The sequence below is a fragment of the Roseovarius mucosus DSM 17069 genome (assembly GCF_000768555.3).
Taxonomy (GTDB): Bacteria; Pseudomonadota; Alphaproteobacteria; order Rhodobacterales; family Rhodobacteraceae; genus Roseovarius; species Roseovarius mucosus.
Genome location: NZ_KN293979.1, coordinates 334,153 through 388,983, shown reverse-complemented (window position 1 = coordinate 388,983; position 54,831 = coordinate 334,153). Strand labels below are relative to the sequence as shown.

Here is a 54,831-nt window from a genome sequence, read left to right as displayed (position 1 = left end):
ATGTGGTGGTGATCACCGATACTGATCCTGACGCCCGCTCTGATCTGCGCAAAACGCTGCGGCCGCGCGGGTTTGGCCTCGTGCTGATTGGCAAGGACGGGGTGATATACCTGCGCAAGCCCGCGCCCTGGCACGTGCGCGAGATCATCCGCACCATCGACAAGCTGCCGATGCGCCAACAGGAATTGCGCGAGCGCCCCGGCGATAGCTGATCCTCGCGCGCCATCACCCGGCCCCCATCGCCACGATCAAAAGCCCGGCGGCGGGGTCCATCAGCACAAGCGCGCCTGTCTCCGCCTCCCATGCCAGCACTGCGCCCGGCTGTCCCAGCATGTGATGAAACGCACTCTCGCTCAAAGGGCCCATGCAGGCGCGCGCCTCAAGGCCTGCGCGTCGCATAGCCATCCCGATAGGCCGGTCGAAGTTGGCCATTGCCACCATGGCCCCATCAGGGGCCAGCCCCTGAGCGATCCAAGCCGCCTGACCACGCGCGGCGAGGGTGCGCGCCATCTCTGACGCTGACCCGACCACGGGCATCGCCGCCTTGATCCGCCCATCCGTTACACGATAGAGGCCCACGGCACATTGCATCGTCGCCGCAAATTCCACTGTTTCGCCCAACGCAAACCACGCCGCCAGCCGCCCGCGCTGCGCTGCCTCCGCATCCCGCGCACAAGCGGCAACGAGAGCGATAGCAGCGAGGCACGAAAGCAATCGCAGGTCATGGCGCAGGGTCAGATTCATCCCCTCACTCGAACTCCATGATCACGTCGTCCACGGCCAAGCTGTCGCCGGCTCCGGCGTTGACCTTCGCTACCACGCCTTTGCGCTCGGCGCGCAGGATGTTTTCCATCTTCATCGCCTCCACCGTGCAGAGCGCCTGGCCCTCCTGCACCTCGTCGCCCGGCGCGACATTGACCTTCACGATCAAGCCCGGCATCGGGCAGAGCAGCAGCTTGGATGTATCAGGCGGCAGTTTCTCGGGCATTAACGCGGCCAGTTCCGCCTGACGGGGCGTGCGCACATGCACCTTGAGGTCGGCCCCGCGTGTGCGAATGCGGAACCCACCGCTGATCTTGCCTACCTTGAGCACCAGAGGCTCACCATTAACGTCAAGCCGTGCTAGTTGATCGCCAGGTGTCCAATCGCTGGCAACGCGCAGCGTGTCCCCATCCTCGAAGCGCACAGTAGCGCCTTCACGGTCGGCAGCCACCACCACGGCAAAGCTCTTGCCCTGCACCGACACGATCCAGTCCTCACCGACGTGGCGCTCGTGATTGTCCATCCGCCCCGACACCCGTGTGCGCCGAATCTCGGCCACCCGGTGCATCGCCGCCGTGCTTGCCGCAATCGCGCGCAGCGCCTCTTCGGGCAGGGTGACGCCCGTAAACCCTTCGGGATACTCCTCGGCGATGAAGGCGGTGGTGATGTTGCCGCTGACGAAACGGGGATGATCCATCACAGCACTCAGGAACGGCAGATTGTGCCCGATACCCTCGACCTCGAAACTGTCGAGCGCCACCCGCATACCTTCGATCGCCTCGGCGCGGGTATGCCCCCAGGTGCAAAGCTTGGCGATCATCGGATCGTAATACATGCTGATCTCGCCGCCCTCAAAGACGCCGGTATCATTGCGCACCACGGCCCCCTCGATCGCCAGCTCCTCGGGTGGGCGATAACGGGTCAGACGGCCAATCGAGGGCAGGAACCCGCGATAGGGATCCTCGGCATAAAGGCGGCTCTCCATCGCCCAACCAGTCAGCTTCACATCCGCCTGGGAGAGGCTCAGCGCCTCGCCATTCGCCACACGGATCATCTGCTCCACAAGGTCCACGCCGGTGATCAATTCCGTCACCGGATGCTCAACCTGCAGGCGCGTGTTCATTTCCAGAAAATAGAAATTCCGCTCTCCATCGACGATGAATTCCACGGTGCCTGCACTGGCATAGCCCACCGCCTGAGCAAGCGCCACGGCCTGCTCGCCCATCGCCTTGCGCGTCGCCTCGTCCAAAAACGGGCTCGGGGCCTCCTCGATCACCTTTTGATTGCGGCGCTGAATGCTGCATTCCCGCTCGCCCAGATAGATGCCGTTGCCATGGGTATCACAGAGCACCTGAATTTCGATATGGCGTGGTTGCGTGACGAATTTCTCGATGAAAATCCGGTCGTCTCCGAAACTGCTTGCGGCCTCGTTCTTGGAGGATTGAAAGCCCTCGCGCGCCTCCTCGTCATTCCACGCGATCCTCATTCCCTTGCCGCCACCGCCCGCAGAAGCCTTGATCATCACCGGATAGCCGATCTGGTTCGAAATCGTCACCGCCTCTTCGGCATCGGCAATCAGGCCCATATAGCCGGGAACGGTGCTGACCCCGGCCTCTTGCGCGATCTTCTTCGAGGTGATCTTGTCACCCATCGCCTCGATGGCACCCACCGGTGGGCCAACAAAGGCCACGCCTGCAGCCTCAAGTGCCTGAGCGAACTTGGGATTCTCGCTCAGGAACCCATAGCCCGGATGCACAGCCTCGGCACCGGTTGCCTTGATTGCGGCCATCACCTTGTCGATGACGATATAGCTCTCGGACGCGGCGGCTGGTCCGATATGCACCGCCTCGTCCGCCATGCGCACATGCAGCGCGTTGCGATCCGCATCGGAATAGATCGCCACTGTTGCAATCCCCATCTTGCGCGCAGTCTTGATCACGCGACAGGCAATTTCACCGCGATTGGCAATCAATATCTTCTTGAACATCTTCCGTCCCTTCCTCTCTTATCGGCGCGGCCCTCAGGCGGCGCGCCGGTTTTCTTCTGGCACAACAAGAAAGCCACCGGCGCGAAGTGCACCGGTGGCTTGAATGATAGGGTCTTGGCCGACAGGCAGAGGGTCGAATGACCGACCTTGACTCAGGTTGTCAGCAGCGGCTCGGATAGGCTTGGCAATAGACCACGTTTCCCGCAGCCCCGACTGCTGCGCCGGTGACGACGCTGCCGCCAACCACTGCTGTCGTAAGCGCACCGGCACCGCCACCGATGAGCGCCTGCTCCGGAACGGTGTCACCGCAGGCGACCAGAGCGCCAAGCGCCAAAACACCAAGGGCCGGAGCAAGGCCACGCGGTAGCTGAAGTGTTCGAAGTCTTTGCATGTGGAACGTCCTCTTGTCAGATCGCATGAGAATTCCATGCCATAGAACGTCACTTGGCGGTCCGCGTCAAAGCGATTGCATCGCCTCCTCACATCATCGGCGAACCCCCGCGCATGCGCACCCAGACGCGCAAACATCGAATTCTCAACGAAAAAAGAGGGCGATCCATGCACGCCCGCACAGGATCGCCCCCAGGGGGAAGGGCGGCGGGATCGACGCAATGTCAAAACCTCTGGGGAAAGGACTCCCGCCACTTCGATCACCTTGCCTGCAACCGCGCCACGCACCAAGCGTAGTTTCAGCCAGATACCCGCATGAGCAGAGCCTTGCCTATTTTCATTCCCCATAGGCAGAACGTCGCGCATCCGACGCTGCGCCCCCCGAACTCTGAGATGATGCGGGCGCGCAGGGCTCACAAGAATACCTCCGGAAATGACTCGCGCGCGACCTCGAGGTCCAAGACCAAAAGCGCCTCATAACTTGTGGCATCAAAAGGGGTATCGACCGCTTTGACTTCGCGGCCCAAAAGCCAGCTGAGCCGCCCGGCATCGAGATTGCCACGCTCAAACGGCTCTTCGCCGAAACACTCCCAGATCGCGCGCACAAAGGCGGCGTCTGCCCGTTTGTCAGCGGGCTTACGGTCGCGGTAACGCTCGCGCGCAATCAAGGGAGTGGCCCCCTTCGGATTCGCGCGTCTGATGGTGAACTGAAAGTCAGATCCCGGCAATCGCCCGGGAAAACCGCGATGTTTCAACATGTTGCGCCCTCCGAAATATAAGGGCACTGCGCGGTTATTAATCTTGTGGACGGGACGGCCCCGAGGGTCCGTCCCGCGCCTAGCCCAATGGGCTTACTTGTACTTGCCGGTCTGAACGGGCTCGGTCGTGATCGGCTCGACCACAACGAACTCTTCTTCTGCAGGCTGTGCGCATGCTGCGACGACGGCGATGAAACCGATTGCGAGAATGCTCTTGACGCTTTTCGACATGTATATCTCCTGTCTCTCGTAACTTCATGAAGAGACGCGCAAGGACACCATGTCCCTGCCCGTCTCAAGGGCGAGGTAAAGGTCGCTTGGGTGCAACCTTGACGCAGCTTATCGGAATTTTCAGGATTTGAACATCTGTCATCACCAATCCCGTGCGTCTGTGTCCCCAAAGCCTCAGTGCTTCCAAGGCGTTGATTTCGCGGCGCAAGATTTTGCGTTCTCATTAAAACATCTCCCAGATACAGGCGCCTTCCTGCGGCCTGTAGGCCTCAAAGACCTGAATGACATCAGGGTCGAAAACCCCGAATTCTGACGGTCGGTCCGCCAGCGAAATAACAACCTGAGCGGGCATCGGCCCAGTGCTTGCCAATCGCGGCAGGGCGTAGCTCTCGCACAGCCAGACCAGATCAGCCAGCACCGTTTCGAGCTGCGCATCCGTATCACCGACCCCGGCGAATCCTTCGGCCACAAACCTAAAACGATAGGTAAGCCCCAAGCCCGGCCGGTCCGTCAGCACCTCCTGCACTCGCGCGGTCAAGCCCGAGGGCAGCGGCAGCGCCTCCTCCTGCGCTGCCGCCCCTTGGGCGAGCGCCAGCCCGACGCTCAGCGCCACAGCCTGCCCCGCCCGTCCCATCAAAACCGCCCCATCCACCGCGCGCGTTTCGCCTCGTCCTCCAGCACCTGAGCAATGAGTGCCTCATACCCGATCCGATCAAATCGGCCCATTACCGCCCCTCCGGCCCGAACATGCATCGACCGTTCGTCTCGACGCACCTGCACTGCCGGTGCGAAACCTCGCAGCGATTGCAGAGCCCGCCACAGGTCTTGGCGCACCAGATGCGCCAAGCGCCGCCGCCCCGTCGTTCCCGACAGCACCGTCTCCACCGCCAGATCGAAGCGCACCGGCATCCGCCGCGCAACTGTGAGTGCGCCGCCCCCCTTCTCTTCGATCACATGCCAGTGGCTACGACCCATGCTGCTCCTCCGTGCTTCATCTGGCCACAAATACCTCGGGGGTCTGGGGGCAGAGCCCCCAGTCCTCACCACTCAGAGCGGAATGTTATCGTGCTTTTTCCATGGGTTGCTGAGCTTCTTGTTGCGCAAAGACGCAAACGCCCGGCTGACGCGCATCCGCGTGCTGCGCGGCTGAATCACCTCGTCGATAAAACCACGCTCGGCGGCCACGAAAGGATTGGCAAAGCGGCCTTCGTAATCCTTGGTATGCGCCGCGATCTTTTCGGGTGATCCCAAGTCGGCGCGGTGGATGATTTCGGTGGCACCCTTTGCCCCCATCACTGCAATTTCCGCCGTGGGCCAGGCATAGTTGAAATCGCCCCGCAGATGTTTGGAGGCCATCACATCATAGGCCCCGCCATAGGCTTTGCGGGTGATGACCGTCACCTTCGGCACCGTGGCTTCGCCATAGGCAAAGAGAAGTTTCGCGCCATGCTTGATCACGCCGCCATATTCCTGACCCGTGCCCGGCAGGAAGCCCGGAACATCGACAAAGGTCAGGATCGGAATCTCGAAGGCATCGCAGAACCGTACGAACCGCGCCGCCTTGCGGCTGCTGTCGATGTCGAGGCACCCCGCCAATACCATCGGTTGATTGGCCACCACCCCCACAGTCTGCCCTTCAAGACGAATGAAGCCGGTGATGATGTTCTTGGCGAATTCCGCCTGAATCTCGTAGAAATCCGCCTCGTCCGCGACCTTGAGGATCAGTTCCTTCATGTCATAGGGGGTGTTGGCATTGTCGGGGATCAGCGTATCGAGGCTCTGCTCCACCCGCCCCGGCTCGTCAAAGAAGGGACGCACGGGGGGCTTCTCGCGGTTGTTGAGCGGCAGGAAATCCACCAGACGCCGCACTTCGGCCAAGGCCTCTACATCATTTTCGAACGCCCCGTCAGCCACGCTCGACTTGCGGGTATGCGTCGATGCGCCGCCCAATTCCTCGGCGGTGACCACCTCGTTGGTCACGGTCTTGACCACATCGGGACCGGTCACGAACATGTAGGAGCTGTCACGCACCATGAAAATGAAATCGGTCATGGCCGGGCTATACACAGCGCCGCCTGCGCAGGGACCCATGATCAGGCTGATTTGGGGAACCACGCCGCTGGCCATGATGTTGCGTTGAAAAACCTCAGCATAGCCTGCAAGGCTGGCGACACCCTCCTGAATCCGCGCTCCACCCGAATCGTTGATGCCGATGACTGGTGCGCCGTTCTGCATCGCCATGTCCATGATCTTGCAGATCTTCTCGGCATGTGTTTCCGACAGGGACCCACCGAAAACGGTGAAATCCTGGGAAAAGACATAGACCATACGACCGTTGATCGTGCCCCAGCCGGTGATCACACCATCGCCGTAGGGGCGCTCTTTCTCCATCCCGAAATCGGTGCAGCGGTGCGCCTTGAACATGTCGAACTCTTCAAAGCTGCCCTCGTCGAGCAGCAATTCGACCCGCTCGCGCGCCGTCAGTTTACCTTTGGCATGCTGCGCATCGATACGGCGTTGCCCCCCGCCCAGGCGGGCTTCGGCGCGGCGGTTCTCCAATTCCTGAAGGATGTCTTTCATAGCACTCCCCTTGCGATGTTGCGCGCAGCATAGAGTTTGAAAGGAATGGCTCAAAGCAGAATTGGGCAAATTTGCAAATCATCGCAAATAATATTTTGAAAATCTGTAAAATTGCGAATTTATGCGCTGCCTAATGGACTTCCTCGCGGGCCGCTCCTAGCCATGCCCCATGAACCGCGCTCAGACACCCAAGTATCTCGACCGCACCACCCCGCCGCACCTCTCGACGCTGATCCTGCTGGCGGGGCTGTCGGCACTCGCCATGAACATCTTTCTCCCCAGCCTGCCGGGGATGACCGCACATTTCAACACCGAATACCGGCTGATCCAATTGTCGGTCGCCCTCTATCTTGGGGTCAATGCCGCGCTGCAACTGCTGATGGGACCAATCTCGGATCGGTGGGGGCGGCGGCCGGTCATTCTCTGGGGGCTCGGCCTCTTTCTTGTGGCCACCTTGGGCTGCATCTTTGCCCCCAATGTCACGGTTTTTCTGACTTTTCGCATGGTTCAGGCAAGCGTGGTAGTCGCCATGGTCCTGTCGCGCGCCATCGTGCGGGACATGGTGCCCCAAGACCGCGCGGCCTCGATGATCGGCTATGTAACCATGGGCATGGCCGTTGTGCCGATGATAGGCCCGGCCTTTGGCGGGCAATTGGATGAGGCCTTTGGCTGGCAGGCAAATTTCTGGGCGCTCTTCGTGCTTGGGGCCGCGCTCTTTGTGGTCTGCTGGCGTGACCTAGGCGAGACCGCGCCGCTCTCAGGGCGAACCCTGATGCAGCAGTTCCGGGATTATCCTGCTCTTCTGACGTCGCGACGTTTCTGGGGCTATGCACTGGCGGCGGGGCTGAGCTCGGGGGCGTTCTTTGCCTATCTGGGCGGCGCACCCTTTGTTGGGGATCGCGTATTCGGCCTGCCCCCGTCCACTCTGGGGCTGTTGTTCGGCGCCCCGGCGATCGGGTATTTTCTGGGCAATTTTGCCTCGGGGCGGTTTTCCATGAGGATTGGCGTCAACCGCATGGTGCTGTGGGGCACGCTGTTCAACGCAGGCGGCATCGCGCTCAATCTCATGCTGTTTCTTGTGGGCTTGGGTACGCCGTTGACGTTCTTTGGGCTGATGACATTCATGGGCCTAGGCAACGGCATGGTGATCCCCAACGCCACTGCCGGGGCCCTCTCGATCCGCCCAGACCTCGCAGGCACGGCAAGCGGGCTGTCGGGCGCGCTGATGATCGGCATCGGCGCGGCTCTCTCGGCGCTTGCGGGCACGCTGCTGACCCCCGGCAGTGGGACCTATGCCCTGCTTGGGCTGATGCTCTCGACGGCGCTTGCCGCGATCGCGACGATCCTCGCGGTGATCCGCCGGGAACGCAGACTGGGGCTGTCGACATAGCCGGTCACTGCGGATCACGAGTTCTTTATCCCCTCTGGCCTGACCCCGGCCTTGCCCCCAAGTCTATGTGACCGACAGGAGAGGAGACCAAGATGACTCGCCGCAAATCCCTATATCGCCCCGCGCCTGCGCGCAGAAATCGCGAATTCATGCCCTACCAGTTCAACGATTGGGCGGCGATTTGACGGACGCACGCGACCCGAGCGCAACAGTTCGTCCATAATGCGGGGGATAAGCGCGTTTTGAATTTTCACCCCGCCAAGACCCCTCCTATAACAGGAGCGGTATTCTCAGGAGGTTCCCAATGATCCATCGCCGCACATTCATGGCCACTGGTCTCGCTGCCTTGGGCACTGCATCCCTTGCCAATGCATTTGAACTTGACCCAAGGTTCATGCCGCAAGAGGTGGCGTTCGATCCCGTCTATCAACCCGGCCAGCTGATCGTGCTGCCGCGCGCGCATTTTCTCTACTTCGTAACAGAACCCGGTCGAGCCCGCCGTTACGGCGTGGGCGTGGGCAAGGCCGGGCTGGAGTTCACCGGCACCGCCACCATCAGCGTCAAGAAGAAATGGCCGACATGGCGCCCGACGAACGAAATGATCGAACGCGATCCTGCTGCCTACGGGCGTTTCAAGGGCAATGACTATGTGCAGCCCGGCGGTGCGGGCAATCCGCTCGGGTCTCGCGCGCTTTACCTTTTCCAGAACGGACGCGACACCTACTATCGGATTCACGGCACGACACAGCCCTCGTCCATCGGGCGGTCTGTCTCGAACGGCTGTATCAGGATGATCAACGAGCATGTGCAGGACCTATATGATCGGGTCCCCATCGGAACGGTTGTCACAGTTCTGTAATCTTGATTTTCGCACGGTGAATCGGCATATTTTATCGTGCGACGTTACCACTATCGACCATCTGTCCTTTTCGGCTCAGTCACTCGATCTTGTATGACTTTGCCGGGTTGCCGCACTTCCGCGGGCAACAAATACAGAAGGAATCAGTAAGATGGCGACTGGCACCGTGAAATGGTTCAATGCCACCAAAGGCTATGGCTTCATCGCGCCCGATGGCGGCGGAAAGGATGTATTCGTACACATCAGCGCGGTTGAGCGCGCAGGCCTGACCGGCCTTGCCGACAACCAAAAGGTCAAGTTCGACATTGAGGCGGGCCGCGACGGGCGCGAGTCTGCGTCCAATATAGTTCTCGCCTGAGCACCGCCTGAGGCCGACAGGGGGTAAAAATCCCCCTGCACATCCTCATCGCGCCCGCGCAGGGCGCGATATTCATGTTTATGGGTTTTGCGCCCCCCTCGTGTTTCCCCTTGAAACCACATGCCCAAACCATGACATAGAGCGTGCATCAGGAGGCGAACCATGGCGCTCCCCGTCCGGGAACAGATGAAATATTGGGGCGCGGCCACGGCCGTGTTTTTTGTGGTGTTATGGTTCCTCGGGGACGTGATCCTGCCGTTTGTTCTGGGCGGAGCCATTGCCTATTTCCTTGATCCGGTAGCAGACCGTCTAGAGAGGCTGGGCCTAAGTCGCGCCGCCTCGGTCGTGGTTATCACACTGATTGCCATTCTGGCCTTTGTCGTGATTGTCCTGTTGATCGTGCCAACGCTCGTCAGTCAGACCGTGGCGCTCTTCAACGTGGCACCTGAACTGGCGCGCGATCTACACGGATTTCTCAGCACTCATTTCCCGACACTCTTCGATCCTGACTCGGCGCTGAACAAGACGCTGCTGTCCTTGGGCGAAACCATTCGTGAACGTGGCGGCCAATTGCTCGAAACGATCCTCAGCTCTGCCGCCTCCATGGTCAACATATTGATTTTGATTGTAATTGTCCCCGTTGTGGCAGTTTATCTGCTGTATGATTGGGATCACATGGTTGCCGAGATCGACAATCTTTTGCCGCGCGACCATGCGCCTGTGATCCGCAGGCTGGCAGGCCAGATCGACAATACGCTGGCCAGTTTCATCCGAGGCATGGGCACCGTCTGTCTGATCTTGGGCACCTATTACGCGGTCGCGCTCATGCTTGTGGGGTTGCAATTCGGCCTCGTGGTGGGCGCGATTGCGGGCCTGATCACGTTCATCCCCTATGTCGGATCCATTGTCGGCGGCGTGCTGGCGGTGGGCCTCGCGTTGTTCCAGTTCTGGGGGGATTGGGTCAGCGTCGGCATGGTGGCGGCCGTCTTCGTCTCGGGTCAGGTGATCGAAGGCAATTTTCTGACACCCAAGCTGGTGGGATCCTCGGTGGGACTGCATCCGGTCTGGCTGATCTTCGCACTCTCGGCCTTTGGCGCACTCTTTGGCTTTGTCGGGATGCTTGTAGCCGTACCAGTGGCCGCGTCGCTCGGAGTGATCGCCCGCTTTGCGTTGGAGCAGTACCGCGACAGCCGCCTCTACCGCGGGCTGGAAAGCATTGACCGCGAATGACACCGCGCCAACTCAGTTTTGACCTGCCGGTGCGTACGGCACTGGGGCGCGAGGATTTCTTTGTCTCGCCCTCAAATGCCGAAGCTGTGGCAATGATAGAGGGCTGGCAAGGCTGGCCCGGCCGCAAGCTGATACTTGCGGGTCCTCCTGGGGCGGGCAAGACCCATCTGGCGCATGTCTGGGCCGCCCTCTCGGGCGCCCGGATAATCTCAGCCAAGGACCTGTCCCATGTCGATATTCCAACGCTTGCGACAGGCGCGATTGCAGTTGAGGATGCCGATCAGTTGGCAGGGGATGGCCCTGCCGAAGAAGCGCTCTTTCACCTGCACAATCTCGTATTGGCTGAGGGCCACACACTCTTGCTGACGGCTGAGCGCCCACCGAACCTCTGGTCACTCGGCCTGCCCGATCTGCAAAGCCGCATGCAGGGCACGATGCTCGCGCAACTGCGCGCGCCGGATGACGCCCTCTTGGCCGCCGTGCTGACCAAGCTCTTCGCCGACCGCCAGATTGCTCCCAGCCCGGACACGATTCCCTATCTCGCACGGCGGATGGATCGCTCCTTTGATACGGCACGAGAGGTGGTCGCGATGCTTGATGCCACAGCGCTTGAGGAAGGCCGTGCAATCACCCGAGCGCTCGCCGCGCAAGTGCTGGACAAATTGGCGCATTAACGCCACGCTGCGTCACCGTTCCGTTACATCTCAAAGCCATAAGCTTCTCATGACCCAAGCAGATTTTCTTAAACACCCCGCGCCCGAAGCCGTCGAAATGACTGATCTGGATCTGACCGGTCCGGGGCGTTTCTTTAATCGTGAACTCAGCTGGCTGGGGTTCAACTGGCGAGTGCTGGAGGAAGCACAGAACAGCCGCGTTCCACTGTTGGAGCGGCTGAGATTTTTGTCGATTTCAGCCACCAATCTTGATGAATTTTACAACGTGCGCGTGGCAGGTCTGCGGGAATTGGCGCAAGCGGGCAATACGACCCCTGCGGCGGATGGCTTGTCCCCGGCAGAGCAGCTTGTGCTGATCAACGAGAATGCCCGCAAACTGTTGGCCTCTCAGCAAGAGACCTACGACACACTTCGCCGCGAGCTAGAGGCCGAGAGGATTTCGATCCTCGATCACGGCTCTATAGAGGAGGGAGACCGGGATTATCTGGCGGATGTCTTTCTCAACAAGACCTTTCCGGTGCTCTCGCCTTTGGCGATTGACCCTGCGCATCCATTCCCGTTCATCCCCAACCTCGGTTACAGTCTTGCGCTTCAACTGGAGCGAAAGGCCGACAAGAGACCGCTTCAGGCGCTTTTACCGATTCCGCAACAAATCGCGCGGTTCATCCCGCTGCCTGCATCCGAGGGCACTTATCGGTTCCTGCCTCTGGAAGAGTTGCTCTTACTACATTTGCACAGTCTCTTTCCAGGCTACAGGTATAAGAGCCATTGTGCCTTTCGCGTGCTGCGCGACAGTGATCTAGAGGTCGAGGAAGAGGCCGAAGACCTCGTGCGCGAATTCGAGGTGGCGTTGAAGCGCCGCCGCCGTGGGGAAGTGGTGCGGATGAAGATTTCGGCCAACGCGCCCGAGGATCTGCGCCGTGTCATCATGCAGGAATTGCACGTCATCCCCGAAGAGGTCGTCGAGGTCGAAGGCATGATCGGTCTGGCCGACCTCAAGGAGTTGGTGCTCGAATCGCGCCCAGATCTTCTATGGCCTCCCTTTACTCCGCGTGTGCCGGAGCGGGTACAGGACCATGGCGGAGATATGTTTGCGGCGATCAGGCAAAAAGATATGCTGCTTCACCACCCCTACGAGACCTTCGACATGGTGGTACGCTTTCTGACACAGGCCGCGCATGATCCCGATGTGGTGGCGATCAAGCAAACTCTCTACCGCACTTCGCGCAACTCGCCCATCGTAGAGGCCCTCTGCGAGGCAGCGGAGGATGGCAAATCTGTCACCGCGCTCGTGGAACTTAAGGCGCGGTTCGACGAGGCGGCCAATATCCGACAATCTCGGCGGCTGGAACGGGCCGGGGCACATGTGGTCTATGGATTCATCGACCTCAAGACCCATGCCAAGATTTCCACCGTGGTGCGCCGCGAAGGCGAAAATTTGGTGACTTATACCCATTATGGCACCGGTAATTATCACCCGATCACTGCACGCATCTATACGGATCTCAGCTTTTTCACCTGCGATACCAAGCTCGGACGAGACGCGACAAAGGTGTTCAATTACCTCTCCGGCTATGCCGAGCCCGAAGGTCTGGAGAATCTTGCCATTTCGCCCAAGTCGCTCAAACCCCGCCTGCTCGAACTGATCGAGCGTGAGGCCGAGCATGCGCGCGCCGGCAAGCCGGCGGCAATCTGGGCCAAGATGAATTCGCTGATCGAGCCCAACATCATCGACGCGCTCTATGCAGCGTCCGAAGCAGGGGTCAAGATCGACCTCGTCGTGCGCGGCATTTGTGGATTGAGGCCTGGCATCAAGGGATTGTCGAGCAATATCCGCGTGAAATCCATCATTGGCCGGTTCTTGGAACATTCTCGCATCGTGTGTTTCGGCAATGGCGCAGGGCTGCCCTCGAAAAAGGCGCGCGTGTTCATCTCGTCCGCCGACTGGATGGGGCGTAACCTTAACCGCCGGGTCGAAACTCTGATCGAGATCGAGAACCCGACCGTCAAGGCGCAGATCGTCAGTCAGGTCATGGCCGCCAATATGGCGGACGTTGCCCAAAGCTGGGTGATGGCCCCCGATGGCAGTTTTAGCCGCCCGCCCGCGATCGAAGGCATGTTCGCTTTTAACTGCCATCGCTTCTTCATGGAAAACCCCTCGCTTTCGGGTCGTGGCTCAGCTGGGGCGTCGGATGTGCCCAAGCTTACGCACACGGACGATTGACCCACGCGCGCCTCTGTCGCATAGAGGAGGCGCGAAAGACTGGGACGGACATGGACGGCACCAACGATCCAAGAGAACCCGACGGCGGCCCATTTGGCCGCCCCCTGTTCGATAGCCCCTCCGCGCGAGCGCTGAGTCGCGTGGGCGTGGTTGATGTGGGCTCAAACTCTGTGCGGCTTGTGGTGTTCGACGGAGCAGCCCGCAGCCCGGCCTATTTTTACAACGAAAAGATCATGTGCGGCCTTGGTGCCGGCATGTCTGAAAGTGGACGTCTCAATCCTGCGGGGCGCAAACGCGCTCTGGAGGCGCTCAAGCGGTTCAAGATGCTAGCCGAGGGGATGGACACAGGCCCATTGGTCATTGTCGCCACCGCCGCCGTGCGAGAGGCCAGCGATGGCGCGGACTTTTGTGCCGATGTCGAGCGGGAAACCGGTCTGAAGCTCTGGGTGATCGACGGGCGCGAAGAGGCGCGGCTGTCGGCACAAGGCGTGCTCTTGGGGTGGCCCGGTTCTTACGGCCTTGTCTGCGACATCGGCGGTTCGTCCATGGAACTGGCCGAAATCAACGGCGGCACGGTGGGAGCAAGGGTTTCATCCCAGCTTGGCCCGCTCAAACTGCGCGACTTCAAAGGCGACAAGAAAGAGCGGCGCGCCTATATCCGCCAGGTCCTGAACGAGATGCGCGCCGAACTGGGCGAGCAGAACAACCGCCTCTTTCTGGTGGGTGGCTCGTGGCGGGCGATTGCCCGGATTGACATGGTGCGGCGCAAATACCCGCTGCATGTGCTGCACGAATATCGTATGACCCCTGCTGATGTGCGCGCGACCATCAAGTATATCGAGAAGCTAGACGTCGAAACGCTGCGCGCGCAATCTGGCGTCTCTATGGCACGGATCGAGCTTGTGCCACAGGCAATCGAGGTCCTGGGCGAGCTGATCAAGACCTTCAAGCCGCGCGACATCGCCGTATCGAGCTATGGCATTCGCGAGGGCTTGCTCTATGAGCAGATGCCCCAGATGCTGCGTGACCGTGATCCCCTGATCGAGGCCTGCCGCTTTGCCGAACAAAAGGATGCACGCCTACCCGGTTTTGGCAAGGTGATCTATCATTTCATCCTGCCACTGTTCAAATCCGCCAAGCCAGAGCGACGCCGCCTGATCCGTGCGGCCTGTCTTTTGCATGATGTAAGCTGGCGCGCCCACCCTGATTACCGGGCGGAGGTCTGTTTTGATAACGCCACCCGCGCCAATCTGGGCGGGCTCAAACATTCAGAGCGGGTTTATTTGGGTCTTGCCCTGTTGCACCGATACTCGAACAAGCGTGACGGCAGCCGCTTTGCCGATCTGGACGGGTTGCTGAGCGAAAAGGACCGCCATGAGGCCGAAGTTCTGGGCAAGGCCATGCGCTTTGCCGCGATGCTTTGGCTCAAACGAAATGCGCATTTGGGGGAATTGCGATGGTTCCCGCAAAAGAAGGTGCTGGAATTACGCCTATCGTCAGAAGCGGCACCGCTTTTTGGCGAAGTGGCGCAGGCGCGTTTTGCCTCGCTCGCCACAACACTCTCGGCGCGGATCGTGATCAAGACACCAAGTTAGCGACGCCTTGACGCTCAAAGCTCGATTTCGCCGTCTGGCGTAGGGCTTTCCTGCATTTCTTGTGGGGTCTTGCGACGCAATAGGATATCACCATTCGGCAAAACCTCTGGCGCGTGAAAGGCGCTGAGATCGCCGATTTCGCCCATCAGGTCGCGCAGCGCCGGGCCCATTTCCTCGACGAACTGGCGCAGTGCGGGCTCCATCTCTTGGGCGCGATCGCGAAGCCCTTCAAGCGCCGGGCCCATCTCGCGCTGTATCCCCTCAAAAAAGAGGCGCGCCCCCTCTTCCATGAGGGATCGGCCCTGCTCTTCTTCCGTCACGTCCTGCGCGGCAAGGGGGGCCGCGGCAAGCGCGGACATCAGACAAACGGTTCTGATCAGGTGTATTGGTGTCATGAGTTTCATATAATCGCTTCGAGGTACGATTTTAAGATCACAATTCAATATCGAGACTGACCGGGAAATGGTCTGAAGCAACGAGCAGCGCCTCACGCAACTCTTTGTTGTCCCAGCAGACCGGATCGTCGAACGGATGCCAGATGCGCCAGGCTGGACGGCGCGCCATGAGGTCCGGCGAGATCAGGATATAATCGAGCAGTGCCTGCATATATCGCCGCTGGTCCCGTAGATAGAACCGCGCCGAAGTATGAACCGCCCCAAACCGCCGTAACAGCGCCCCGCGCGCATGCGGATCATACAGGGCCGCGGCGGTGTCCTGCCCTTCACCCATGATAATTTCGACCGAGGAGCGCCCGAAAAGATGCTCATATTCATCAAGCCCCGGACCATCGTTAAGGTCCCCCAGCACAATCAGCGAGTCATCAGCTGCAAGATGTGCTTCGATCCTTTGACGCAGCCAGACCGCCTGCGCCAATTGCTTGCGTCGATTGGTGATACCGATGCGGATCGCCTCGTCGCGCCCTACAGCGCCATGGGGGGCCTTGGATTTCAGATGCGCCCCGATCAAGCGCAGCCTTTGGCCGGCGGTCGTGGTCAATTCCACCTCAAGAGGTGGTTTGGAAAACGTGACACGATCCGCGCGGTCATCAATGTCAAGGTCGATCCGAAAGACCCCATCAAAGCGCGGCGGCGTGTCCCCGCTCCCGGTTGTCGCCCCTTGCGGATCATGCCGCCCGCTCAGAACATCCGGATCATAGAGCAGCGCGAGTTCCTGTTGCGTCTCATTGGCAAAGCCGATCAGCGCCCGTCGCGCCCGAAGCTGCATGAGTTTTGCAAAATTTTCCAATGCCTTGACCGTACTGCGGCGGCCATTGTCATCGGGTGCCTCGACCACCAGCACCGCATCTGCATCCAGTGCCGTGAACACGATCCCGAGCGCTGCCAGCTGGTCTGCGCGAGTCACGTTGTAGCGCGCGGACCATGCGCCATCTTCATGGGGTTGCCCCTGATCGTCAAAGAGCGCGTTGAACCATTCGACGTTATAGGTGGCGATCCGCATGGGCGCGGGCCTCGCTGATCTCTTCCCAAGCGCGGTTGATGTCCACCAGCCGTCGCTCTGCCAGACGGATCGCCTCTGGCGGCACCCCGCGGGCCTGCATACGGTCCGGATGGCTCTCGCGGACCAGGTCGCGCCAGGCCTTGCGCACCTCGTCCATCGGCATATCCGGTGTCACACCCAGAACAGACCAAGGATCGGGGGTTGCATCCGGTACGAACCGCGTCCGCAGAGTTCGAAAAGTGGACGCAGGCAGCGCAAAAATCTCGGCCACACGGGCGAGAAATTCATCCTCTTTCGCGTGATAGACCCCGTCCGCCATGGCAATGTGAAAGAGCCCCTCCATCAGGTCACAGAGCGTTCCGGGCTGACCCTCGAACATGCGGGCGATGCGGCGGGCGTAATCTTCGAAACCGGCCACATCCTGCCGCGCAAGGTTGAACACCCGGGCGGCGTTTCCCTCATCCGCCTCGGCAATCTGGAAAACCTCGCGAAAGGCTGTGACCTCGTCGCGTGTGACCTGCCCATCGGCCTTGGCCATCTTGGCCGAGAGCGCGATCACTGCGATCGTAAAGGCCACGCTACGTTCGGGCGGGGTGCGCAGGCGGTCGAAAACAGCGCTCAGGCCCTCGCCATTGGCAAGGGCTGACAAGGCTTCTGAGATGCGGACCCAAATCGACATGGGCGTTACCCTAGACCCATTCCCGGTCCCTGTCAGTGCAAACCGTCACAGGATTTTCTGCAAAAGCACCAAATCCATCCAGCGCTCGAATTTTCGCCCTACCTCGGGCATGCGTGCCACTTCGGCAAATCCTATGGCACGGTGAAAGGCGATGGCGCCCAGGTTTTCGCCGCTGACGCCAGCGACCAGCACATGCATATCCGCCGCGCGCGCCACCTCCTCCAGTCGCGTCATCAGCGCCCGCCCGATGCCTTGACCGTGCGCCTCGGAGGCCAGAATGACCGTGTGCTCAGCGGTGTGTGCATAGCCCGGCCCCGACCGGAACGCGCCGTAGCTGGCAAATCCCAGCACCTTGCCCGCCTTCTCTGCCACCTGAAACGCCGCACCACGCGCGGCCATGTCCGCTGCCAGGGCCTCGGGCGTCTTTTCCACCGTGGTAAAGGTGACGGAAGTGTCGCGAATGAGCGGGTTCCAGAAGGCAAGGATCTGGGGAATATCGCGCGGGTCTGCCTGTCTAAGGATCATTCGATCACCCTGAGGCCATGAGGCGTTTCAAATTCGGCACGCAGACCCGTTGGACCGGTCTCGAAGACCACGCGTGCATCCTGCAACTCCGGTCCGAACATGGCCTTCAGGGCGGCGGCCTCTGGATGCGAGACCACCAGCCGCGATAACCGCGCGCCGGAGGGTGCAAGTCGCGCCGCCGGATGCGCCGCACCCTGCCACTCGATCAGTGCCGGAAAGAGATTGTCCATCGGGAGCACGCCGGACCCCGGAACCGCCATCCGCCACCGTAAATCGCCACGTGCCAAGTCCACCGCCTGCCCCGCACCCGGATGCCGCAAGAGGGCCCCATCCAGATCATCGACCGCGCAAATCCAGTTGTGCAGGCGAGGGTCACCAGAGAACCGATCCAAATCGAACCAGCGCGGATACGCGGGGGCCGGAGCGTCCGGGTCAATCGCGATCACCTCGAGATAGAGGCCATCTTCCAGTCCGAGGAGGAGGTTATGCGTGCCGAAATGCGCATGTTGGCCACCGGGCTGCAAGCGCAGTCCAAGCGCCGCCTCGACACGCGCCCGCCCAGCCTCGAGGCTCTCTGCCGCGACCGCCAGATGGTCGAGCCGCATCATACCTCTACCCCAAGCAGCGCCCGAACCTGCGCCATGAAATCCTCGCCGCGCTTTTCAAAGTTGTCGTATTGGTCGAAACTTGCCGCCGCCGGGGCCAACAACACCACATCCCCCGGCTCTGCATCGCGCATCGCACGGGCCACCGCCTCTGACATCGTGGTGCACACCTCAGTATCCACATCCCCCAACCCGATGGCAAACTGCGCCGCTTCGCGTCCGATCACATAGGCCCGGCGCACATGCCCAAGGCCGGGGGCCAGCCCGGCCAATCCACCGTCCTTTTCCAGCCCGCCGCAGATCCAGCGGATTTTGTCGAATGCCAACAGCGCCTTGAGCGCGCTGTCGACATTGGTGGCCTTGCTGTCATTCACAAAGATGACGCCATCCTTTTCCGCCACGCGCTGACTGCGGTGCGGCAGACCGGCATAGCTGTGAAATCCCGCCTCGATGACGCGCGGGGCCAAACCGAGAGTGCGGCAAGCGGCATAGGCGGCGCAGGCATTCTGATGATTGTGCGATCCCGGAAGCCCCTTGACACCGCGTAGGTCGATGGACCCCACCTGACGTCCATGGCGATATTCGCTGAGGAACCCCTTGCGCGCAAAGACCGACCAGCCAAAGCCGGTCAGCTTGCGATCCACCGAAATGCGGATCACCCTGTCGTCATTGGGCCCCTCGGCCATCTGCCCCGCCAGATAGAGCCCCTCGGCCTCGTCCACGCCGATCACGGCCCGGTCCGGCCCGCCTTCTGCGAACAGCCTGCGCTTGGCGGCAAAATACCCCCCCAGGCCGGCGTGACGATCAAGATGGTCGGGCGAAAGGTTGGTAAAGACCGCCACATCGGGAGTCAGTGCGCGCGCCAGATCGGTCTGATAGCTGCTCAGTTCCAGAACAACGACGCCACCATCCTCGGGCGGGTCGATGTCGAGCACGCCGCGACCGATATTGCCCGCAAGCTGCGCCGCGCGCCCCGCCTCGCGCAAGACATGGTGAATAAGGGCGGAGGTGGTCGATTTGCCGTTGCTGCCAGTCACGGCAATCACCTTGGGGGTCACGTCGAACTCATCCCAATCGTCTGTTGCGAGTGAGCGAAAAAAGAGCCCGATGTCATTATCCACTGGAACGCCTGCGTCCAGAGCTGCGGCGATCACGCGGTTGGGAACGGGATAAAGATGCGGGATGCCGGGGCTGACAATGAGAGTGGCGACCCCGTCAAAGGCGCCTGCGCGCGTCAGATCAACGGTCGCAAATCCCTCGGCTTCGGCCGCAGCGCGCGCCGTTTCGCTATCGTCCCAGGCCAATACCTCGGCCCCGCCCGCGCGCAGGGCCCGCGCCGCCGAAAGGCCTGAGCGGCCCAGCCCCAACACAGCGACCTTGGCGCCCGCATATCCTCTGACCGGAATCATTCTTCTCCCCCCGGGGCTGTTGCGCCCCTTCTCGCCCATGCCCGCGTATTTGCGCCGGGACCGGGGCAAGATGCAAGCGTCGGCCCGCAGGCAAGCAAGCCCGCTCAAGCGTCGAGTTCGGCATCCCAGTAGAGATAATCGAGCCAGCTTTCGTGCAGATGGTTCGGGGGGAATTTGCGCCCTTGATTGCGCAATTGCTCTGCGCCCGGCATACGTGGCGGTTTGCGCAGGCTCAGGCCCGATTGGCGCAGGCTTTTGGAGCCCTTGCGCAGGTTGCACGGGCTACAGGCCGCCACAACATTCTCCCAGCTTGTGACCCCACCCGACGCGCGCGGCACCACATGGTCAAAGGTCAGATCGCCCTTGGAGCCGCAATACTGACACATGAATTCGTCGCGCAGAAATAAATTAAAGCGCGTGAAGGCCACGCGCTTTTGGAGTTTTACGTAATCTTTCAACACAATGACCGAAGGTATGCGGATCACCGTGCTCGGGCTTCGGACCCAGTGATCGTACTCAGCGACGATATCCACCCGATCTGACCAAGCCGCCTTGACCGCCTCTTGCCACGTCCAAAGCGACAGCGGGTAATAGGAGAGCGGGCGATAATCCGCGTTCAGCACAAGTGCCGGAAAATGCCTCAAAGAGGCAGGCTCTCTTACGAATTCGGTCCTGAAATCGCCGTCCATCTGACTGACTGTCCTCTCACCCCGGTCGTCAGGGGCGCAGGTGCCAGAGCGGGCACCTGACCCCGTCCTGAGTCCACTATATATCGTCATTGTACTCTGACAAGTGCGATATGTAGCGCTCGATGACGGGATGTCTAATAGGCCAAAGTAACTGTCCCATGACAGATTGTTCAGGCGGCCACTTCTGTCGCCTCGCTGGCCTGCCGCTGCCAGAGCGCGGCGTAGCGCCCCTGCCGCGCAAGTAGATCGGAATGGGTGCCCTCCTCCACTACAACACCTTGATCCAAAACCACAATTCGATCTGCATTGGCGACAGTGGATAAACGATGTGCAATCATGATCACGGTGCGCCCTTCGGCCGCACGCGCGAGAGCGCCTTGAATTTCCCGTTCGGTCTGGGTGTCGAGCGCACTCGTCGCCTCGTCCAACAGCAGGATTGGTGGATTTTTGAGCAGAGTGCGTGCGATTCCCACGCGTTGCTTTTCGCCCCCCGAGAGCTTTAGCCCCCGCTCTCCCACCTGCGTCGCGTAACCCTCTGGCAAACTTGCGATGAAGTCGTGAATCTGAGCTGCGCGCGCGGCCTCTTCGATCTCGGACTGTGTGGCCCCGGCGCGCCCATATCCGATGTTATAGCCGATGGTGTCGTTGAAAAGAACGGTATCCTGCGGCACCACGCCGATAGCGGCGTGCAGGCTCTCTTGGGTGACATCGCGCACGTCTTGACCGTCGATCAGAACACGACCCGCCTGCACGTCGTAAAAGCGGAACAGAAGACGCCCGATAGTTGACTTACCCGACCCCGAGGGGCCAACCACCGCAACCGTTTGCCCCGCCGGAACATCGAGCGTAACGCCCTTTAGGATCGGTCTATTGGCGTCATAACCAAAATCCACATCCGCCAATCGAACAGCGGCACCTTTAACTTTTAGAACATCTGCGTCCGGCTTATCCTCAACATCTCCTTCCTGCTCTAACAAATCGAACATTTCGGACATATCGACCAAAGCTTGGCGGATCTCACGATAGACTGTGCCCAGAAAGTTGAGCGGCATGGTGATCTGGATCATATAGGCGTTGACCATGACGAAATCGCCCACGGTCATGCTGCCCGATTGCACCCCCATTGCAGCCATCACCATCACGATCACCAAGCCGCCGGTGATGATCAAGGACTGGCCGAAATTCAGAAAGGCCAGCGAATAGGAGGTCTGAAGCGCGGCCTTTTCATAGCCCGCCATGGCCGCGTCATAGCGACTGGCCTCACGCCGTTCCGCACCGAAGTATTTGACGGTTTCAAAGTTCAGCAGGCTGTCGATCGCTTTCTGGTTGGCTTCGGTGTCCTGATCGTTCATTTCCTTGCGCAGGCGCACACGCCATTCTGTGACTTTGAAGGTAAAAGCCACGTAGGTTCCGATCACGGCGACGACCACGACCAGATACCAGATGTCGAAGATCACAGCGAGCACGATGCCGATCAACGTCAGCTCCAGGACCAAAGGGCCGATGGAAAAGAGCAGGAACCGCAGGAGAAACTCAACCCCTTTCACCCCACGCTCAATGATTCGACTGAGACCGCCAGTCTTGCGCGTTATGTGGTAACGCATTGACATTGAATGAATATGTTGAAAAGTCTTGAGCGCCAAGGCACGCAGGGCGCGCTGCGCCACGCGGGCAAAGATCACATCGCGCAACTGTTGGAAGCCCACGGTCATCAGCCGCGCCATGCCGTAGGCGACGGTCAGTCCGACCGCACCAGCGCCCAACATCCAGGCAGCCGATTGCCCGTCTCCAGCCAGCATGTCGACGGCGGCCTTGTAGAAGAAAGGCGTGCCAACGCCGATAAGCTTGGCCACGACCAGAGACATCAACGCAAACACCACACGGCGTTTGACCCAAGGTTGATCGGCGGGCCAGAGATAGGGGGCCACGCGACGAACGGTACGCCAGCCCTTGGTGGGGGCATCGGATGTGGTAATTCTGGCGTGGCGCATGGGCTGGCCTTTTCAATCCCTTGCCTTAGAGATAGCCCTGAGACAGGGTGATTGCCACAAGGGATTATTGTGGCAGGGCAAAGACTTGGCCGGGATAGATCAAGTCTGGATCGCGGATGCGGTCGCGATTGGCCTCGAACACGCGGACATAGAGCACACCTTCGCCATAAGCCTCACGAGAGATTGCCCAGAGGGTCGAACCGGGTTGGACGGTGATGGCGCGGATTGGGGTACTCTCGGCTGTTTGCGCGGCGGTCAAAACAGCCTGATCCTCGCGTTTGAAAGGGGTTTCCACCCGTGAGGTGACGGTACCAGTCGTGTCCACCTCGTCGACGCGCAGGGTGTAGACGCCGGTATCGACCTCGGGCAAGGCGGTGGTCCAATCCCCGGACGGGGAAACGGGGGAGGTCACAATCGGATCATTATCGAGATAAATGCGAACGAATCCAGTGCCTTGTGCCCGGCCCGAAAGCTCGACATCACCGTCGGGAGAATAGGTGATGGCATCGAGCGCGACATTTGACATAACGTCCGGCGCGCGATCCACCGAGGGGGTTTGCAGGACGCGCACGCCAGAGTCATCGGTCAAGAGAACGGTTTGGCTAGGTTGTGTTACATCTTGCGCCGCGGTCGCTTGGTCAGGAGATTTCCCTTCCTTTGCAACTGTTTGCGCCTCGGAGCTTACGAGCGGCACTTCGGCGGGCGCCGGTGCGTCAGCAAGATCAACGGGTGTGGGCGCGATGATGATTTCGTCTTGGGACGCCAGTTCTTGCCCTGACGGTTCAGAGCGCATTCTGAGTGAGAGGACACGCGGCGCGGCGCTGGTAGGAAGATCAAGGAACTGCACGAATTTCCCTGCATTATCAGAGAGAACTGAGCCGACATTGATGTTGTCCAACAGGATTGCCACCTGCGATCCCGGCTCTGCCTGACCGGCGATGATCATCTGGCCACCGGGCTCGAGCCGGAAGGTGTCGATCGTCGGGGCCTCGGGCATCGGCGGGGTCGGGGCAGGTTCGGGTATCGCGAGGGCTGGCGCCTCGACGGTTTCGACCACGGGGGTAATTTCTGGGGTGGGTTCGGGCTGAGCGCGTAACCAGAGCGCCGCCAAAACTGCGCCGATCACCGCCAGTCCGCCAAGACCCATGACCGATCCAGTGCCCAAGCCACCGAATTTGCTCATCTTTTCAAAAATCCCCCTCTCGCGGCGCGTTGGCCGGTTGTCCGAGAATAGCAACAAGGCTATCACGGGTCAAAGCAACCCTGCATGTGCCCGGAGTGATTTCATGGCCGCGCGTTCTGTCTGTGTCTTTTGCGGCGCACGTCCCGGCAACGACCCCATATATATGCAAGAGGCAACCGCCGTCGGCCAGATGTTGGTGACCGAAGGCTGGCGGCTGGTTTATGGCGCAGGGGATGTCGGGCTGATGGGGGCCACGGCGCGCGCGGTGCAGGACGCGGGAGGCGAGACCTTTGGCGTTATCCCGGCGCATCTCGTGGCCTGGGAAGTGGGCAAGCGGGACCTCACGCAATATATTGTGGTCGAGACCATGCATGAACGCAAGAAGGTGATGTTCATGAACTCGGATGCCATCGTGGTTCTACCGGGTGGCGCGGGATCTCTGGATGAGTTTTTCGAAGTCCTCACATGGCGGCAACTCGACCTGCATCAAAAGCCTATTTTCATCTTGAATACAGATGGTTATTGGACACCTCTGATGCAATTGCTGGATCATGTGGTGACACAGGGTTTTGCCGGAGAAAACGTGAAATCTTTTGTCCAAAGCTTTGATTCTCTTCAAGATTTGAGGATCGCTCTGCGCGCCGCCCTATCCTGACGCAGGCTGGCGGTGGTGTAAATCGCCAAAGCAGACCAGATCATGCCAAAGGCAATAGCGTGCCAGAAACTGAAGACTTCGCGAAATAAGAGTGTCGCAACAAGGAATTGCAGGCTGGGGTTCATGTATTGAACCAACCCCACCGTAGCCAGGGTGATGCGTTTGGTGGCGTAGCTGAACATGATGAGGGGGGACGCGGTGAGGATGCCGGAAAAGGCCAAGAGCAGGCTGTCCTGCCAGTTTGTGCCAAAGGCGCCGTGACCGTCAGAGTGGAACCACCACAAAACCCCCAAGGCAATGGGGGACAGAAGCAGCACCTCGGCCGTGACGGAAACCACTGGACCCACGGAAAGCCCTTTTTTAACAAGACCATAGAAGCCAAAGCTGGTGGCCAGTATAAGCGCGATCCAAGGTGGGACGCCAAGGCCGATGGTCAGGGTTATGACCGCCGTCGCGGCTAGCGCCACGGCAAAAAGCTGTGCCTTTCCAAGACGTTCGCGAAAGGCAATGGCCCCCAGAAGCACGGCGACGAGCGGGAAGATGTAGTAGCCCAAAGAGGCCTCGACCGCCTTGCCGATCTGAATCGAGGTGATGAAAACGAACCAATTGGTCGAGATCATCAGCGCGGCAAAGCCAATCAAAAGCACCGATTTTCTTGCGCCAAGGGTCTGACGCAAAACGGAAATTCGCCCTTGCACCAAGAGAACGAGCGCAAAGAAGATGAAGGACCAGAGGGTGCGGTGGGCGAGAATTTCGATGGGCGGAATATGATCGAGCAGCTTGTAATAGATGCCCGACAGCCCCCAAACCGAGCAGGTAGCGACCATCGCCAGAATACCCTTGGTCGCTTCGCGCATGTGACTTGCCCCTCAGTTCCGATGTGTTGAGTGCTGCCGCATGTGACCGGTGGGGGCAAGGGCAAACCTTAAGGTCCGTAAGGTTTGTAAGGTTATTTTGTAAGGTCTGGCGGCAGATGTCGGTTTGCACGGGCGTGAGCCTAGAGCACGATGCGTCTGATCAGGTTCACATCGCCCCGGCCCCCGAGCCGGGGCCTCTGCGCGGCCTCGACGAGGTCCCGGGTCAAGCCCGGGACGGGTGTGTGCCCGATGGGGCGCAACACGCCCTGAATTCAGCGGGATGTTGAGAAACGGTTAACGCCACGGGCGCGATCCGCACGGCATTTTCGGTGCGCTTCCCAAGGGGCGGGATACGAAAAAGCCCCCCACGACGAAAGTGGGGGGCTTTGACGGAAATCGGAAGGTCGATCACATCCGCGAAGCAACGTTTTCCCAGTTGACCAGATTGTCGAGGAAGTTGGCCAGGTATGCCGGACGCTTGTTGCGGAAGTCGATGTAGTAGGAATGTTCCCACACGTCGCACCCGAGCAAGGCGGTTTGACCGAAGCAGAGCGGGTTCACGCCATTCTCGGTCTTGGTCACCTTGAGGCTGCCATCGGCATCCTTGACGAGCCAACACCACCCCGAGCCGAACTGACCGGCACCGGCGGCGGAAAACGCCTCTTTGAATTTGTCGACCGAGCCGAAGCTCTCGGTCAGCGCCTTTTCCAACTCGCCGGGCATTCCGGTCTTGGTCGGGCTCATCATTTCCCAGAACTGGTTGTGGTTCCAGAGCTGGCTGATGTTGTTGAAGATGCCCGACTGCGCCACGGCGGATTTGTCATAGGTGCCGGTGATGATCTCTTCCAGCGACTTGCCGTCCCATTCGGTGCCAGCAATCAGCTTGTTGCCATTGTCGACATAGGCCTTGTGGTGCAGGTCGTGGTGATATTCGAGTGTCTCGGCGGACATGCCATGAGCGGCAAGTGCGTCATGCGCATAGGGAAGATCGGGAAGTTCAAAAGCCATTTGGGCCCCCTGTTTGTTGAGGTTCTGGTTCCGATGCCTCTACATGGTGGGGCGACCCGGCAAAGGTCAACCCCGAATGTCGGAGTTTTTCAGTCAGGAAGCGGAGGTCAGGCGTAAAGCCCGACCTCGCCGCCCGGCTGAGCAGAGACCTTGAGAAGCTCGAAGGCGTAATCCGCAACCGAGCGGAAGCAGATGAGGTGGAAATTGCCGGCCTCGTCGAGCCAGAAGGCGGCGGGCACCTGCGCCATGCGGGTGCGGCGGAACATGCCGGGGGTAAAGCCCTCGGGCGAGAGATCGACCGGGCAGACCTTGGCCAGCACCTCGCGCGCGCCATAGCCCGAGATGCGCAGAAAGGTGCGCGCGTCCGAGACATTGACTGCGAGGAAATGCTGGCCCTTGAGGGCCGCCTCGATCCCGGCAAGCCGCTCGCCCACTTCGGCGTAGGGGCACAGAAGCAGGAGTTCGTCGGGCGACATCCAGAGGGCGGCGGTGCCCTTGCCCATCAGCGCCTGACGCTGGGCGGGCACATCGAGGCCGGTGGCGGATTTGACCGCCGCCTTGATCCCGGCGCTGGCCAGATCGCCGCGCAGGGTGATCATGCCGGTCAGGCCCTGATCGGCGATGGTGGCGAGGCCCTGATAATTGGCCCCGTTGAGGGCGGTCACGGCGTTAGACATTCTGTTTCTCCCCGTCCTTGTCGAAGAAAACCGGATCGACGATCTTGGCCTTGATGATGCCGCCGTCGACCTTTGGGAAATCGAGCACATCGCCCATGCGGTCGGGGCCGTTATGGACCAGCCCCATGGCAATACCGCGCCCAAGCGTGGGCGAGTAATAGGTCGAAGTCACGCGACCTTGGGTCATGCGTTGGCCGTTGGCGTTGTGGCCGGACGCGGTGGCATAGGCCCCATCGGGCAGGACCGAACCATCGAGCGTTTCGAGGCCCACCAGTTTCCAGCGGTTCGGATCGGCCATGTGGCTGCGTTCCTGCGCGCGTTTGCCAAGATAGTCGTCTTTCTTCTTGGAAATCGCCCAGCCCATGTTGAGGTCCTGCGGGATCACCGTGCCGTCGGTTTCATCACCGATCATGATGAAGCCCTTTTCAGCACGCATGACGTGCAGGCCCTCGGTGCCATAGGGGGTGACGCCATGTTCTGCCCCCGCATCGAGAAGCGCATCCCAGAGGGCGCGGCCATAGCTGGCGGGCACGGCCAATTCGTAGCTGAGTTCCCCCGAGAAGGAGATGCGATAGGCGCGCACCGGCATCCCTGCGAGCGTGAGATCGGCCCACCCCATGAAGGGAAGTGCCTCGTTGCTGAGGTCATCGGTGGTCAGTTTCGCCAGCGTCTCGCGGGCCTTGGGGCCAACGACGGCGATTTGCGCATATTGCTCGGTGACATTGGCGGTATAGACTTTCCAGTCCCACCATTCGCATTGCAGCCAGTCTTCCATATGGCCGTGGATCGATTCCGCCCCGCCGGTGGTGGTGTGGCAGAGGAAGGTGTCCTCGTCGATGCGGGCAACGACGCCGTCATCCATGAGGAAGCCGTTTTCGTTGCACATCAGGCCATAGCGGCATTTGCCGGGTTTCAGGCTGCTCATCACGTTGGTGTAGAGCATGTCGAGGAATTTACCGGCATCCGGCCCTTTGACGATGATCTTGCCCAGGGTGGAGGCATCGAGCAGGCCAAGGCGCTGCCGCGTCTGGTTGATCTCGCGGTTCACGGCATCGCGGTGGGTTTCCTCGCCCTTGGGGAAGCAATAGGGGCGGCGCCACTGGCCCACGGGTTCGAAATGGGCGTTGTTGGCCTCGTGCCAGCCGTGGATCGGGGTCTTGCGGATCGGCTGGAACACGGCGTCGCGCGCCGCCCCTGCGATGGCCGAGAGGGAAATCGGCGTATAGGGCGGACGGAAGGTGGTGGTGCCGGTCTGCGGGATGGGCTGACCGAGCGCATCCGAGAGGATCGCCAAGCCGTTGATATTGCTGAGCTTGCCCTGATCGGTGGCCATGCCGAGCGTGGTGTAACGCTTGGCGTGCTCGACGCTCTCATAGCCTTCGCGCGCGGCGAGTTGCACGTCAGAGACCTTCACATCGTTCTGGTAATCGAGCCAGGATTTCATCCGCAGCTTGATATTGGCACCTTGCGGCATGAGCCAGACCGCTTCGAGCGCTGCTTCGTCGGTGGCACTGGCTGAGGGGGCCTTGGTGGATTTGGGGTCGTGGCCCATGGCCTTGGCCGCGGTTTTACCGGCAGCGTCGGCGTCGGTGAGCGCGGCCGCCAGATCAAGGTTGCCGTTGGCAGAGCCTGCGACCACAACGAAGGCCTCTCCTTTCGCACCGCGCGGGGGATTGGCGGGGTCGGGGCGGAAATGCGCTTGTGCGCTATCCCAGAGGAGTTTGCCGCCGCAATGGGACCAGAGATGGACCACGGGCGACCAGCCGCCAGACATGGCGACCGCGTCGCATTTGATCTCTTCCAGCACAGCACCTTCGCCCGCTTGGGCACAGATCGCCACGCCGGTCACGCGCTTGCCGCCTTTCACTTTGGCGATGCCCTTGCCGTTTTCGACCCGGATGCCCAAGCTGCGGGCCTCTGCCGCCAGTGCGCCGCCGCCCGATTGGCGGGCGTCGAGGATGGCGGGGATTTCGAGGCCCAATTTCTTGAGCGTGATCGCGGTGCGGTAGGCATCGTCGTTATTGGTGACAACGACGGTACGGTCGCCGATGGAAACGCCGTAATTCACCGCATAGTCGCGGATGGCCGAGGCCAGCATCACGCCGGGGATGTCATTGCCTGCAAAGCTGAGCGGGCGCTCGATCGCGCCGGTGGCGGTGATGATCTGGCCTGCGCGGATGCGCCAGAGGCGGTGACGGGGGTTATCTGTGCTGGGCGCATGGTCATTCACGCGCTCGTAGCCCAGGAGATAGCCGTGGTCATAGACCCCTGCCCCCATGCAGCGCAGGCGCAGGGTGACATTGGGCATGTCGCGCAGTTTGGCGATGGTGGCGGTGATCCAGTCCTCGGCCGATTGGCCGTCAATCTCGCCGCCATCCACGGGCGCGCGGCCGCCCCAATGGGCGGTTTGTTCCATCAGGAGCACCTTGGCGCCCGCCTCTGCCGCCGCGAGGGCGGATTGCAGGCCCGCCACGCCGCCGCCGATCACGGCCACGTCGCAGAAGAAGTAGAAATGCTCATACCGGTCGGGGTCGCCGGGGTTGGTCGCCTTGCCCAAGCCCGCCGACTGGCGGATGAAGGGTTCGTAGACATGCTTCCAGAAGGGGCGCGGATGGATGAACATCTTGTAGTAGAAGCCCGCGGGCAGGAAGCGCGCGAGATGGGTGTTGATCGCGCCGATGTCATAATCAAGGCTGGGCCAGTGGTTCTGGCTGCTGCAGGTCAGCCCGTCGAAGAGCTCGGTCGTGGTCACGCGCTGGTTGGGTTCCATGCGCGCGCCCTCGCCCAGATGGACGAGCGCGTTGGGCTCTTCGGCCCCGCTTGCCACGATGCCGCGCGGGCGGTGGTATTTGAACGACCGCCCGACCAGCATCTGATCATTGGCCAGAAGGGCCGAGGCAAGCGTATCACCGGCATGGCCCTTGAGGCGCTTGCCGTTGAAGGTGAAGTGAAGGGCGCGGCCCTTGTCGAGGAGGCGGCCACCCTTGGCCAGACGCGTGCTCATGTCTTAAACCCTCGTGCCCGGTGCGGGCGTGGTGTTGTGTGTATTTTCGGAACGGTGACGGCTCATGCGAATTCGCGCCATGTCCAGCCGGGGCGTTTGGCGGTGATCGCATCGCGGATATGCTGCGGCGGCTCGTGGGTCTGGGCGGGATAGCTGCCATAGACCTCGAGCGTTACGGTATCGCGGGCCATGATGAACCACTTGCCGCAGCCGTTGTTATGCCGCCAGCGTTCGAAATGCGCGCCCTTGGGGTTTTCCTTGGCGAACATATAGGTGTGGAAATCATCATCCGTCGAGCCGGGGCCGAAGCGCTTGAGATGCGCCTCGCCGCCTTGGTGAAATTCGGTCTCTTCGCCCGTAACGCCGCAGCAGGGGCAGGTGAGGATCAGCATGGGTCAAGTCCTCCTTAGTGGGCAACGCCAGCGGCGACGGATTCGTCAATGAACCGGCCCTGGTAGAAGCGGTCGAGGCCGAATTCGTCGCAGAGCGGCGAGTGGCCCTTGGCCATGAGTTCGGCAAAGCCCCAGCCGGAGCCGGGAATGGCCTTGAACCCGCCGGTGCCCCAGCCGCAGTTGATGAAGATGCCATCGACGGGGGTTTTCGACAGGATTGGCGAGCGGTCGCCGGTCACGTCCACGATGCCGCCCCATTGGCGCAGCATCTTGAGCCGGGCGACCATCGGGAAGGTCTCGATCAGCGCCCTGACCGTTTCCTCGATATGGTGGAACGAGCCGCGCTGCGTGTAGTTGTTATAGCCGTCGGTGCCGCCGCCGATGACCATCTCCCCCTTGTCGGATTGCGACATATAGCCGTGCACGGTGTTGGCCATGACGACGCAATCCATGCAGGGTTTGATCGGTTCCGACACCAGCGCCTGAAGCGCCACGGATTCGATGGGCAGGCGGAAGCCGGCCATATCGGCGAGATGGCCGGAGTGACCCGCGACGACGATGCCGAGTTTGTCGCAGCCGATGTCGCCGCGATTGGTGGTGACGCCGGTGACGCGGCCATTCTCGCGGGAAATCCCGGTGACTTCGCATTTTTGCAGGATGTGCATGCCCATGGCGGAACAGGCGCGGGCATAGCCCCATGCCACCGCATCGTGGCGTGCCGTGCCGCCGCGCGCCTGATAGAGACCGCCCAAAACGGGGTAACGCGGGCCGTCGAGATTGATGATCGGCACGATTTCCTTGACGCGGGCGGGCGAGATGAACTCGGTCGAGACGCCCTGAAGGGCGTTGGCGTGCGCCGTGCGCTGATAGCCGCGCACTTCGTGTTCGGTCTGGGCCAGCATGATCAGGCCACGGGGGCTGAACATGATGTTGTAATTGAAGTCCTGCGAGAGGGTCTCATAGAGGCTGCGCGATTTTTCATAGATCGCGGCGGAGGGGTCCTGCAGGTAGTTCGAGCGGATGATGGTGGTGTTGCGGCCCGTGTTGCCGCCGCCCAACCAGCCCTTTTCCAGCACCGCGACATTTGTGATGCCGAAATTCTTGCCAAGGTAATAGGCGGTGGCGAGGCCATGACCGCCCGCGCCCACGATGATGACATCGTATTTCTTCTTCGGCTCGGGCGAGGCCCATGCCCGCTCCCATCCCATGTGGTAGCGGAGCGCCTCTCGGGCGACGGCAAAGGCGGAATAGTGTTTCATGCGCGCTCTCTGGAGTTGGCTGGATTCGCTGTGGTCTGCGACTGGGACCGTAATGCGTCAGACGCGCGGGGGAAAGGATACTCCGGGCGGCGGAAACGGTATCAATAGCGACATTGCGACATCGGGGCGCGGGCGGGACGCGGGGATGTGACCGCTTGGCCCTTTTTTCCGGGCGCGCGGGCGGTTACATGGGGTCAACACAGAAGGAAAAGACATGGGTTTCTGGATCATCGTTGCGGCTTTGGCGATCGGCGTGGGGGCTGTTCTGGCGCTTGTGCTGATGCGCGGACGGGTGGGCGACGCGCCGCCTGCCGCCTATGACTTGCAGGTTTACCGCGACCAGTTGAAGGAAATCGACCGCGACACCGCGCGCGGCGTCATCGCGCCCGAGGATGCCGAGCGGCTGCGTGCCGAGATCTCGCGCAAGGTGCTGGCGGCGGATGCGCAATTGCGTCAGGGCGGCGAGAGCGGCGGGCAGCCGCGCGGCGCGGGTCTGGTGATGGCCGGGGTGATTGTCGCGGTGATCGCGGGCGGTGGGGTACTGATCTATGACCGCGTCGGCGCGCCGGGCTATCAGGATTTGCCGATGGCAGCGCGGATTGCGGCGTCAGAGGCGGCGCGGGCGGCGCGGCTGGATCAGGCGGCAGCGGAAGATCGGTTCGGCCCCGGCGAGACCGGCGTGCCCGAGGGCACGAGCGAGGAGTATCTCAAGCTGATCGAGCAATTGCGCAAGACGGTGGCCGAGCGGCCCGAGGATCAGCAAGGCTTGCGGTTTCTGGTGCGCAGCGAGGCAGCACTTGGCAATCTGGCGGCCGCGCGCAAGGCGCAACAGCAGTTGATCGCGGTCAAGGGTGCGGAGACCACGGCGGCGGATCATGCCCTGTTGGCGGATCTGATGATCAACGCGAGCGGCGGTTACGTATCGTCCGAGGCAGAGGCGGCGTTGCGCGCAGCGCTGGAGCGCGATGCGCGCGAGCCGTCGTCACGGTTCTACCTCGGGCTTTACATGATGCAGGTGGACCGGCCCGATGCCGCATTTCGGCTGTGGGAGGCGCTGCTCAATGAGAGCACGCCGGAGGCGCCCTGGGTGCCCACCATCCGGGCGCAGATCGAGGATTTGGCGGCGCGCGCCGGGGTGCGCTATACCCTGCCGCCCGAAGCGGGTGCGCGCGGGCCGTCGGCGGCGGATATAGCGGCGGCAGAGGATATGGACCCGGAAGCGCAGCAAGAGATGATCCGGGGCATGGTGGCAGGGCTGGCCGAGCGGCTGGCCACGCAAGGCGGCACCGAGCAGGATTGGGCGCGGCTGATCAATGCCTATGGCGTACTGGGCGAAAAGGACGAGGCGCAAGAGATCTGGGTCGAAGCGCAGGTGGTCTTTGCCGCAGAGCCGGAGCGGCTGGAGGTGGTGCGGGCGGCGGCGGCACGTGCGGGCGTCGCGGAATGATCTTTGAGGACATCGCAGCCTTTGCCGGTGCCCTGCCCCATGGCCGGGCCATCATGGGGCTTGATCTGGGAACCAAGACGATTGGTGTGGCGCTGTCGGACCGGCTCTGGTCTGTGGCGAGCCCGCATGAGACCGTGAAGCGGGTGAAATTCACCGAGGATGCCGCCCGTCTGATGGCGATTGCGGCGGGGCGCGAGGTGGGCGGGATCATCCTTGGCCTGCCGCGCAATATGGATGGGAGCGAGGGGCCGCGCGCGCAATCCACCCGTGCCTTTGCCCGCAATCTGGCGCGACTGACCGAGTTGCCCATTGGGTATTGGGACGAGCGGCTGTCGACGGTGGCGGCAGAAAGGGCGCTGCTTGAGGCGGATGCGACCCGAAAGCGTCGCATGCAGGTGATCGACAACATCGCCGCGGCCTATATCCTGCAAGGGGTGCTGGACCGGATGGGGCATATGAGGGCAGAGCATGACAGATGAAAGCCCATGGGCGCGCGACGAGGTCGAGAGCCCTTGTGTGAAAATCTGTGTGGTGCATCCGCAGGCGCGGATCTGCACCGGCTGTTTGCGCTCGATTGACGAGATCACCCGCTGGACCAAGATGGCCCCCGATGAGCGGCGGACGATCATGGAGGCGCTGCCGGACCGCGCATCCCTGCTGCGCAAGCGCCGGGGCGGACGGGCGGCGCGGGTGGGGCAGAGCTAAGCCGCGCCAGCCATGTCACCCGCGCAGAGCGGGTTTGCATACTGTGGTATGGAAAAATGCTGCGTCGCAACATATTTATGTTGCAGATGCGGCATTCTCAGGAGAGCACAGTCATGGCCTATTCGTCCCACAGCAATGTTCCGGCACCGGGGTTCGGGGCCTTGGTAAACTTCGCACTTGCGCCCCTGCGCCTGATCGACGGTTTCTTCAAGTCGGTCGTTGCGGCCAACCGTTTTGCCCATGAGGTTGAAACGCTGTCGATGGCAAGCGATGCGCGGTTGGCCAAGATGGGCCTCAAGCGCGACACGCTGGTCGCTGACCTGGCTGCGCGGTCGGACCTGTTCGGCACCGCCTGAGATCAGCCTCACAGTCAAAAACGAAAACGCCCCGGAGCTTCTCCGGGGCGTTTCGCGTTCTGGCCGAGGCTGGTTGCTTAAAGCACGTTACGCCCTATCGAAACCACACCCGTCCCGGACTTGATCCGGGACCTCGACGGGTCAGCGTAACGGCCCCGGCTCTGGAGCCGGGGCGGTGTGAACCTGAACAGACGAAACGTGTTTAGTGCGTCCAGACCTGGCGACGGTTGGTGGCGAAGTTGTCGCCATAGCCGCCGGGGCGAATGTTGGGCTTGCGAGAGTGCGCTTCCTGCACGACGGCGTCGATGCCGTTGTCCTTGGCATATTGCAGCGCGGCCTCCTTGGTCTCGAACCGCAGGCGCACTTGTGCCTGCGTGTCGGCGTTGGAGGTCCAGCCCATCAGCGGATCCACCTCGCGCGCGGTTTCAGACACGAATTCCAGAACCCAATGCCGGGTCTTGGCGGTGCCGGATTGCATGGCGTTGCGGGCCGGTTTGTAGATGCGCGCGGGCATAAGGCTCTCCGTGATGTCTTGGTCGTCTGCTTATCCCAAATCGGGCGCAGCGCGGCAAGAGGCGAATGGGCGCATGTGACCCGGTCAGAGCGGGGCGCGGAAGATGACGAAGGCGCCCGCCGCGATCAGGGAAAAGCCGAGCGCGTGGTTCCAGGTTAGCGGCTCCTTGAGCCAAAGCACGGAAAAGCCTGCAAAGACCACCAGCGTTATCACCTCTTGCATGGTTTTGAGTTCGGCGGCGGAATAGACGCGGTGCCCAAGCCGGTTGGCGGGCACCGCGAGCATGTATTCAACAAGGGCGATGCCCCAACTGACCAGAATCACCAACCAGAGCGCGGCATGGGGAAACCTGAGGTGCCCATACCACGCAAAGGTCATGAAGATATTGGACAGGCTCAGAAGCACGACCGGAGCGAGCCACAGCCAGAGGCCGTGCATGATGGTCAGTCGTCCAAGCTGTCGTCGTCAGTGCCGCGCACGCCCAGGAGCTGATCCATCTTGACCGAGGGTTGATCGCAACCTGCCTCGCCCACGATTCTAGCGGGCACGCCAGCCACGGTCTTGCAGGGCGGCACCTCTTGCAGCACGACAGAGCCAGCGGCAATGCGGGAGCAATTGCCGACACGGATATTGCCCAGCACCTTGGCCCCGGCCCCGATCAGCACGCCATTGCCGATCTTGGGGTGGCGGTCCTCTTCTTCCTTGCCGGTGCCACCCAAAGTGACGGAATGCAGCATCGACACATTGTCGCCGACCACCGCCGTCTCGCCGATCACTATGGAATGGGCGTGGTCGATCATGATGCCCTTGCCGATGCGGGCGGCGGGGTGGATATCGACGCCGAACACTTCGGAGGCGCGCATCTGGAAGAAGCGCGCGAGATCACGGCGGCCCGTGGTCCAGAGCCAATGGGCGATGCGATAGGCCTGAATCGCCTGAAACCCCTTGAAGAAGAGGAGCGGCAGGAGGAACCGGTCGCAGGCCGGATCACGGTCGTTGACGGCAACGATATCTGCGCGGGCGGCCAGACCGATTTCGGGATCGGAGGCGAGCGCCTTGTCGCAGATTTCGCGCAGGATCTGTTCGGGCATCTCATTGGACGTGAGTTTGAGCGAGATGCGATAGGCGAGCGCCGATTCGAAGGTTTCGTGGTGCAGCACGCTGGAATGGACGAGCCCGCCCAAGAGCGGCTCGTCGGCGATGGCGGCCTTGGCCTCTTGGGCGATCTGCGCCCAGACCGGATCGAGTTCGGCCAGCTTTCGTCTTGTATGTGCCATGGGCTATGCTCCTCTGGGTCGTGGGAAGTATAGCAGATAGGCAGTGCGGGTAAAATGCAAAGGAGTGAGGGGAGATATCACCAAAATGAATGAGACGCAGCCTTTGGCCGGAGGTGTCCGGGTTCTGGTCTTGGGGGCCACGGGAACGATCGGCCGGGCGACGGTGGCCGCCCTCTGCGCGCGGGGGCATGAGGTGGTGTGTTACCTGCGACCGGAGGCGGAGGCGGCGGGATTGCCCGAGGGGGTCACACTGCGGCGGGGGGAGATGGCGCAGTTTGCGCCAGAGGCGCTACGGGGCGAGCGGTTCGACGCGCTGCTGTCTTGCATGGCGTCGCGCAGCGGCTTGCCCGCCGATGCCTGGGCTGTGGATCACGACGCGCATCTCTTGGCGCTGGAGGCGGCGCAGGCGGCGGGGGTGGGGCATATGGTGCTTTTGTCCGCGATATGCGTGCAAAAACCGATGCTGGCGTTTCAGGCGGCCAAGCTGGCCTTTGAGGCGCGATTGATCGCCTCTGGCCTGCGCTATTCGATCGTCCGGCCCACGGCCTATTTCAAATCCCTGTCAGGGCAGATTGCGCGGGTGCAGGCAGGCAAGCCCTTTCTGGTGTTCGGGGATGGGCGGCTAACGGCATGCAAGCCGATCAGTGACCGGGATCTGGGGGCCTATCTGGCGGGGTGTCTGGAGGCGCCGGACCGCTGGAACTGGGTCTTGCCGATTGGCGGGCCCGGCCCTGCGATCACGCCGCGCGATCAGGCGGAGTGGCTGTTCAAGCGGTTGGGGAAGCCGGTGAGCCTGCGGCAGGTACCGGTGGGAATGATGGATGCGATCATCGGTGGGCTGTCCTTGGGCGGGCGCATTCTGCCGGGATTGCGGGCCAAGGCGGAGCTGGCACGGATCGGGCGCTATTACGCGACCGAGTCGATGCTGGTCTGGGATGCGGCGGCGGGGGCCTATGATGCCGAGGCCACGCCCGAAACCGGGCAGGACCGGCTATTTGATTACTATGAAGAGGTAATCACGGGGAAGGCGCGGGTGGACCTAGGGGCGCATGCGGTGTTTTAGGGCGCTGCGCTCTGTCGAAATCGCACCCGTCCCGGGCTTGTCCCGGGACCGCGCCGAGGCAGCGTGGAGGCCCCGGCTCGGGGGCCGGGGCGATGTGAACCCGATCAGACGCCACCTGCTTTAGGGCGGTGTTATATTTCGTAGAAAGAAGGTTGTGAGCCATGCGATCCGCCGCGCGGTCGTTGGGCCGGGGACTAGCGAAGCAACGTCAGTGACTGCCACTTTATGCCAGCCAAATCCGTATGACCCATCGGCGATGCGCGCCCTCTCAAAATCGCTAGGCCGCCAGACGGCCCAGCGATCCGCGCGGCACCTTCGGTGCTATTCGCGCGGGGGATTGGGGCCAATCTTGGCGCAACCTGATCCCCCGCATACCCCGGAGCATCCTGTCTCTACGCGCCCTCATCCGCAGGGCTTGCGTTGAGCAGGCCATAGCGCTCGGCACCGAGTTGATCGTAAAGTTCGATCTGAGTTTCGAGATAGTCGATATGCCCCTCTTCATCGGCGATCAGCTCTTCAAAGAGGTTCTTGCTGACGAAATCCGCCACGCTCTCGCAATGGGCGCGCGCCTCGATATAGAGCGTGCGGGCGTCGTGTTCGGCGGCGAGATCGGAGTCGAGCGTTTCGCGCAGGTTTTGCCCGATACGCAGCGAATCGAGTTTTTGCAGGTTGGGATGCCCGCCCAGAAAGATGATCCGTTCGATCAGCTTGTCGGCGTGCTGCATCTCTTCGATGCTTTCGGCGCGGGATTTGGCGGCGATGCGGCCATAGCCCCAATCCTCTTGCAGCCGGTAGTGAAGCCAGTACTGGCTGACCGCCGTCAGTTCACTCCGCAGAGCCTGATTGAGATAGTCGATGACCTTGGTGTCGCCCTTCATGTGGTTCTCCCTGTGTGGATGCGCGACGGAGGCCGCGCAGGTGCATGGGTATGCTATAGCTATGCGCCTGACGCATGGTTTCAATGAACAGCGGCAAACATCCGCCGCAATCGGCGCGCTTGCCCAGCGCGCGATAGACCTTGCCGGGGGTGATCAGCGTCTCGGGATCAGCCGCGCGCATCCAGTCCATCGCGCGGCGGATGTCGGCATCGGAAATGGCCATGCAGTGACAGATCATCATCGGGGAGGTCCCTTTTGCGGCTAGTGCCGGGTTGCGCTGGCGGGGTCGGGAATGCGGGGCGCGGCGCGCGCGGCGCGGTGCAGGCAGAGGCCAAGGCGCGCCGCCGCATCGGTGAGCGGCAGGATGGCGCGGGCCTGCACCAGAAGGCTGGCCAGAAGGAGCGCATCCTCGCGCTCGCCCAGCGCCGCCTCTTCGACGAAGCGGGCAAAGGCAGCCTCATCGAGCCCAACGCAAGAGCACTGCGGCGCGTGGCAGCGCAGGGGGCGGCGGATATGCGGGCCCAGCACCTCGGTCAGATCCTGCAGCGCCTCAAAGGCGGCAAGCGCCATCGGTTCGGCCATGCGATCACAGAGAAGAGCATGGGCGCGCAGCGCGCCGCCCGCGTTCCACGCGCGCAGGGCCGCCACGGTCAGACGGTTCAGCCCGTCCATTTGATTCATCTGATCTACCGGCATCTGTCCGGTCCAGTCGCGCGCGTGTTTCATTTGGTCAGGATCAGCTTGCCCGCGCGGGTGATGCGCAGGGTGTAGATTTGCCCATCCAGAACGATGAGCGCGGTATTGGCCCCGTTGGTCAGGGCACGGGCATCGTGACAGGCGGCTTCGGCCACCAGAGCGGGGTCGGATTTGGTCTGGGCGCGGATCATGCGGATACCCCCGCGGGCGTGGAATGACACTGTGCCATGATGGTTCGGTCCTCTGTTACAGGTTGGGCCGGGCTGACCGCAGGACCGGGCTGGCTTGGCTCCTCTTTTCTGACTTAATTTATCAGGTATGTCAATTCTGATTTTTTTAGTTGGCTATTAAGCTGTACTGCGCGGGGCTTTGCCTGCCGGCGCTTGGGCTGAAAGATCAAAAGCATAGCTTGAAATTCCCGCCGGGCGGCGTAACTATCGACCGCGACGCGATGGACCCGGAAATGATCAAGTTCACCCTCAAATGCGCCGATGACCATGTGTTCGACAGTTGGTTTCAATCCGCTGCCGCCTTTGAGAAATTGCACGGTGCGGGCATGGTGACATGCGCCGTGTGCGGCAGTTCGGACGTGGACAAGGCGCTGATGGCCCCCAGCCTGCACAGCGCCTCCGATGAGATGCCGGCCCCCGCCCCCAACCCCGCCGAACAGGCGCTGGCGCTGCTCAAGCGGCAGATCGAGGAAAACTCGGAATATGTCGGTCTGGATTTCGCCCGCGAAGCGCGCGAGATGCATGATGGCCTGACCCCCGAGCGCGCCATTTATGGCGAGGCGAGACCCGAAGAGGCGCGCAAGCTGATCGAGGATGGCGTGCCGGTGGCCCCCCTGCCCTTTGTCCCGCGCCGCAAATCCAACTGACCGAAAGGTATTCCCATGCATATCCTGATCACCGGCGCCAATCGTGGCATCGGCCGCGCTCTGGCCGATCACTACCGCAACGCGGGCCATGACGTGACCGCCACGGCGCGCACACCGTCCGGGGATGAGGTGGCGCTGGATGTGACCGATCCCGCGTCTTGTGCGGCGCTGACCGCTGGGCTGCGCGACCGGGCGGTGGACCTCCTGATCTGCAACGCCGGTGTGTATCTCGACAAGGGCCAGTCGCTGGACGGCGGCTATCCGGCGCAGATGTGGGCCGAGACCTTTGCCACCAACGTGACGGGAGTATTCCTGACCGTGCAGGCGCTCCTGCCGCATCTGCGGGCGGGCAAGGGCGCGAAAATCGCGATCATTTCCAGCCAGATGGCCAGCCATACCCGCGCGCCGGGCGGCAGCTATATCTATCGGGCGTCCAAGGCGGCGGCGCTCAACCTCGGGCGCAATCTGGCCAGTGATCTGGCGGGCGATGGCATCGCCGTGGGCATCTATCACCCCGGCTGGGTGCGCACCGAGATGGGCGGCGACAGCGCCGAGATTTCGGTGGAGGAGGCCGCGAACGGCCTCGTGGCGCGGTTCGCGGCGCTGGATATGGCGTCAACCGGATGTTTTCAGACCTGGGATGGGCGCGACCACCCCTATTGAGCCTCAGGCGGCAAAGACCGCGTTCATATCGGCAAAGCCCTTGACCTCGACGGGGTTGCCCGAGGGGTCGCGAAAGAACATGGTCCATTGTTCGCCCGGCTGCCCCTCGAACCGCACGGACGGGGGGATGACGAAATCGACCGCCGCCGCCGTCAGCCGGTCGGCCACTCCGCGCCAGATGTCGAGCGGCAGCACCACGCCGAAATGCGGCATCGGCACCATGTGATCGCCGACTTTGCCGGTGGCCTGCGTCGCGAAAGGCGTGCCCAGATGCAGGCTGAGCTGATGGCCGAAGAAGTCGAAATCGACCCAGGTCTCGGTCGAGCGCCCTTCGATCCCGCCCAAAAGCGCGCCATAAAACGCCCGCGCCTCATCCAGATCGGTCACATTGATTGCAAGATGAAAGGGATGTGCCATAGTCTGTCTCCTCATGCCCGTTGCATGGCACCTAGCGATGCCGTAACCGGGTTTGCAAGGCTTTTGATATGGGAGGATTGGCCATGGACTATGGGTTTGACACGTTGCAGGTTCACGCGGGCGCGCGGCCTGATCCGGCCACGGGCGCGCGGCAGGTGCCGATTTACCAGACCACGGCGTATGTGTTTCGCGATGCCGATCACGCAGCCGCGCTCTTCAACCTGCAAGAGGTGGGGTATATCTATTCGCGCCTGACCAATCCGACCGTTGCCGCGCTGCAAGAGCGGGTGGCCACGCTGGAAGGGGGTGCGGGCGCGGTGTGCTGTTCCTCGGGCCATGCGGCGCAGATCATGGCGCTCTTTCCGCTGATGGGTCCGGGGCTGAATGTGGTGGTCTCGACGCGGCTCTATGGCGGGTCGATCACGCAATTCAGCCAGACGATCAAGCGCTTTGGCTGGTCGGCCAAGTTCGTCGATTTCGACGATCTGGACGCCATTGCCGCCGCCATTGACGACAACACCCGCGCGGTTTTCTGCGAATCCATCGCCAATCCGGGCGGCTATATCACCGATCTCGACGCGGTGGCGGCGGTGGCCGACAAGGCGGGTCTGCCGCTCATTGTCGATAACACCTCGGCCACGCCCTATCTGTGCCGCCCGATCGAGCATGGCGCGACCTTGGTGGTGCATTCGATGACCAAGTTCCTGACCGGCAATGGCACGGTGACGGGCGGTGTGGTGGTCGATTCGGGGCGCTTTGACTGGTCGGCCTCCGACAAGTTCCCCTCGCTCTCGGCCCCTGAGCCCGCCTATCACGGGCTGAAGTTCCACGAGACCTTTGGCCCCTTGGCCTTCACCTTTCACGGCATTGCCATCGGGCTGCGCGATCTGGGCATGACGCTCAATCCGCAGGCGGCGCATTACACGCTGATGGGGATCGAGACACTATCGCTGCGCATGGCGCGGCATGTCGAGAACGCGGAAAAGGTGGCGAGCTGGCTTGAAGCGCATCCGGCGGTTGAGGCCGTGACCTATGCGGGGCTGAAATCCTCGCCCTGGCATGACCGGGTGGCGCGGATTTGCCCCAAGGGCGCGGGGGGACTCTTTACCGTCGCGCTCAAGGGGGGCTATGACGCCTGCATGAAGCTGGTGGATAGTCTCAACCTCTTCAGCCATGTGGCCAATCTGGGCGATACAAGGTCGCTCATCATCCACTCTGCCTCGACCACCCATCGGCAACTGACGCCCGAGCAACAGACCGCCGCCGGGGCCGCGCCCAATGTGGTGCGGATTTCCATCGGGATCGAGGATGCCAAGGACATCATCGCAGACCTCGAGCAGGCGCTGGCCAAGGCGAGCGCATAATCGGCAGGGCGCCGGGGCGCGACCGGATGGTTGGCCTCGGCGCGAAGCTGCTGTAGGATGGTGGGACACAGAACAAGGACTCCCGTCAATGCCGGACGAGTGTTAAAGCGTTCCCCATGAAACCGAATTTCGCCCTGTCCCTTTCTTTCGAAGGCATCGCCCTTTTGCACCGCACGGGCAGCGCGGGCTGGCATCTTGTGGGCGATGTACCGCTTGATGCAGCGGATCTGGCGGGCGAACTGGCGGCGCTCCGGGCCAAGGCGGCGCGGCTTGATCCCTCGGGATTGGCGACCAAGCTGATCATCCCCGACGCGCAGATCAAATACATGGACCTGCCCGCGTCGAGCGCGCCGGACGGAGATTATGACCAGGCGGCCGCCGAGGCGCTGGAAGGGGCCACGCCCTATCATATCGACGATCTGGTCTATGACTGGAGCGTGGACGAGGGCCGTCTCTATATCGCTGCCGTGGCAAGCGAGACCCTGGACGAGGCCGAGGCCTTTGCGGCGGAGCATAAATTCAATCCCGTCAGTTTCGTGGCACGGCCGCAATCGGATCGGTTTGCAGGCGAGCCGTTCTTTGGCGCGGCGGCGCAGGCGCAGGGCGTGGACCGCGACGCCGAGCCGGTGCGTATTCTGGGCAGCGCACGCCTGCCCGATGTTGCGCCGCCCGTCGAGAGCGCGGCGCCTGCTGCCTCTGATGCAGGGGCTGCGGTGGTGATGCCCAAGGCGTCAGAGCCTGCCCCGGCCGCCTCCCCGACCCCGGAAAAACCCACGGTGCCTGTGGTCAAGGCCGAACCGGAGCTGCCGGCGCTGTCTTTTTCCAGTGTCCGGGCCGAGCGGGGGGCGCCGATTGCGGGCGCACCCAAGCTGGAAGGTGCCGCGCGGATCACACCGCTACCCGATACTGCCCCTGCCCCAGAGTTGCCGCGACCGGGCGCTGCGCCGCTTTTGACCGGCGGGGCCGATCCGGCGTTGACCGATCTGGCCGCAGCCAGTCTTGCACCCGAAGCGGCGAAGGGGTCTGGCCTGGCCGGGCTGCTCGCGCGCCGGGACAAGGCCGCGCCGTCCGAGAGGGTGGCGGCCGAGCCTGCCGATGAGGCCACCCGCCTGACGGTGTTTGGCGCGCGCGGCCAACCGGCGAGCCGAGGCAAGCCCCGGTTTCTCGGGCTGATCCTGACGGCGCTTTTGCTGCTGTTCCTGGTGGGCGTGGCGGCGTGGTCGACGATCTTTGGCGGAGGCGATACGTCGGACGGTTCGGGCGAACGCGCGCCTGAGATTGCGTTGACGCCACCGATTGAGCCAGAGGTTGAGGTCGTGCCGGACGTCACGCCGTCCGGGGCAGAGCCTGCCGCGCCAACGCCGGAAGCCGTGGCCGAAACGCCGCCACAACCCGAAGCGTTGACGCCGGACCAATTGAAGGCGCGCTATGCGGCCACCGGCATCTGGCCTGTCGCGCCAGAACCGCCCACACAAGCCGACACCACCGATCTTGATGAGTTTTACCTGACCTCGATCGACGAGGCGTTGAATTTTCAGGACGCCGTGGCGCTGCCCCCGGAGCCTGACAGAGCCCTCGACCGCCGCCCAGAGACCCCCGCAGCCCCCGCACCGCCGGGGACACAGTTCACCCGCGATGCGCGCGGCTTGGTGCAGGCCACACCGGAGGGCGCGCTGACGCCGGATGGGGTGTTGGTGCGGTCTGGCCCGCCGCCGGTTCGCCCGCCAGACACCCGGTTGAATCCCCCGGACGCGCCAGAAGCGGCCCCGACAGCCGAAGCCACCGCCGAGGATGCGCGGCTGGGCGGTATCCGACCGCGCAGCAGGCCTGAGAACCTGATCGAGCAGCAAGAGCGCGGGGCGCTCTCGGGGCTCACTCGATCCGAGTTGGCGGCGTTGCGCCCGCGCGTGCGCCCTCAAGCGGTGATCGAGGCGGCAGCCGCCGCAGCCGCGCCGCCCCCTGCCCCCGAAGTGCAGCCTGCCGACATCAGCTCTGCCTCGTTGGCGGCGGCATTGATCGAGGCCAATCGCGGGGCCGTGGCCGAGGGCCTGCCGCAGGCGGTCGGCACCTCGATCAAGCCCAAGCTGCGGCCACAGGATCTGGAGCAGGCCGCGCGCGCGCCACAGCCGGATCGGGCGACGCCGGGCGAGGATGAAGAGCCCGAAATACAGACCGCTGCCGCAGCACGCACGGCGCCCAATATTCCCACCACCGCCTCGGTCGCGCGGTCGGCCACCGAGACCAACGCCATCAACCTGCGCAACGTCAACCTGATCGGCGTCTATGGCAGCCCGCAGAGCCGCCGCGCGCTGGTGCGGCTGTCGAATGGCCGCTATCAGAAGGTGCAGGTGGGCGACCGGCTGGATGGGGGGCAGGTCTCGGCGATTGGCGACGCGGAGTTGCGGTATAACAAACGCGGGCGCGATGTGGTGCTGCGCATGCCCAAAGGGTAGCGCGATGCCCCTGCCCCAATCCATGCCCCGCTGATGGACGGGTTCCTGTTTCAGGCCACGGTTTACCTTGCCGCCACTGTGATCGCTGTGCCGATTGCGGCGCGGCTGGGGTTTGGGTCGGTTCTTGGGTATCTGGCGGCGGGTATTTTGATCGGCCCGGTTCTGGGGCTGGTGGGCGGGCATGAGACTGCCGAATTGCAGCATGTTGCCGAATTCGGCGTGGTGATGATGCTGTTTCTCATCGGGCTGGAGCTGGAGCCGCGCGCGCTCTGGGATATGCGGCACCGGCTGTTGGGCTTGGGTGGGTTGCAGATCAGCGCCACGACGCTGGCCGTGATGATGGCGGGGATTTACGTTCTGGGGCTGGGGTGGAGCGTGGCCTTGGCGGTGGGGTTGGTCTTTGCGCTATCCTCGACCGCGATCGTGTTGCAGACCCTCTCGGAAAAGGGGCTGATGCAGACGGGCGGCGGGCGGTCGGCCTTTTCCGTGCTGCTGACGCAGGATATTGCGGTAATCCCGATGCTGGCGTTCCTGCCGCTCTTGGCAATGCCCAAGACACCCGAGATGATCATGGGCGAGCTTTTGTCTCGCGGCACGCCCGATGCGGGGCATGGGGCCAGCGGACCGCATGAGGCAGCGCAGAGTTTCATCGCCTCCTTGCCCGGCTGGGGGGCGACGCTGGTCACGATTGCGGCGGTGGCGTCGATTGTGCTGGCGGGGGTTTACCTGACCCGGCCGGTGTTTCGGTTCATCCACGCCGCACGGCTGCGCGAAATGTACACGGCAATTGCCCTGCTGATCGTGGTGGGCATTTCGTTCCTGATGACGCTGGTGGGGCTCTCGCCCGCCTTGGGTGCGTTTCTGGCCGGGGTGGTTCTGGCCAACAGCGAATTCCGGCACGAGCTGGAAAGCGATCTTGCCCCTTTCAAGGGGCTGCTTCTGGGGCTGTTCTTCATCACCGTGGGGGCGGGGATCAATTTCACCGTGCTGTTTGCTGCGCCGGTGCTGATCGTGGGATTGGCGCTGGCGGTGATCGTGACCAAGGGCGCGATTCTTTATGTGCTGGGGCGGGTGTTTGCGCTGCGCGGGCGCGATTTGTGGCTCTTTACCCTGTCGCTGGCGCAGGCGGGGGAATTCGGCTTTGTGCTCGTGGCGTTTTCGGTGCAGCAGCATGTGCTGCCCGCCGGGCTGAGCGAGGTGATCCTGTTGGTGATCGCGCTGACGATGCTGATCACGCCGCTGCTGTTCATTCTCTACGACGTGCTGTCGTGCAATCTGCGCGACGGGGGCGAGACCCCAGAAGCCGATACCATAGATCAGACTGGTCCGGTGATCATTGCGGGCATCGGGCGGTTTGGGCAGGTGGTCAACCGCTTGGTGCGTTCGAGCGGGTTCGAGACCGTGGTGCTGGATCACGACCTCATGGCCATCGAGCGGATGCGGCGGTTTGGCGTGCGGGGATTCTTTGGCGATCCGACCCGGCCCGACCTCTTGCATGCGGCGGGGCTGGCACGGGCGCGGGTGCTGGTGGCAGCCCTCGATGACCCCGAGGCGACGGTGCGGCTGGTCAGCTTTGCGCGGCGCGAGTGCCCGGACCTGCATATCATCGCGCGCGCCTATGACCGCACGCATGTGTTCCGCCTGTATCAGGCGGGGGCCAATGACATCGTGCGCGAGATGTTCGACAGTTCCCTGCGCGCGGGGCGCTATGTGCTGGAAAACATGGGGCTGAGCGAGTTCGAGGCGGCAGAGCTGGAAAAGACCTTTTACCACCATGACCGGCAATCGGTGCGGGAATTGGCAGCGCTCTGGGATCCCGCGCGCCCGACGGTCGAGAATGACGCTTATATCACCCGCGCGCGGGAGTTGGAGGCGGAATTGCAGACCATGCTCTTGTCGCAACTGGAAGAGACCGGCACGCCCAAGGAGTGAGCGGCGCTGGCGGTCAGGTGCCCCCCTGTTCCTTGACCATGCCGGTGAGGCGCGGGCCGCCCCAGCGCCGTGGGGCCAATCCCCCCACACTCTCATGCAGGCGTTCGGAGCGGTCGCGTCCGACCACGCGGCGGCTGCGCAGCAGCAGGATCTTGCCCCAGCCGGCCCATGTGCCCACCGAGGGCGCGTTGACATCCTGCGGAAAGCGCGCGCGCCAGCCTGCGGGCAAGGGCAGCGCGCAGCCTTCCATCCGTTCGAGCATCCAGACCAGCGGGATATTGGCGAGCGGACGCGCGGCGTGGATGCCGCAAAGCTGCCCGCCCACGTCCGAATGACAGCCCCGGAACCAGACCTGTTCGACATGGCCGTCGAAGTCGGGCGGGCATTCCCAGAGGACAGGCGTATAGGCATTACGGGTCTCGTCGAGGGCCAGCGCATGATAGCCATGCCGGGTGGTGCGCCCGAGGTGGTGATTGTGAAAGCCATGGGCATCCGCGCGAAAGCGCCAGAGGATCGGGATGCGCAGGCCCAGCGCCTTGACCGTATCCCAGACGCCGATCATCTCGACATGCGTATTCTCATGACAATTGGCGCGGGCAAAGGCCTGCGCGGCGCGACCAGAGGGCGTGCAGCGATAATGGCGAAAGGCCTGATGCACGTTGCGTTCGGTCGCCTCTTCGGCGCGCAAGAGGCCGATGCGGTCGATCACCCCGGCCAATGAGCGCACCGCATAGGCGCCGCGCGAATAGCCCAGGAGGAATATCCGGTCACCGGGGCGGTAGCGATTGGCGAGATAGCCATAGGCGCGGCGGATCTGCCGGTTGATGCCGCGCCCCAGGATGATATCGCCGGTCGCGCGCCAGTCGCGCCATTGAATCCCCGCCTCGTAATAGAGCGATAGATTGGCCCCCGACACCTCGCGCAGCAATTTGTAGGTAAGGCCCGCGTTTGTCTCATACCCCGGTGTGAGGCTCGACATCGTGCCATCGAGGATCAGAACGTGATTGACCGGGCCGCGCCGGTGACCAAAGGCCGGATGCGCCTCATTCTGGCCCGGTCGAAGCCAGTCGAATACGCTCTTGGTCCAACTCCGCCACGACATGACGCACCTGCCTTTGCCCTTCGGCGGCGCGCCTGAATGGATCCGCGCGCCGACGGATCATGGCCCCAGCTTGCGCAGAAATCCGTTGCGATTCCATGAAATTCGCCGTGAGCGCGGTGTTACAGTTGCGCCACGGTCACAACCTCGCGCAGGCCATAGCCGTTGAAATCGGTGCTGAGGCAGCGGGTATAGGCCCCCATGCCGGAAATCAGCAGGTAATCGCCCTCGGCCAGATCCTCGGGCAAGGGCAAGGGATCGGGCAGCCGGTCGATGCTGTCGCAGGTGGGGCCAAAGACCACGCGCGGGGATGGCGCGCCGTGGCGCGGCGTGCCATCGGGGGCCAGAACGGTGATGCGGTCCGGCGCGCCGATGTCGCGGATTTCGGTGAGGCCGCCGTAAACCCCGTCATTGAGAAAAATCGCGCCGCTGTCGCGCAGCGCCTTGACCCGCACCGCGAGGCTGAACGCCTCGGCCACCATGGCGCGGCCCGGCTCGCACACAAGCGCCGGGGCATCCGCGCCAAAGACGCGGGCGACCTCGGCCCCGATATGGGTGAAAATCGCGGTCAGGTCCGGGGCATTGCCGGTGCGATGCGCGGCAAAACCACCCCCCACGTTGATCCGCGCCAGACGCACGCCCGCCCTGCGCGCCACATCCGCCACGACGCCGATATAGGCCCCCCACGCGGCGGGGTCGGCGCATTGGGTGCCGGGATGAAAGGTCATCGAAGGGGTAAAGCCCCGTTGTGCCACGGCGCGCAGCAGTTCCTCGGCCCGGTCCGGACCGACCCCGAACTTGGCCCCGAAATCATAGGCCGCCCCCCGCACCGGCAGGGCCAGACGCACGGTGATTTCGGCATCAGAGGCGATACGCCCCGTCAGTTTGTCCAACTCGCGCAGGCAGTCGATGGAATAGGAGGCCACGCCCATCTGCGCCGCGACCTCGATCTCGGGGAGGGAGCGCACGGGGTTGTTGTAATGCAGCACGGCGCGTGGGCAGACGGCGCGCACGGCGCGCATTTCCTCGGGGCTGGCCACGTCAAAGGCGGTGATGCCCGCCGCCACCAGATTGGCCAGCACCTCGGCCCCCGGATTGGCCTTGACCGCATAGGTCACAAGGCCGGGAAACCCGGCCTGAAAGGCGCGCGCCGTGGCCTGAAGCCGGTCAGGCGAGAAATAGAGCAGCGCCGCATCGGGGGTCTGGCGCATCAGATGCGCGCGCGGATCGGACCAGGGGGCGGCGTTTTTCATCGGGCATACCTCAATCTGCTGCGTGTTTTCTTTGAGTGTGCCGTGAATTCTCGTCGATTCAGGGTGGCGTTTCGTATAGATTGCAGGAAACTTTCGTCATAATGCCGGAGCCATGATGCAAACCGACGAAACAGATCGTGCGCTGATCGCGCTCTTGCAGGAAAACGCCCGCCTGCCGGTGGCCACATTGGCGCGCCGGTTGGGTCTGGCGCGCACCACGGTGCAAGCGCGGCTGGAGCGGCTGGAAAACACAGGTGTCATCGCAGGTTACAGCGTGCGCCTGAGCCAGAGCGTCCGCCCTGCCCTGCGCGCCACCGCCCTTGTCAGCATAGAGCCGCGGTCGGGCCCGGCGGTGCTGGCGCGGCTGAAGTCGCTGCCACAGGTGCGGCGGGTGCATACCACCTCGGGGCGGTTCGATCTGATCGTGATGATCGAGGCCAACACCACAGAGGCGCTGGATGAAACACTGGACCGGATCGGCGAGGCTAAAGGGGTCAAAGGCTCGGAAAGCCTTATTCACCTTTCGACCAAACTTGACCGGGGTGACTGAGTACAGCAGGCTGACCGCAATCACACCGGCGGAGTCGCGGACATGGACACGGTCAGTTTCAGGCAGATGAAGGATGGCACCAAGGAGGACTACGAATTCCTCACCGCGCATGAGATTGACCACACCCGACACACCGCCAAACGGCTGCTGAGCGCGCTGGTCGACCTGGATCAGAGCCTGTCCGGCTATCAGATCACCCGGCTGGGGCACTCTGTTCAGTCGGCCACGCGGGCCTGGCGCGACGGTGCGGATGTCGATTGGGTGGTTGCGGCGCTCTTGCATGACATCGGCGACATCTATGCGCCCTACAATCACGACGAATACGCCGCGACGATCCTCAAGCCCTTCTTGCGCGAGCAATGCACCTGGTGTGTGTCCACGCATGGCGATTTCCAGATGCTGTATTACGGCCACCACCTTGAGGGGTTTGACCAGCACAAGCGCGAGCGTCACCGGGGCCATGTCTATTTCGACGATTGCGCCGAGTTCTGCGAACGCTGGGATCAGGCCAGCTTTGATCCCGATTATGACGACCTGTCGCTGGAATTCTTTGCCCCGCTGGTCGAAGAGGTGTTTGCGCGCAAGCCCTATGATCCGGCGGTGATCCGGGCGGGCGCGCGCGCACCGCTCGTCGATGCCGCCGTGGCGGAGGCACGACAGAACCGGGGCTAACGCCGCCCCAAGAGCCCGATGCGCCAGAACAGTGCCATCAAGCCCAGCCCCAACACCACCAGCCCGACGCAGACCGCCCAGAAGGCGCGCGCGTCATCCGCGCCGGGAATGCCGCCCACGTTGATCCCCAACAGCCCGGTGATCAGCCCCAGCGGCAGGAAAATTGCCGCCACCACGGACAAGAGCAGCATCTGACGATTCATCGTTTCGGCGCGGGCGTCCATGATCTGATCATGCACCACCTGCGCGCGGTCCCGGAGTGCGTCGAGTTCCTCGGCCAGCCGCGTCACCCGTTCTGTGGCCTCGCGCAAGCGGCTGCGATCATGGCTGCGAATCCACGGCATGTCCTCGATCTCGAAGGTGCTGAGCGCATCGCGTTGCGGTGCCATGTGCCGGCGCAACATGATGGCAATGCGCCGCACGTCAGCCAGTTCGCGCCGGTCCAGCACGCCCAGATTGTCGATCACCTGATCCTCGAGCACATCCAGTCTTTCGTTCAACCCGGCGACCACAGGCTCTGCCCGGTCCGCAAGACGCAGCGCCAGGCGCGCCACCAGTTCCGCCGCCCCGTCCGGCGCCAGATTGTTCGCGATCCCCTCCATGACATCGCTTACCGCCATCAGACGGCGCAGTTGCACGCTGACCACCACGCCTTCGGTCACCCACATGCGCAGGGACACCATATCTTCGACCTCGTCCCCGGGGTTGAGATTGACACCGCGCAGATTGATAAGCACGCCGGACCCATGCACGGTCGCGCGTGGCCGGGTTTCAGGGGCCAGCAGGGCACGCAGCACCAATGGCTCCAGCGTCGTTGCCTCGAGCCAGTCACGCGCGCCGGGTTGGGCGCAGTTGACATGCACCCAAGTCAGCGTCTCAGGCGCAGACCAGCCCGCAGGGGCCGTGCCGCTGAGATCAATCTTGCTGGCGTTGCCATCCCGGCGCATCCGCCATTGCCGGACCCCCTCCATCTGCCTGTTCTCCCTGCCAATCCGTTGCGGGCAGTCTGCGTCACTTCGCCCCCTCTTGTCACGCAGATGGGCCAAGAAAATCCGTGCTTTGGCTTTTCCTCTGATCCCACATTAGGTAGAGCAGATGAAAACCCGTATTTGCAGGATCAAGACGTCATGGCGATGGAAAAAACTTTCGACGCGGCCGAGGCCGAGACACGGCTCTATCAGGCGTGGGAGGAAGCCGGCGCGTTCCGGGCCGGGGCCAATGCGGCACCGGGGGCCGAGACCTTCAGCATCATGATCCCGCCGCCCAATGTAACGGGCAGCCTGCACATGGGCCATGCGTTCAACAACACGTTGCAGGATATTCTGATCCGCTGGCACCGGATGCGCGGGCATGACACGCTCTGGCAGCCGGGGCAGGATCACGCCGGCATCGCCACGCAGATGGTGGTCGAGCGCAAGCTGGCCGCCGAAGGCGCGCCCACGCGGCGCGAGATGGGGCGTGAGGATTTTCTCAAGAAGGTCTGGGAGTGGAAGACGCAATCAGGCGGTACGATCATCAACCAGTTGAAGCGGCTGGGGGCCTCCTGTGACTGGTCGCGCAATGCCTTTACCATGTCGGGCGCGCCGGGGGCGCCTGCGGGGGAAGAGGGCAATTTCCATGACGCGGTGATCAAGGTCTTTGTCGATATGTATCACAAGGGTCTGATCTATCGCGGCAAGCGGCTGGTCAACTGGGACCCGCATTTCGAGACCGCGATTTCCGATCTGGAGGTCGAGAATATCGAGGTCGCGGGCCATATGTGGCATTTCAAATATCCGCTCGCGGGCGGGCAGACCTATGAATATGTCGAGAAGGATGCCGACGGCAACGTGACCCTGCGCGAGACGCGCGATTACATTTCCATCGCCACCACGCGCCCCGAAACCATGCTGGGCGATGGCGCGGTTGCGGTGCATCCGTCGGATGCGCGCTATGCGCCGATCGTGGGGATGCTCTGCGAGATTCCGGTGGGGCCCAAGGAACATCGCCGCCTCATTCCGATCATCACCGATGACTATCCCGATCCGAATTTCGGCTCTGGCGCGGTCAAGATCACCGGCGCGCATGATTTCAACGACTATGGCGTGGCCAGCCGCAATGGCATCCCGATGTATCGCCTGATGGACACGCGCGCGCAGATGCGGGCCGATGGCGCGCCCTATGCGGAGTGTGCCGCGCGTGCGCAGGAGATTGCGGAAGGGGCGGCGTTCACGCCCGAGGAGATTGATACGCTCAACCTCATCCCCGACCATCTGCGCGGGCTGGACCGGTTCGAGGCGCGCAAGCGGGTCGTCGAGGAGATCACGGCCGAAGGGCTGGCGGTGATGGTCGAGGTCCCGGGTCAAGCCCGGGACGCGGAGGACAGCGCCGAGCCGGCGCCCGAGATGGTCCCCTTTGTCGAAGCGAAGCCGATCATGCAGCCCTTCGGCGACCGCTCCAAGGTGGTGATCGAGCCAATGCTGACCGATCAATGGTTCGTCGATACCGCCAAGATCGTTGGTCCCGCGCTCGATGCCGTACGCTCGGGCGAGGTGACGATCCTGCCCGAGAGTGATCGCAAGGTCTATTTTCATTGGCTGGAGAATATCGAGCCCTGGTGCATCTCACGGCAACTGTGGTGGGGGCATCAGATTCCGGTGTGGTATGGACCGAAGTTTGATTGTGATGGACAGATCATACTTGGTGAAACGGAACGCTTTTGCGCTGCAAACTTCATTGATGCACGCGCAATGGCTGTTGCGCATTACTTAACAGTGCGACCCGACATTCTTTCAATTGAGGAGAGACCCCAAAATCAATCCACGCTAAGCGTCGAAAAGCACAATGAAATTGCGAGTTACTTCAACCGTCCTGATCTTCGAATTAGCGAGAGCTTGACGGAGGGTGGGAAGTGGACATTCAACACCTCAAGCAAAACGCTTCTGCTCGGACGCGACCCCGACGTGCTCGACACGTGGTTTTCCTCTGGTCTCTGGCCCATCGGCACGCTGGGCTGGCCCGAAAAGACCGACGAGTTGCAGAAATATTTCCCCACCTCCGTTCTGATCACCGGCTTCGACATCATCTTTTTCTGGGTCGCCCGGATGATGATGATGCAATATGCCGTGGTGGGCGAGAGGCCCTTCTCTCATGTCTATGTCCATGCTCTCGTGCGCGACGAGAAGGGCAAGAAGATGTCCAAGAGTTTGGGCAATGTGCTCGATCCGCTCGACCTGATTGACGAGTATGGCACCGATGCCGTGCGCTTCACGCTGACCTCGATGGCGGCCATGGGGCGCGATCTCAAGCTCTCGAAAGAACGCATTGCGGGCTATCGCAATTTCACCACCAAGCTGTGGAATGCCGCGCGCTTTGCCGAGATGAACGGCGCTGTGGGCAGTACGGGCGCGGTGCCCAGCCCCACCGCCACGGTCAACAAATGGATCATCGGCGAGACCGCCAAGACGCGGGCCACCGTCGATGAGGCGCTGGAAAACTTCCGCTTCAACGACGCCGCCAACACGCTCTATGCCTTTGTCTGGGGCACGGTCTGTGACTGGTATGTCGAGTTTTCCAAGCCGCTTTTGCTGGATGGCGATGCCGCGACCAAGGCGGAAACACAGGCGACAATGGCGTGGGTCATTGATCAATGTCTGATCCTTTTGCACCCGATCATGCCCTTTGTGACCGAGGAGCTATGGGGCACCCTGGGCACGCGCACGAAGATGCTGGTGCATGGCGATTGGCCGACCTATGGGGCCGAGTTGATCGACGCCGCGGCGGACCGTGAAATGAACTGGGTGATCGCGCTGATCGAGCAAATCCGCTCGGCGCGGGCGCAGATGCATGTGCCTGCCGGTCTCTATGTGCCGCTCTTGGTGACGGAATTGAACGAGGCCGGGCGCGGGGCCTGGGCGCGCAACGAGGTGATGATCAAGCGGCTGGCGCGGGTCGAGAGCCTGAGCGATGTGGACAGCTTCCCCAAGGGCTGCGTCACCGTGGCGGTGGAGGGCGGCAGCTTTGGCTTGCCTCTGGCCGATATCATCGACGTGGCCGAGGAAAAGGCGCGGCTGGAAAAGACGCTGGCCAAGCTGGAAAAGGAATTGGGCGGGCTGCGCGGGCGGTTGAACAACCCCAATTTCGTGGCCTCCGCCCCCGAAGAGGTGGTGGAAGAGGCGCGCGAAAACCTGGCCCTGCGCGAGGAAGAGGACAGCAAGCTGCGCGCGGCGCTGGCGCGATTGGCGGAACTGGACTAAGCCCAACGCCTGACGCGACAAGGGACCGCCGCCCCGAGGCGGCGGTCTTGTCATGGCGCGCGGCCTATTGCGCGCGAAGGTGCGCCTTGCTGTCGAGAGATCACGCGAACTATCTTTGGAGGTCATGCAAAGCCCGCAGGTCAGGTGCATACTAAGGTTGTGCAGACCCCTGCCATACATGCAAGAGACCAAATCCAAATGCGTAAGTCGCTGGAAACCGTCTACGAATACAACGGCAGCCGTGCCAGTCTGACAGATGGCTGTGTCGTGAATTCCGGCCTCATCGACGCCCGGTCCGGGGGGCTGCTGGCCTTGATCGAAACCCCTGACAAGACCCTGTCACAGGCCACGAACGGGCTATGCCGGTTCAGCCTGCGGAATGGGTCGGTCCGGCACCAACCCATCGACTATATCGGCGCGGGCCATGTGTCGGCCGTCAGTCGGCGCGGGCGCGGGCTTTGCACGCGTGCGGTGACGGCGTTTGCCGTGAATGGGCAAATCTACCTGATCGCGGCGCGGGGGCTGCCGCCTCTGTCGGGCATGTCGATCACTTTCGAAGTCGCTGCGACGGTCTCTCACCGCCTCACTTCAATTCCACCTCTTTTGGTAAAGGGCACACCCATGGAAAATCAGTCTGGACCTACACCGATCAAGACCTCTGCCGTTGGACCCATGCTTCTCGCGCTGGCGCGGAATCGCCGCGTCGCGGCCGTCAATGCCCATCCCCGGCTCGCCTATGTCGCGCGGTTGCGCGACCATATGGGGCTCCAACACGAGATCGCCTTTGCGACCTCGACCGAGTTCGAAAGCATCGAGCAGAACACGCATGAGAACGGCCTTTGCAGCAAGATCGAAGTGCTGGACATGAATGTGCGCGCGATCAAGCCGCGCCCTCTGGTCTTGTCGCCCTGCCAGCGCATCAAGGCGTATCACGCGATGGCAATCGCAGCG

Annotated in this window: 57 protein-coding genes (2 of these 57 cut by a window edge); 23 read left to right on the top strand and 34 right to left on the bottom strand. The window is 62.4% G+C overall.

Annotation, left to right across the window (positions count from 1 at the left end):
- Positions 1–212: the 3' portion of a DUF4174 domain-containing protein gene (locus ROSMUC_RS10975; RefSeq protein ID WP_037272893.1), read on the top strand. 235 nt of this gene lie to the left of the window's left edge; only the last 212 of its 447 coding nucleotides appear in the window; its start codon lies beyond the left edge, outside the window; it ends in the stop codon at positions 210–212.
- A 13-nt stretch (positions 213–225) separates the two neighbouring features.
- On the opposite strand, the gene ROSMUC_RS10970 is transcribed toward ROSMUC_RS10975, so the two are convergent.
- The 8 genes from ROSMUC_RS10970 to ROSMUC_RS10940 all read right to left on the bottom strand — a co-directional run bounded on the left by ROSMUC_RS10970 (position 226) and on the right by ROSMUC_RS10940 (position 6,708).
- Positions 226–744 (bottom strand): hypothetical protein, encoded by a 519-nt coding sequence (locus tag ROSMUC_RS10970; protein WP_037272891.1) that lies wholly within the window; start codon positions 742–744, stop codon positions 226–228.
- A gap of 4 nt (positions 745–748) precedes the next feature.
- Positions 749–2,749 (bottom strand): acetyl-CoA carboxylase biotin carboxylase subunit, encoded by a 2,001-nt coding sequence (locus ROSMUC_RS10965; protein ID WP_037272889.1) that lies wholly within the window; start codon positions 2,747–2,749, stop codon positions 749–751.
- Between the two features lie 160 nt (positions 2,750–2,909).
- Positions 2,910–3,140, bottom strand: a complete 231-nt coding sequence (locus ROSMUC_RS10960) for a hypothetical protein (protein WP_075571733.1) — start codon at positions 3,138–3,140, stop codon at positions 2,910–2,912.
- Between the two features lie 412 nt (positions 3,141–3,552).
- Positions 3,553–3,897 (bottom strand): hypothetical protein, encoded by a 345-nt coding sequence (locus tag ROSMUC_RS10955; protein ID WP_037272887.1) that lies wholly within the window; start codon positions 3,895–3,897, stop codon positions 3,553–3,555.
- Between the two features lie 93 nt (positions 3,898–3,990).
- Positions 3,991–4,128, bottom strand: coding sequence for a hypothetical protein (locus ROSMUC_RS21020; RefSeq protein WP_170062562.1), 138 nt, complete (start codon positions 4,126–4,128; stop codon positions 3,991–3,993).
- A 223-nt stretch (positions 4,129–4,351) separates the two neighbouring features.
- Complete coding sequence (locus ROSMUC_RS10950; protein ID WP_052115322.1) at positions 4,352–4,762, bottom strand: DUF6497 family protein; 411 nt, start codon at positions 4,760–4,762, stop codon at positions 4,352–4,354.
- Positions 4,762–5,103, bottom strand: coding sequence for a hypothetical protein (locus ROSMUC_RS10945; RefSeq protein ID WP_037272885.1), 342 nt, complete (start codon positions 5,101–5,103; stop codon positions 4,762–4,764). The genes ROSMUC_RS10950 and ROSMUC_RS10945 overlap by 1 nt, the downstream gene beginning before the upstream one ends.
- Before the next feature lie 72 nt (positions 5,104–5,175).
- Positions 5,176–6,708, bottom strand: coding sequence for an acyl-CoA carboxylase subunit beta (locus tag ROSMUC_RS10940; RefSeq protein WP_037272882.1), 1,533 nt, complete (start codon positions 6,706–6,708; stop codon positions 5,176–5,178).
- Positions 6,709–6,877: 169 nt separating this feature from the next.
- On the opposite strand from ROSMUC_RS10940, the gene ROSMUC_RS10935 reads away from it, so the two are divergent.
- The 7 genes from ROSMUC_RS10935 (at position 6,878) to ROSMUC_RS10905 (ending at position 15,038) form a co-directional block, all read left to right on the top strand.
- On the top strand, positions 6,878–8,098 hold the full coding sequence (locus ROSMUC_RS10935) for a multidrug effflux MFS transporter (RefSeq protein ID WP_037272880.1): 1,221 nt from the start codon (positions 6,878–6,880) through the stop codon (positions 8,096–8,098).
- Positions 8,099–8,402: 304 nt separating this feature from the next.
- The gene (locus tag ROSMUC_RS10930; protein WP_206018444.1) at positions 8,403–8,957 is read left to right on the top strand and encodes a L,D-transpeptidase; all 555 of its coding nucleotides are present in this window, start codon (positions 8,403–8,405) and stop codon (positions 8,955–8,957) included.
- A gap of 151 nt (positions 8,958–9,108) precedes the next feature.
- A complete protein-coding gene (locus tag ROSMUC_RS10925) occupies positions 9,109–9,315 on the top strand; it encodes a cold-shock protein (RefSeq protein ID WP_008280544.1) in 207 nt (68 codons plus the stop codon).
- Between the two features lie 162 nt (positions 9,316–9,477).
- Positions 9,478–10,545: an AI-2E family transporter gene (locus ROSMUC_RS10920; protein ID WP_037272877.1), complete on the top strand. Its 1,068-nt coding sequence runs from the start codon at positions 9,478–9,480 to the stop codon at positions 10,543–10,545.
- Positions 10,542–11,219, top strand: a complete 678-nt coding sequence (locus ROSMUC_RS10915) for a P-loop NTPase family protein (protein WP_037272875.1) — start codon at positions 10,542–10,544, stop codon at positions 11,217–11,219. Before ROSMUC_RS10920 ends, ROSMUC_RS10915 begins: the two co-directional genes overlap by 4 nt.
- Positions 11,220–11,268: 49 nt before the next feature.
- Positions 11,269–13,443: an RNA degradosome polyphosphate kinase gene (locus ROSMUC_RS10910; RefSeq protein WP_037272873.1), complete on the top strand. Its 2,175-nt coding sequence runs from the start codon at positions 11,269–11,271 to the stop codon at positions 13,441–13,443.
- Positions 13,444–13,493: 50 nt separating this feature from the next.
- A complete protein-coding gene (locus tag ROSMUC_RS10905) occupies positions 13,494–15,038 on the top strand; it encodes a Ppx/GppA family phosphatase (RefSeq protein ID WP_037272870.1) in 1,545 nt (514 codons plus the stop codon).
- A 14-nt stretch (positions 15,039–15,052) separates the two neighbouring features.
- Here the strand turns inward: ROSMUC_RS10905 and ROSMUC_RS10900 are convergent, their stop codons facing one another.
- The 9 genes from ROSMUC_RS10900 to ROSMUC_RS10860 all read right to left on the bottom strand — a co-directional run bounded on the left by ROSMUC_RS10900 (position 15,053) and on the right by ROSMUC_RS10860 (position 23,577).
- Entirely contained in the window at positions 15,053–15,397 is a 345-nt protein-coding gene (locus tag ROSMUC_RS10900) for a hypothetical protein (RefSeq protein ID WP_245875159.1), read from the bottom strand.
- Between the two features lie 73 nt (positions 15,398–15,470).
- On the bottom strand, positions 15,471–16,496 hold the full coding sequence (locus tag ROSMUC_RS10895) for an endonuclease/exonuclease/phosphatase family protein (RefSeq protein WP_037272868.1): 1,026 nt from the start codon (positions 16,494–16,496) through the stop codon (positions 15,471–15,473).
- Positions 16,477–17,175, bottom strand: coding sequence for a molecular chaperone DjiA (locus ROSMUC_RS10890; protein ID WP_037272867.1), 699 nt, complete (start codon positions 17,173–17,175; stop codon positions 16,477–16,479). Before ROSMUC_RS10890 ends, ROSMUC_RS10895 begins: the two co-directional genes overlap by 20 nt.
- Positions 17,176–17,220: 45 nt before the next feature.
- Positions 17,221–17,700 (bottom strand): GNAT family N-acetyltransferase, encoded by a 480-nt coding sequence (locus ROSMUC_RS10885; RefSeq protein ID WP_037272864.1) that lies wholly within the window; start codon positions 17,698–17,700, stop codon positions 17,221–17,223.
- On the bottom strand, positions 17,697–18,308 hold the full coding sequence (locus ROSMUC_RS10880) for a VOC family protein (protein WP_037272862.1): 612 nt from the start codon (positions 18,306–18,308) through the stop codon (positions 17,697–17,699). The genes ROSMUC_RS10885 and ROSMUC_RS10880 overlap by 4 nt, the downstream gene beginning before the upstream one ends.
- Complete coding sequence (gene murD, locus ROSMUC_RS10875) at positions 18,305–19,714, bottom strand: UDP-N-acetylmuramoyl-L-alanine--D-glutamate ligase (protein WP_037272860.1); 1,410 nt, start codon at positions 19,712–19,714, stop codon at positions 18,305–18,307. The genes ROSMUC_RS10880 and murD overlap by 4 nt, the downstream gene beginning before the upstream one ends.
- Before the next feature lie 104 nt (positions 19,715–19,818).
- Positions 19,819–20,403 (bottom strand): HNH endonuclease, encoded by a 585-nt coding sequence (locus ROSMUC_RS10870; protein ID WP_037272858.1) that lies wholly within the window; start codon positions 20,401–20,403, stop codon positions 19,819–19,821.
- Between the two features lie 170 nt (positions 20,404–20,573).
- Positions 20,574–22,394, bottom strand: coding sequence for an ABCB family ABC transporter ATP-binding protein/permease (locus ROSMUC_RS10865; RefSeq protein ID WP_037272856.1), 1,821 nt, complete (start codon positions 22,392–22,394; stop codon positions 20,574–20,576).
- A 64-nt stretch (positions 22,395–22,458) separates the two neighbouring features.
- Positions 22,459–23,577, bottom strand: a complete 1,119-nt coding sequence (locus ROSMUC_RS10860) for a LysM peptidoglycan-binding domain-containing protein (protein WP_245875158.1) — start codon at positions 23,575–23,577, stop codon at positions 22,459–22,461.
- Positions 23,578–23,680: 103 nt separating this feature from the next.
- Between ROSMUC_RS10860 and ROSMUC_RS10855 the strand changes: the two genes are divergently transcribed.
- A complete protein-coding gene (locus tag ROSMUC_RS10855) occupies positions 23,681–24,232 on the top strand; it encodes an LOG family protein (protein ID WP_037273023.1) in 552 nt (183 codons plus the stop codon).
- On the opposite strand, the gene rarD is transcribed toward ROSMUC_RS10855, so the two are convergent.
- From rarD to ROSMUC_RS10825, 6 genes are all read right to left on the bottom strand, one after another.
- Positions 24,193–25,089: an EamA family transporter RarD gene (gene rarD, locus ROSMUC_RS10850; protein ID WP_037272855.1), complete on the bottom strand. Its 897-nt coding sequence runs from the start codon at positions 25,087–25,089 to the stop codon at positions 24,193–24,195. The two genes, ROSMUC_RS10855 and rarD, sit on opposite strands and share 40 nt — an antisense overlap.
- 408 nt (positions 25,090–25,497) lie before the next feature.
- Complete coding sequence (locus ROSMUC_RS10845; RefSeq protein WP_037272852.1) at positions 25,498–26,097, bottom strand: superoxide dismutase; 600 nt, start codon at positions 26,095–26,097, stop codon at positions 25,498–25,500.
- Positions 26,098–26,204: 107 nt separating this feature from the next.
- Entirely contained in the window at positions 26,205–26,774 is a 570-nt protein-coding gene (locus ROSMUC_RS10840) for a sarcosine oxidase subunit gamma (protein WP_037272851.1), read from the bottom strand.
- A complete protein-coding gene (locus ROSMUC_RS10835) occupies positions 26,767–29,778 on the bottom strand; it encodes a sarcosine oxidase subunit alpha family protein (protein WP_037272850.1) in 3,012 nt (1,003 codons plus the stop codon). Before ROSMUC_RS10835 ends, ROSMUC_RS10840 begins: the two co-directional genes overlap by 8 nt.
- A 62-nt stretch (positions 29,779–29,840) precedes the next feature.
- The gene (locus ROSMUC_RS10830) at positions 29,841–30,170 is read right to left on the bottom strand and encodes a sarcosine oxidase subunit delta (protein ID WP_037272848.1); all 330 of its coding nucleotides are present in this window, start codon (positions 30,168–30,170) and stop codon (positions 29,841–29,843) included.
- Positions 30,171–30,184: 14 nt separating this feature from the next.
- A complete protein-coding gene (locus tag ROSMUC_RS10825) occupies positions 30,185–31,429 on the bottom strand; it encodes a sarcosine oxidase subunit beta family protein (RefSeq protein ID WP_037272846.1) in 1,245 nt (414 codons plus the stop codon).
- Between the two features lie 214 nt (positions 31,430–31,643).
- On the opposite strand from ROSMUC_RS10825, the gene ccmI reads away from it, so the two are divergent.
- The 4 genes from ccmI to ROSMUC_RS10805 all read left to right on the top strand — a co-directional run bounded on the left by ccmI (position 31,644) and on the right by ROSMUC_RS10805 (position 33,937).
- Entirely contained in the window at positions 31,644–32,876 is a 1,233-nt protein-coding gene (gene ccmI / locus ROSMUC_RS10820) for a c-type cytochrome biogenesis protein CcmI (RefSeq protein WP_037272844.1), read from the top strand.
- The gene (gene ruvX / locus ROSMUC_RS10815) at positions 32,873–33,355 is read left to right on the top strand and encodes a Holliday junction resolvase RuvX (RefSeq protein ID WP_037272842.1); all 483 of its coding nucleotides are present in this window, start codon (positions 32,873–32,875) and stop codon (positions 33,353–33,355) included. Before ccmI ends, ruvX begins: the two co-directional genes overlap by 4 nt.
- Entirely contained in the window at positions 33,345–33,581 is a 237-nt protein-coding gene (locus tag ROSMUC_RS10810; protein ID WP_037272840.1) for a DUF1289 domain-containing protein, read from the top strand. The genes ruvX and ROSMUC_RS10810 overlap by 11 nt, the downstream gene beginning before the upstream one ends.
- Positions 33,582–33,694: 113 nt before the next feature.
- Complete coding sequence (locus ROSMUC_RS10805; RefSeq protein WP_245875157.1) at positions 33,695–33,937, top strand: hypothetical protein; 243 nt, start codon at positions 33,695–33,697, stop codon at positions 33,935–33,937.
- A gap of 202 nt (positions 33,938–34,139) precedes the next feature.
- Here ROSMUC_RS10805 and ROSMUC_RS10800 read toward each other — a convergent pair whose 3' ends face one another.
- From ROSMUC_RS10800 to cysE, 3 genes are all read right to left on the bottom strand, one after another.
- The gene (locus tag ROSMUC_RS10800; RefSeq protein WP_037272839.1) at positions 34,140–34,451 is read right to left on the bottom strand and encodes an ETC complex I subunit; all 312 of its coding nucleotides are present in this window, start codon (positions 34,449–34,451) and stop codon (positions 34,140–34,142) included.
- Between the two features lie 84 nt (positions 34,452–34,535).
- Positions 34,536–34,889, bottom strand: coding sequence for a DMT family protein (locus ROSMUC_RS10795; RefSeq protein ID WP_037272838.1), 354 nt, complete (start codon positions 34,887–34,889; stop codon positions 34,536–34,538).
- Positions 34,890–34,894: 5 nt separating this feature from the next.
- A complete protein-coding gene (cysE, locus tag ROSMUC_RS10790) occupies positions 34,895–35,728 on the bottom strand; it encodes a serine O-acetyltransferase (protein WP_037272837.1) in 834 nt (277 codons plus the stop codon).
- A gap of 85 nt (positions 35,729–35,813) precedes the next feature.
- On the opposite strand from cysE, the gene ROSMUC_RS10785 reads away from it, so the two are divergent.
- Positions 35,814–36,791, top strand: a complete 978-nt coding sequence (locus ROSMUC_RS10785) for an NAD(P)H-binding protein (protein WP_037272836.1) — start codon at positions 35,814–35,816, stop codon at positions 36,789–36,791.
- Between the two features lie 392 nt (positions 36,792–37,183).
- Here ROSMUC_RS10785 and bfr read toward each other — a convergent pair whose 3' ends face one another.
- The 4 genes from bfr to hemP are packed head-to-tail and all read right to left on the bottom strand — an operon-like array spanning position 37,184 to position 38,556.
- Positions 37,184–37,669: a bacterioferritin gene (gene bfr / locus ROSMUC_RS10780; RefSeq protein WP_037272834.1), complete on the bottom strand. Its 486-nt coding sequence runs from the start codon at positions 37,667–37,669 to the stop codon at positions 37,184–37,186.
- A complete protein-coding gene (locus ROSMUC_RS10775) occupies positions 37,617–37,910 on the bottom strand; it encodes a (2Fe-2S)-binding protein (protein ID WP_075571728.1) in 294 nt (97 codons plus the stop codon). The genes bfr and ROSMUC_RS10775 overlap by 53 nt, the downstream gene beginning before the upstream one ends.
- A gap of 20 nt (positions 37,911–37,930) precedes the next feature.
- Entirely contained in the window at positions 37,931–38,395 is a 465-nt protein-coding gene (locus ROSMUC_RS10770; protein WP_037272828.1) for a hypothetical protein, read from the bottom strand.
- Positions 38,392–38,556: a hemin uptake protein HemP gene (gene hemP / locus ROSMUC_RS10765; RefSeq protein ID WP_075571727.1), complete on the bottom strand. Its 165-nt coding sequence runs from the start codon at positions 38,554–38,556 to the stop codon at positions 38,392–38,394. The genes ROSMUC_RS10770 and hemP overlap by 4 nt, the downstream gene beginning before the upstream one ends.
- 272 nt (positions 38,557–38,828) lie before the next feature.
- Here hemP and ROSMUC_RS10760 point away from each other — a divergent pair, with 272 nt between their 5' ends.
- On the top strand, positions 38,829–39,242 hold the full coding sequence (locus tag ROSMUC_RS10760; RefSeq protein ID WP_037273019.1) for a DUF1178 family protein: 414 nt from the start codon (positions 38,829–38,831) through the stop codon (positions 39,240–39,242).
- A gap of 15 nt (positions 39,243–39,257) precedes the next feature.
- Entirely contained in the window at positions 39,258–39,905 is a 648-nt protein-coding gene (locus tag ROSMUC_RS10755) for an SDR family oxidoreductase (protein WP_037272825.1), read from the top strand.
- A gap of 3 nt (positions 39,906–39,908) precedes the next feature.
- Here ROSMUC_RS10755 and ROSMUC_RS10750 read toward each other — a convergent pair whose 3' ends face one another.
- Positions 39,909–40,322, bottom strand: a complete 414-nt coding sequence (locus ROSMUC_RS10750) for a VOC family protein (protein WP_037272822.1) — start codon at positions 40,320–40,322, stop codon at positions 39,909–39,911.
- Positions 40,323–40,405: 83 nt separating this feature from the next.
- On the opposite strand from ROSMUC_RS10750, the gene ROSMUC_RS10745 reads away from it, so the two are divergent.
- From ROSMUC_RS10745 to ROSMUC_RS10735, 3 genes are all read left to right on the top strand, one after another.
- On the top strand, positions 40,406–41,686 hold the full coding sequence (locus tag ROSMUC_RS10745; RefSeq protein WP_037272820.1) for an O-acetylhomoserine aminocarboxypropyltransferase/cysteine synthase family protein: 1,281 nt from the start codon (positions 40,406–40,408) through the stop codon (positions 41,684–41,686).
- A 116-nt stretch (positions 41,687–41,802) separates the two neighbouring features.
- Positions 41,803–44,139, top strand: coding sequence for a hypothetical protein (locus ROSMUC_RS10740; RefSeq protein ID WP_037272818.1), 2,337 nt, complete (start codon positions 41,803–41,805; stop codon positions 44,137–44,139).
- Positions 44,140–44,172: 33 nt separating this feature from the next.
- Positions 44,173–46,071 (top strand): cation:proton antiporter domain-containing protein, encoded by a 1,899-nt coding sequence (locus ROSMUC_RS10735; protein ID WP_037272815.1) that lies wholly within the window; start codon positions 44,173–44,175, stop codon positions 46,069–46,071.
- A gap of 13 nt (positions 46,072–46,084) precedes the next feature.
- Here ROSMUC_RS10735 and ROSMUC_RS10730 read toward each other — a convergent pair whose 3' ends face one another.
- Positions 46,085–47,173 (bottom strand): DUF2235 domain-containing protein, encoded by a 1,089-nt coding sequence (locus tag ROSMUC_RS10730; protein WP_037272812.1) that lies wholly within the window; start codon positions 47,171–47,173, stop codon positions 46,085–46,087.
- 119 nt (positions 47,174–47,292) lie between these two features.
- Positions 47,293–48,423, bottom strand: a complete 1,131-nt coding sequence (locus ROSMUC_RS10725; RefSeq protein WP_037272809.1) for a type III PLP-dependent enzyme — start codon at positions 48,421–48,423, stop codon at positions 47,293–47,295.
- Between the two features lie 115 nt (positions 48,424–48,538).
- Here ROSMUC_RS10725 and ROSMUC_RS10720 point away from each other — a divergent pair, with 115 nt between their 5' ends.
- Together ROSMUC_RS10720 and ROSMUC_RS10715 are read left to right on the top strand one after the other, a co-directional pair.
- Positions 48,539–48,973 carry an Lrp/AsnC family transcriptional regulator gene (locus tag ROSMUC_RS10720; protein WP_037273018.1) on the top strand — a complete coding sequence of 145 codons (435 nt, stop codon included), beginning with the start codon at positions 48,539–48,541 and terminating at the stop codon, positions 48,971–48,973.
- Between the two features lie 42 nt (positions 48,974–49,015).
- A complete protein-coding gene (locus tag ROSMUC_RS10715) occupies positions 49,016–49,645 on the top strand; it encodes an HD domain-containing protein (protein ID WP_037272806.1) in 630 nt (209 codons plus the stop codon).
- Here the strand turns inward: ROSMUC_RS10715 and ROSMUC_RS10710 are convergent.
- Positions 49,642–50,616: a zinc transporter ZntB gene (locus tag ROSMUC_RS10710; RefSeq protein ID WP_037272798.1), complete on the bottom strand. Its 975-nt coding sequence runs from the start codon at positions 50,614–50,616 to the stop codon at positions 49,642–49,644. The genes ROSMUC_RS10715 and ROSMUC_RS10710 overlap by 4 nt on opposite strands.
- A 156-nt stretch (positions 50,617–50,772) precedes the next feature.
- Here ROSMUC_RS10710 and ROSMUC_RS10705 point away from each other — a divergent pair, with 156 nt between their 5' ends.
- A complete protein-coding gene (locus tag ROSMUC_RS10705) occupies positions 50,773–53,880 on the top strand; it encodes a valine--tRNA ligase (protein ID WP_037272795.1) in 3,108 nt (1,035 codons plus the stop codon).
- Between the two features lie 198 nt (positions 53,881–54,078).
- Positions 54,079–54,831, top strand: the 5' portion of a protein-coding gene (locus tag ROSMUC_RS10700; protein ID WP_037272793.1) for a hypothetical protein. The gene runs 6 nt beyond the window's last position; the window shows 753 of its 759 coding nt (coding positions 1–753); its start codon is at positions 54,079–54,081; its stop codon lies off the right edge, out of view.

Coding starts and splice junctions, on each gene's coding strand:
- ROSMUC_RS10890 (WP_037272867.1), bottom strand. CDS start 17,175: ATGTCGATTTGGGTCCGCATCTCAGAAGCCTTGTCAGCCCTTGCCAAT.
- ROSMUC_RS10920 (WP_037272877.1), top strand. CDS start 9,478: ATGGCGCTCCCCGTCCGGGAACAGATGAAATATTGGGGCGCGGCCACG.
- ROSMUC_RS10860 (WP_245875158.1), bottom strand. CDS start 23,577: ATGAGCAAATTCGGTGGCTTGGGCACTGGATCGGTCATGGGTCTTGGC.
- ROSMUC_RS10840 (WP_037272851.1), bottom strand. CDS start 26,774: ATGTCTAACGCCGTGACCGCCCTCAACGGGGCCAATTATCAGGGCCTC.
- ROSMUC_RS10775 (WP_075571728.1), bottom strand. CDS start 37,910: ATGATGATCTGTCACTGCATGGCCATTTCCGATGCCGACATCCGCCGC.
- rarD (WP_037272855.1), bottom strand. CDS start 25,089: ATGCGCGAAGCGACCAAGGGTATTCTGGCGATGGTCGCTACCTGCTCG.
- ROSMUC_RS10710 (WP_037272798.1), bottom strand. CDS start 50,616: ATGGAGGGGGTCCGGCAATGGCGGATGCGCCGGGATGGCAACGCCAGC.
- ROSMUC_RS10735 (WP_037272815.1), top strand. CDS start 44,173: ATGGACGGGTTCCTGTTTCAGGCCACGGTTTACCTTGCCGCCACTGTG.
- ROSMUC_RS10705 (WP_037272795.1), top strand. CDS start 50,773: ATGGCGATGGAAAAAACTTTCGACGCGGCCGAGGCCGAGACACGGCTC.
- ROSMUC_RS10715 (WP_037272806.1), top strand. CDS start 49,016: ATGGACACGGTCAGTTTCAGGCAGATGAAGGATGGCACCAAGGAGGAC.
- ccmI (WP_037272844.1), top strand. CDS start 31,644: ATGGGTTTCTGGATCATCGTTGCGGCTTTGGCGATCGGCGTGGGGGCT.
- ROSMUC_RS10885 (WP_037272864.1), bottom strand. CDS start 17,700: ATGATCCTTAGACAGGCAGACCCGCGCGATATTCCCCAGATCCTTGCC.
- ROSMUC_RS10880 (WP_037272862.1), bottom strand. CDS start 18,308: ATGATGCGGCTCGACCATCTGGCGGTCGCGGCAGAGAGCCTCGAGGCT.
- hemP (WP_075571727.1), bottom strand. CDS start 38,556: ATGATCCGCGCCCAGACCAAATCCGACCCCGCTCTGGTGGCCGAAGCC.
- ROSMUC_RS10950 (WP_052115322.1), bottom strand. CDS start 4,762: ATGGGACGGGCGGGGCAGGCTGTGGCGCTGAGCGTCGGGCTGGCGCTC.
- ROSMUC_RS10805 (WP_245875157.1), top strand. CDS start 33,695: ATGGCCTATTCGTCCCACAGCAATGTTCCGGCACCGGGGTTCGGGGCC.
- ROSMUC_RS10865 (WP_037272856.1), bottom strand. CDS start 22,394: ATGCGCCACGCCAGAATTACCACATCCGATGCCCCCACCAAGGGCTGG.
- ROSMUC_RS10965 (WP_037272889.1), bottom strand. CDS start 2,749: ATGTTCAAGAAGATATTGATTGCCAATCGCGGTGAAATTGCCTGTCGC.
- ROSMUC_RS10945 (WP_037272885.1), bottom strand. CDS start 5,103: ATGGGTCGTAGCCACTGGCATGTGATCGAAGAGAAGGGGGGCGGCGCA.
- ROSMUC_RS10795 (WP_037272838.1), bottom strand. CDS start 34,889: ATGCACGGCCTCTGGCTGTGGCTCGCTCCGGTCGTGCTTCTGAGCCTG.
- ROSMUC_RS10745 (WP_037272820.1), top strand. CDS start 40,406: ATGGACTATGGGTTTGACACGTTGCAGGTTCACGCGGGCGCGCGGCCT.
- cysE (WP_037272837.1), bottom strand. CDS start 35,728: ATGGCACATACAAGACGAAAGCTGGCCGAACTCGATCCGGTCTGGGCG.
- ROSMUC_RS10955 (WP_037272887.1), bottom strand. CDS start 3,897: ATGTTGAAACATCGCGGTTTTCCCGGGCGATTGCCGGGATCTGACTTT.
- ROSMUC_RS10830 (WP_037272848.1), bottom strand. CDS start 30,170: ATGCTGATCCTCACCTGCCCCTGCTGCGGCGTTACGGGCGAAGAGACC.
- ROSMUC_RS10870 (WP_037272858.1), bottom strand. CDS start 20,403: ATGGACGGCGATTTCAGGACCGAATTCGTAAGAGAGCCTGCCTCTTTG.
- ROSMUC_RS10725 (WP_037272809.1), bottom strand. CDS start 48,423: ATGAAAAACGCCGCCCCCTGGTCCGATCCGCGCGCGCATCTGATGCGC.
- ROSMUC_RS10825 (WP_037272846.1), bottom strand. CDS start 31,429: ATGAAACACTATTCCGCCTTTGCCGTCGCCCGAGAGGCGCTCCGCTAC.
- ROSMUC_RS10750 (WP_037272822.1), bottom strand. CDS start 40,322: ATGGCACATCCCTTTCATCTTGCAATCAATGTGACCGATCTGGATGAG.
- ROSMUC_RS10755 (WP_037272825.1), top strand. CDS start 39,258: ATGCATATCCTGATCACCGGCGCCAATCGTGGCATCGGCCGCGCTCTG.
- ROSMUC_RS10930 (WP_206018444.1), top strand. CDS start 8,403: ATGATCCATCGCCGCACATTCATGGCCACTGGTCTCGCTGCCTTGGGC.
- ROSMUC_RS21020 (WP_170062562.1), bottom strand. CDS start 4,128: ATGTCGAAAAGCGTCAAGAGCATTCTCGCAATCGGTTTCATCGCCGTC.
- ROSMUC_RS10905 (WP_037272870.1), top strand. CDS start 13,494: ATGGACGGCACCAACGATCCAAGAGAACCCGACGGCGGCCCATTTGGC.
- ROSMUC_RS10970 (WP_037272891.1), bottom strand. CDS start 744: ATGAATCTGACCCTGCGCCATGACCTGCGATTGCTTTCGTGCCTCGCT.
- ROSMUC_RS10960 (WP_075571733.1), bottom strand. CDS start 3,140: ATGCAAAGACTTCGAACACTTCAGCTACCGCGTGGCCTTGCTCCGGCC.
- ROSMUC_RS10940 (WP_037272882.1), bottom strand. CDS start 6,708: ATGAAAGACATCCTTCAGGAATTGGAGAACCGCCGCGCCGAAGCCCGC.
- ROSMUC_RS10845 (WP_037272852.1), bottom strand. CDS start 26,097: ATGGCTTTTGAACTTCCCGATCTTCCCTATGCGCATGACGCACTTGCC.
- ROSMUC_RS10855 (WP_037273023.1), top strand. CDS start 23,681: ATGGCCGCGCGTTCTGTCTGTGTCTTTTGCGGCGCACGTCCCGGCAAC.
- murD (WP_037272860.1), bottom strand. CDS start 19,714: ATGATTCCGGTCAGAGGATATGCGGGCGCCAAGGTCGCTGTGTTGGGG.
- ROSMUC_RS10785 (WP_037272836.1), top strand. CDS start 35,814: ATGAATGAGACGCAGCCTTTGGCCGGAGGTGTCCGGGTTCTGGTCTTG.
- ROSMUC_RS10835 (WP_037272850.1), bottom strand. CDS start 29,778: ATGAGCACGCGTCTGGCCAAGGGTGGCCGCCTCCTCGACAAGGGCCGC.
- ROSMUC_RS10760 (WP_037273019.1), top strand. CDS start 38,829: ATGATCAAGTTCACCCTCAAATGCGCCGATGACCATGTGTTCGACAGT.
- ROSMUC_RS10900 (WP_245875159.1), bottom strand. CDS start 15,397: ATGTCCGCGCTTGCCGCGGCCCCCCTTGCCGCGCAGGACGTGACGGAA.
- bfr (WP_037272834.1), bottom strand. CDS start 37,669: ATGAAGGGCGACACCAAGGTCATCGACTATCTCAATCAGGCTCTGCGG.
- ROSMUC_RS10800 (WP_037272839.1), bottom strand. CDS start 34,451: ATGCCCGCGCGCATCTACAAACCGGCCCGCAACGCCATGCAATCCGGC.
- ROSMUC_RS10720 (WP_037273018.1), top strand. CDS start 48,539: ATGCAAACCGACGAAACAGATCGTGCGCTGATCGCGCTCTTGCAGGAA.
- ROSMUC_RS10810 (WP_037272840.1), top strand. CDS start 33,345: ATGACAGATGAAAGCCCATGGGCGCGCGACGAGGTCGAGAGCCCTTGT.
- ROSMUC_RS10925 (WP_008280544.1), top strand. CDS start 9,109: ATGGCGACTGGCACCGTGAAATGGTTCAATGCCACCAAAGGCTATGGC.
- ROSMUC_RS10910 (WP_037272873.1), top strand. CDS start 11,269: ATGACCCAAGCAGATTTTCTTAAACACCCCGCGCCCGAAGCCGTCGAA.
- ruvX (WP_037272842.1), top strand. CDS start 32,873: ATGATCTTTGAGGACATCGCAGCCTTTGCCGGTGCCCTGCCCCATGGC.
- ROSMUC_RS10770 (WP_037272828.1), bottom strand. CDS start 38,395: ATGAAACACGCGCGCGACTGGACCGGACAGATGCCGGTAGATCAGATG.
- ROSMUC_RS10915 (WP_037272875.1), top strand. CDS start 10,542: ATGACACCGCGCCAACTCAGTTTTGACCTGCCGGTGCGTACGGCACTG.
- ROSMUC_RS10935 (WP_037272880.1), top strand. CDS start 6,878: ATGAACCGCGCTCAGACACCCAAGTATCTCGACCGCACCACCCCGCCG.
- ROSMUC_RS10740 (WP_037272818.1), top strand. CDS start 41,803: ATGAAACCGAATTTCGCCCTGTCCCTTTCTTTCGAAGGCATCGCCCTT.
- ROSMUC_RS10730 (WP_037272812.1), bottom strand. CDS start 47,173: ATGTCGTGGCGGAGTTGGACCAAGAGCGTATTCGACTGGCTTCGACCG.
- ROSMUC_RS10895 (WP_037272868.1), bottom strand. CDS start 16,496: ATGCGGATCGCCACCTATAACGTCGAATGGTTCAACGCGCTCTTTGAC.